At 50.3% G+C, this 44766-nt stretch carries 46 protein-coding genes and 1 tRNA gene; 31 read left to right on the top strand and 16 right to left on the bottom strand.

Going from position 1 to position 44766, the window contains the following annotated elements; translation table 11 throughout:
* The 7 genes from L3J94_08710 to L3J94_08680 all read right to left on the bottom strand — a co-directional run.
* Positions 1 to 366 (bottom strand): zinc-ribbon domain-containing protein (locus L3J94_08710; protein ID MCF6218820.1); only part of this gene is annotated, 366 nt, incomplete at its 3' end.
* A gap of 28 nt (positions 367 to 394) precedes the next feature.
* On the bottom strand, positions 395 to 1264 hold the full coding sequence (gene prmA / locus L3J94_08705) for a 50S ribosomal protein L11 methyltransferase (GenBank protein MCF6218819.1): 870 nt from the start codon (positions 1262 to 1264) through the stop codon (positions 395 to 397).
* A 45-nt stretch (positions 1265 to 1309) separates the two neighbouring features.
* Positions 1310 to 2662: an acetyl-CoA carboxylase biotin carboxylase subunit gene (gene accC, locus L3J94_08700; GenBank protein MCF6218818.1), complete on the bottom strand. Its 1353-nt coding sequence runs from the start codon at positions 2660 to 2662 to the stop codon at positions 1310 to 1312.
* A 51-nt stretch (positions 2663 to 2713) separates the two neighbouring features.
* A complete protein-coding gene (gene accB, locus L3J94_08695; protein ID MCF6218817.1) occupies positions 2714 to 3151 on the bottom strand; it encodes an acetyl-CoA carboxylase biotin carboxyl carrier protein in 438 nt (145 codons plus the stop codon).
* A 4-nt stretch (positions 3152 to 3155) separates the two neighbouring features.
* The gene (gene aroQ / locus L3J94_08690) at positions 3156 to 3605 is read right to left on the bottom strand and encodes a type II 3-dehydroquinate dehydratase (protein ID MCF6218816.1); all 450 of its coding nucleotides are present in this window, start codon (positions 3603 to 3605) and stop codon (positions 3156 to 3158) included.
* 165 nt (positions 3606 to 3770) lie between these two features.
* A complete protein-coding gene (locus L3J94_08685) occupies positions 3771 to 5624 on the bottom strand; it encodes a protein-disulfide reductase DsbD (protein MCF6218815.1) in 1854 nt (617 codons plus the stop codon).
* Between the two features lie 61 nt (positions 5625 to 5685).
* The gene (locus tag L3J94_08680) at positions 5686 to 6018 is read right to left on the bottom strand and encodes a divalent-cation tolerance protein CutA (GenBank protein MCF6218814.1); all 333 of its coding nucleotides are present in this window, start codon (positions 6016 to 6018) and stop codon (positions 5686 to 5688) included.
* 118 nt (positions 6019 to 6136) lie between these two features.
* Here L3J94_08680 and L3J94_08675 point away from each other — a divergent pair, with 118 nt between their 5' ends.
* The 5 genes from L3J94_08675 (at position 6137) to L3J94_08655 (ending at position 12535) form a co-directional block, all read left to right on the top strand.
* Positions 6137 to 6541 carry an FxsA family protein gene (locus L3J94_08675; protein MCF6218813.1) on the top strand — a complete coding sequence of 135 codons (405 nt, stop codon included), beginning with the start codon at positions 6137 to 6139 and terminating at the stop codon, positions 6539 to 6541.
* Positions 6542 to 6707: 166 nt separating this feature from the next.
* On the top strand, positions 6708 to 7001 hold the full coding sequence (locus L3J94_08670) for a co-chaperone GroES (GenBank protein MCF6218812.1): 294 nt from the start codon (positions 6708 to 6710) through the stop codon (positions 6999 to 7001).
* A gap of 55 nt (positions 7002 to 7056) precedes the next feature.
* The gene (groL, locus tag L3J94_08665; GenBank protein ID MCF6218811.1) at positions 7057 to 8709 is read left to right on the top strand and encodes a chaperonin GroEL; all 1653 of its coding nucleotides are present in this window, start codon (positions 7057 to 7059) and stop codon (positions 8707 to 8709) included.
* Between the two features lie 779 nt (positions 8710 to 9488).
* The gene (locus tag L3J94_08660) at positions 9489 to 12092 is read left to right on the top strand and encodes a S8 family serine peptidase (GenBank protein ID MCF6218810.1); all 2604 of its coding nucleotides are present in this window, start codon (positions 9489 to 9491) and stop codon (positions 12090 to 12092) included.
* The gene (locus tag L3J94_08655) at positions 12089 to 12535 is read left to right on the top strand and encodes a protease complex subunit PrcB family protein (protein MCF6218809.1); all 447 of its coding nucleotides are present in this window, start codon (positions 12089 to 12091) and stop codon (positions 12533 to 12535) included. Before L3J94_08660 ends, L3J94_08655 begins: the two co-directional genes overlap by 4 nt.
* A 289-nt stretch (positions 12536 to 12824) precedes the next feature.
* On the opposite strand, the gene L3J94_08650 is transcribed toward L3J94_08655, so the two are convergent.
* From L3J94_08650 to L3J94_08640, 3 genes are read right to left on the bottom strand one after another with little or no spacing between them, the layout of a single operon-like run.
* Entirely contained in the window at positions 12825 to 14726 is a 1902-nt protein-coding gene (locus L3J94_08650) for a diguanylate cyclase (protein ID MCF6218808.1), read from the bottom strand.
* 17 nt (positions 14727 to 14743) lie between these two features.
* Entirely contained in the window at positions 14744 to 16375 is a 1632-nt protein-coding gene (locus L3J94_08645) for an acetolactate synthase large subunit (protein MCF6218807.1), read from the bottom strand.
* Positions 16376 to 16392: 17 nt separating this feature from the next.
* Entirely contained in the window at positions 16393 to 17019 is a 627-nt protein-coding gene (locus L3J94_08640; GenBank protein ID MCF6218806.1) for a thiol:disulfide interchange protein DsbA/DsbL, read from the bottom strand.
* Between the two features lie 281 nt (positions 17020 to 17300).
* Here L3J94_08640 and L3J94_08635 point away from each other — a divergent pair, with 281 nt between their 5' ends.
* Entirely contained in the window at positions 17301 to 17786 is a 486-nt protein-coding gene (locus L3J94_08635) for a cyclic nucleotide-binding domain-containing protein (GenBank protein ID MCF6218805.1), read from the top strand.
* A 58-nt stretch (positions 17787 to 17844) separates the two neighbouring features.
* Here the strand turns inward: L3J94_08635 and L3J94_08630 are convergent, their stop codons facing one another.
* Both L3J94_08630 and L3J94_08625 read right to left on the bottom strand, forming a co-directional pair.
* A complete protein-coding gene (locus tag L3J94_08630; GenBank protein MCF6218804.1) occupies positions 17845 to 18459 on the bottom strand; it encodes a cytochrome c4 in 615 nt (204 codons plus the stop codon).
* Between the two features lie 60 nt (positions 18460 to 18519).
* Entirely contained in the window at positions 18520 to 18834 is a 315-nt protein-coding gene (locus tag L3J94_08625; protein MCF6218803.1) for a cytochrome c, read from the bottom strand.
* A 153-nt stretch (positions 18835 to 18987) separates the two neighbouring features.
* Here L3J94_08625 and yihA point away from each other — a divergent pair, with 153 nt between their 5' ends.
* The gene (gene yihA, locus L3J94_08620; GenBank protein MCF6218802.1) at positions 18988 to 19602 is read left to right on the top strand and encodes a ribosome biogenesis GTP-binding protein YihA/YsxC; all 615 of its coding nucleotides are present in this window, start codon (positions 18988 to 18990) and stop codon (positions 19600 to 19602) included.
* A gap of 200 nt (positions 19603 to 19802) precedes the next feature.
* On the opposite strand, the gene polA is transcribed toward yihA, so the two are convergent.
* Entirely contained in the window at positions 19803 to 22526 is a 2724-nt protein-coding gene (gene polA / locus L3J94_08615; GenBank protein MCF6218801.1) for a DNA polymerase I, read from the bottom strand.
* A gap of 155 nt (positions 22527 to 22681) precedes the next feature.
* Here polA and L3J94_08610 point away from each other — a divergent pair, with 155 nt between their 5' ends.
* A complete protein-coding gene (locus L3J94_08610; protein MCF6218800.1) occupies positions 22682 to 22999 on the top strand; it encodes a DUF2782 domain-containing protein in 318 nt (105 codons plus the stop codon).
* Between the two features lie 58 nt (positions 23000 to 23057).
* Here L3J94_08610 and L3J94_08605 read toward each other — a convergent pair whose 3' ends face one another.
* Positions 23058 to 23369 carry a c-type cytochrome gene (locus L3J94_08605; protein ID MCF6218799.1) on the bottom strand — a complete coding sequence of 104 codons (312 nt, stop codon included), beginning with the start codon at positions 23367 to 23369 and terminating at the stop codon, positions 23058 to 23060.
* A gap of 353 nt (positions 23370 to 23722) precedes the next feature.
* On the opposite strand from L3J94_08605, the gene L3J94_08600 reads away from it, so the two are divergent.
* From L3J94_08600 to L3J94_08515, 18 genes are all read left to right on the top strand, one after another.
* Positions 23723 to 24220, top strand: coding sequence for a chorismate lyase (locus tag L3J94_08600; protein ID MCF6218798.1), 498 nt, complete (start codon positions 23723 to 23725; stop codon positions 24218 to 24220).
* Entirely contained in the window at positions 24217 to 25086 is an 870-nt protein-coding gene (gene ubiA, locus L3J94_08595; protein ID MCF6218797.1) for a 4-hydroxybenzoate octaprenyltransferase, read from the top strand. The genes L3J94_08600 and ubiA overlap by 4 nt, the downstream gene beginning before the upstream one ends.
* A gap of 97 nt (positions 25087 to 25183) precedes the next feature.
* The gene (locus L3J94_08590; protein MCF6218796.1) at positions 25184 to 26161 is read left to right on the top strand and encodes a calcium/sodium antiporter; all 978 of its coding nucleotides are present in this window, start codon (positions 25184 to 25186) and stop codon (positions 26159 to 26161) included.
* A gap of 6 nt (positions 26162 to 26167) precedes the next feature.
* On the top strand, positions 26168 to 26371 hold the full coding sequence (locus L3J94_08585) for a heavy-metal-associated domain-containing protein (protein MCF6218795.1): 204 nt from the start codon (positions 26168 to 26170) through the stop codon (positions 26369 to 26371).
* 5 nt (positions 26372 to 26376) lie between these two features.
* On the top strand, positions 26377 to 27357 hold the full coding sequence (locus L3J94_08580) for a KpsF/GutQ family sugar-phosphate isomerase (GenBank protein MCF6218794.1): 981 nt from the start codon (positions 26377 to 26379) through the stop codon (positions 27355 to 27357).
* A gap of 26 nt (positions 27358 to 27383) precedes the next feature.
* Complete coding sequence (gene kdsC / locus L3J94_08575) at positions 27384 to 27905, top strand: 3-deoxy-manno-octulosonate-8-phosphatase KdsC (GenBank protein ID MCF6218793.1); 522 nt, start codon at positions 27384 to 27386, stop codon at positions 27903 to 27905.
* Between the two features lie 37 nt (positions 27906 to 27942).
* On the top strand, positions 27943 to 28509 hold the full coding sequence (gene lptC / locus L3J94_08570; GenBank protein MCF6218792.1) for an LPS export ABC transporter periplasmic protein LptC: 567 nt from the start codon (positions 27943 to 27945) through the stop codon (positions 28507 to 28509).
* Positions 28496 to 29023: a lipopolysaccharide transport periplasmic protein LptA gene (lptA, locus tag L3J94_08565; protein ID MCF6218791.1), complete on the top strand. Its 528-nt coding sequence runs from the start codon at positions 28496 to 28498 to the stop codon at positions 29021 to 29023. Before lptC ends, lptA begins: the two co-directional genes overlap by 14 nt.
* Complete coding sequence (lptB, locus tag L3J94_08560; GenBank protein ID MCF6218790.1) at positions 29016 to 29741, top strand: LPS export ABC transporter ATP-binding protein; 726 nt, start codon at positions 29016 to 29018, stop codon at positions 29739 to 29741. The genes lptA and lptB overlap by 8 nt, the downstream gene beginning before the upstream one ends.
* Positions 29742 to 29786: 45 nt before the next feature.
* Entirely contained in the window at positions 29787 to 31256 is a 1470-nt protein-coding gene (locus L3J94_08555) for an RNA polymerase factor sigma-54 (GenBank protein ID MCF6218789.1), read from the top strand.
* Between the two features lie 15 nt (positions 31257 to 31271).
* Positions 31272 to 31613, top strand: a complete 342-nt coding sequence (gene raiA / locus L3J94_08550) for a ribosome-associated translation inhibitor RaiA (GenBank protein ID MCF6218788.1) — start codon at positions 31272 to 31274, stop codon at positions 31611 to 31613.
* A 21-nt stretch (positions 31614 to 31634) separates the two neighbouring features.
* The gene (gene ptsN / locus L3J94_08545; protein MCF6218787.1) at positions 31635 to 32096 is read left to right on the top strand and encodes a PTS IIA-like nitrogen regulatory protein PtsN; all 462 of its coding nucleotides are present in this window, start codon (positions 31635 to 31637) and stop codon (positions 32094 to 32096) included.
* A 3-nt stretch (positions 32097 to 32099) separates the two neighbouring features.
* Positions 32100 to 33047, top strand: coding sequence for an HPr(Ser) kinase/phosphatase (hprK, locus tag L3J94_08540; protein ID MCF6218786.1), 948 nt, complete (start codon positions 32100 to 32102; stop codon positions 33045 to 33047).
* Positions 33044 to 33898, top strand: a complete 855-nt coding sequence (rapZ, locus tag L3J94_08535) for an RNase adapter RapZ (protein MCF6218785.1) — start codon at positions 33044 to 33046, stop codon at positions 33896 to 33898. The genes hprK and rapZ overlap by 4 nt, the downstream gene beginning before the upstream one ends.
* Complete coding sequence (locus L3J94_08530) at positions 33895 to 34293, top strand: PTS sugar transporter subunit IIA (GenBank protein ID MCF6218784.1); 399 nt, start codon at positions 33895 to 33897, stop codon at positions 34291 to 34293. The genes rapZ and L3J94_08530 overlap by 4 nt, the downstream gene beginning before the upstream one ends.
* Entirely contained in the window at positions 34290 to 34559 is a 270-nt protein-coding gene (locus L3J94_08525) for an HPr family phosphocarrier protein (GenBank protein MCF6218783.1), read from the top strand. Before L3J94_08530 ends, L3J94_08525 begins: the two co-directional genes overlap by 4 nt.
* 126 nt (positions 34560 to 34685) lie before the next feature.
* Complete coding sequence (gene mgtE / locus L3J94_08520; protein ID MCF6218782.1) at positions 34686 to 36044, top strand: magnesium transporter; 1359 nt, start codon at positions 34686 to 34688, stop codon at positions 36042 to 36044.
* Positions 36041 to 36481: an NUDIX hydrolase gene (locus L3J94_08515; protein MCF6218781.1), complete on the top strand. Its 441-nt coding sequence runs from the start codon at positions 36041 to 36043 to the stop codon at positions 36479 to 36481. The genes mgtE and L3J94_08515 overlap by 4 nt, the downstream gene beginning before the upstream one ends.
* A 23-nt stretch (positions 36482 to 36504) precedes the next feature.
* Here the strand turns inward: L3J94_08515 and tsaD are convergent, their stop codons facing one another.
* The gene (gene tsaD, locus L3J94_08510) at positions 36505 to 37518 is read right to left on the bottom strand and encodes a tRNA (adenosine(37)-N6)-threonylcarbamoyltransferase complex transferase subunit TsaD (GenBank protein MCF6218780.1); all 1014 of its coding nucleotides are present in this window, start codon (positions 37516 to 37518) and stop codon (positions 36505 to 36507) included.
* Between the two features lie 121 nt (positions 37519 to 37639).
* Between tsaD and rpsU the strand changes: the two genes are divergently transcribed.
* The 5 genes from rpsU to L3J94_08485 all read left to right on the top strand — a co-directional run bounded on the left by rpsU (position 37640) and on the right by L3J94_08485 (position 42280).
* On the top strand, positions 37640 to 37855 hold the full coding sequence (gene rpsU, locus L3J94_08505; GenBank protein MCF6218779.1) for a 30S ribosomal protein S21: 216 nt from the start codon (positions 37640 to 37642) through the stop codon (positions 37853 to 37855).
* A gap of 44 nt (positions 37856 to 37899) precedes the next feature.
* The gene (locus tag L3J94_08500; GenBank protein MCF6218778.1) at positions 37900 to 38346 is read left to right on the top strand and encodes a GatB/YqeY domain-containing protein; all 447 of its coding nucleotides are present in this window, start codon (positions 37900 to 37902) and stop codon (positions 38344 to 38346) included.
* Positions 38347 to 38394: 48 nt separating this feature from the next.
* The gene (dnaG, locus tag L3J94_08495) at positions 38395 to 40131 is read left to right on the top strand and encodes a DNA primase (protein ID MCF6218777.1); all 1737 of its coding nucleotides are present in this window, start codon (positions 38395 to 38397) and stop codon (positions 40129 to 40131) included.
* A 233-nt stretch (positions 40132 to 40364) separates the two neighbouring features.
* Positions 40365 to 42185: an RNA polymerase sigma factor RpoD gene (gene rpoD / locus L3J94_08490; GenBank protein MCF6218776.1), complete on the top strand. Its 1821-nt coding sequence runs from the start codon at positions 40365 to 40367 to the stop codon at positions 42183 to 42185.
* Positions 42186 to 42203: 18 nt separating this feature from the next.
* Positions 42204 to 42280, top strand: a tRNA-Ile gene (locus tag L3J94_08485).
* Between the two features lie 499 nt (positions 42281 to 42779).
* Here L3J94_08485 and L3J94_08480 read toward each other — a convergent pair.
* Positions 42780 to 43970: an IS110 family transposase gene (locus tag L3J94_08480; GenBank protein MCF6218775.1), complete on the bottom strand. Its 1191-nt coding sequence runs from the start codon at positions 43968 to 43970 to the stop codon at positions 42780 to 42782.
* Positions 43971 to 44766: the final 796 nt, after the last annotated feature.

Raw genomic sequence — 44766 nt, 5'->3', positions numbered from 1 at the left:
CTCCTGCGGCTCCTGCGGCTCCTGCGGCTCCTGCGGCTCCTGCGGCTCCTGCGGCTCCTGCGGCTCCTGCGGCTCCTGCGGCTCCTGCGGCTCCTGCGGCTCCTGCGGCTCCTGCGGCTCCTGCGGCGCTATGGGGTGTGTAGCTTGGCCGTCGGTTGTTGCTGTTTGTTGGATATCTTCGATCGTTGATGGGTCTACTTCATGCGTGGCGACTTCAGGGTGAGAAGGGGGTGTTGTTTCGAACAGGTGGTCGAGTGATTGGAAGACACCATCACACTTGCCGCAGCGCACAAAACCCTTGGCAGTACTGAGCTGCTCGGGGTGAACCCGATAGGTTGTTTTGCAGTGTGGGCAGCGGGTGAACATTAAGTACTCCGGTTTTTGGTTTTGCGGCCTACTTGCGTATACCTTCTAGGCGAATCCAATCTTCTTGTTGTACGGGTTTTGCCATTTCGAAATAGGGGGTGTAGGCATCGCTCACCCGTTGTGCCTGCTCCGCTAGAATGCCTGATAGTACAATGACTCCTCCCTGCTTTGTTAATCCAGCAAGCTTATGCGCTAGGTCGATGAGAGGGTTAGCGAGGATGTTGGCCAGGAGTAAGTCGGCTGCTTCAATCTCAACCTGATTAGGCAGGTTGAGTTTTAGTTGATTGGAAACACTGTTTTTTTCGGCATTACTTTGGCTTGCTTCGAGTGCTTGTGGGTCGGTGTCGATGCCGGTGCAGTGACGCCCTCCAAGTTTTAGGGCGGCGATGCCGAGTATGCCTGAGCCGCAGCCATAATCAATTATGCTGCTGTTTTTGGGTGGATTGGCATCCAGCCACTCCAGACAGAGTGCTGTTGTGGGGTGTGTGCCGGTGCCAAAAGCGAGGCCGGGGTCTAGGTGCAGGTTAATCCCTTTTTTGTCAGGTGCCGAGTGCCAGCTGGGCACGATCCAGAGGTGCTGGCCAAATTGAATAGGCTCGAAGCTCTCCATGCACTCTCGTACCCAGTCTCGATCTTCAAGTCGCTCGCTGTTCCAGCGTAGTGCTCCAAAGCGCTTTTCCAACTGGTTGATTAACGGGTCAACGGCGATGTCGATATCGAATAGCCCGACCACGCACACCTCTTTCCACAGTGGTGTGGTGCCAAGTTCAGGCTCGAATATGGGCTGGTCGGCTCGATCTTCGAGGGTGACTGCAAGGGCTTCCAGCTCTTCTAATGCTTCTGAAATGGGCTCGGCCAAGTTGTTGCTGGTGTCAATTTTTAGCTGCATCCAGGGCATTGGATAACCTTAATATAATGGCTTTTCGAGGCGGCATGGAGTGGCTTAGGCATGTGTTGACAGGCCAAGCATTTTTTCCAGGTAGTGGATATTGGTTCCACCGACCATGAAGCCGCTGTCACTGCATATTTTCTGTTGCAGCGGGATGTTGCACTTAATCCCTTCGATAACCATTTCACTGAGTGCGGTGCGCATCCGCGCAAGGGCCACTTCACGGTTTTCACCATGGGTGATCAGTTTGCCGATCATGGAGTCGTAGTGCGGTGGGACGGTGTAGCCCGCATAGATGTGGGAGTCTACTCGTACGCCTAAGCCACCGGGGGCGTGGTAAGCGGTGATTTTTCCCGGTGAGGGTATGAAGTTGTCGGGGTCTTCAGCATTAATGCGACACTCAATGGCATGGCCATTGATCTTAATGTCACTCTGCTGATAGGCGAGTGGTTCGCCTGCGGCAATGCGGATCTGCTCTTTTATAAGGTCGACACCGGTGATCATTTCACTGACGGGGTGCTCAACTTGAATGCGGGTGTTCATCTCAATGAAGTAGAACTCACCGTTTTCGTAAAGAAATTCAAAGGTGCCTGCGCCACGGTAGCCGATGTCGATACAGGCTTGGGCGCAACGTGCTCCGATGCGCTGACGCTGTTCGTCACTGATGCCGGGGGCGGGGGCTTCTTCGATCACTTTTTGGTGGCGGCGTTGGATGGAGCAGTCACGTTCGCAGAGGTGGATCGCATTGCTATGTGTATCAGCAAGCATCTGGAATTCGATGTGGCGCGGGTTCTCTAAAAACTTCTCCATGTAGACCATGTCATTGCCAAACACGGTGCCCGCTTCGGTTTTGGTCAGTGAGATAGCGTCAAGCAGGTTAGATTCGCTATGTACTACGCGCATACCACGCCCGCCGCCGCCACCGGCTGCTTTGATGATGACCGGATAGCCAATTTTTTTGGCGATGCGTAAGTTTTCATCCCCATTTTCGCCCAGTGGGCCGCCCGAGCCAGGCACGGTGGGAACACCGGCTTTAAGCATTGAGTTGATTGCGGCAACTTTGTCACCCATGATGCGGATTGTTTCAGCCTTTGGGCCGATGAAAACGAAGCCACTATCTTCAACGCGTTCAGCAAAGTCGGCATTTTCAGAGAGAAAGCCATAGCCGGGGTGAATGGCCTGGGCATCTGTAATTTCAGCCGCGCTGATCAGTGCGGGTACTTTGAGGTAGCTGTCGGTCGAGGAGGCCGGGCCTATGCAGATGGACTCATCTGCCATGCGAACATGTTTCAGGTCGCGATCAGCTTCAGAGTGAACGGCAACGGTCTGGATGCCCATTTCACGGCAGGCGCGAAGAATGCGAAGTGCAATTTCGCCACGGTTAGCAATTACTATTTTATCAAACATGGATAGACCCGGTTAGTTGGTGAGGTGCCGATTATTCAGGCTCCTTGATCTTTATTCGATAATGAAGATGGGCTGTCCATATTCGACAGGCTGTCCATTTTCAACAAGAATCGCTTTGATAATGCCGCCTTTGTCCGCTTCGATCTGGTTGAGCAGCTTCATCGCTTCAATGATGCAGATGGTATCACCGGCATTTACAGATTGACCTACCTCGGCGAACGGTTTCGCGCCGGGAGATGAGGAGCGATAGAAGGTGCCGACCATGGGTGATGTTACTTGATGGCCTGAAATTTCAGGCTCAGCCGGGGCTTCTACTACGGGTGCGGCCGTTGTGGCGGGCGGCAGGGCGGTAGCGGGCGCGGCTTGAACAATGGTCTGGGTGGTGCCACGGCTGATGCGAAGTGACTCTTCGCCCTCGATGATTTCGATTTCAGCAATGTCAGACTCTTCAAGCAGTTCAATGAGTTTTTTTATTTTGCGTATATCCATAATCTTATGAACCTGTGTTTGTGAGGTGTTGGTTGGCAGCCTGTAAGGCGTATTCGTAACCTTGGTCACCCAGGCCACAGATCACGCCTATGGCGAGATCAGAAAGGTATGAGTGGTGACGAAATGCTTCTCGCGCATGCACATTGGAGAGGTGAACCTCAATGAAGGATATGGCGGTTGCCGCGAGCGCATCACGGATGGCGATGCTGGTATGGGTAAAGGCTGCCGGGTTGATGATGATAAAGTCCACGCCGTCATGGAACGCCTGATGAATACGCTCTACCAGCGAGTGTTCAGCATTGCTTTGAAAAAAATCCAGTGAGAGATTGAGCTGTTTGGCTCGCTGCTCTAGCTGTTGCTGGATTTGGGCCAGCGTCACGCAACCGTAGTGCTTAGGTTCGCGAATACCCAGCATATTCAGGTTGGGACCATTAAGTACCAGGATTTTTGCCATAAATATTTTGAACTTCGCTTATGTCTGTTGAGTTTTGGCTCGCCATGTACGGCGTGGATCAGGTGGTTAATATTATCGATGATTCATGGCGGGATGTCTATGTGGAATATGCGAAACCTGGGAGATCGATGCAGATAGGGGATGTTCGTGCTTTATTTGCTTTATTTAGCGGATCCGCTCGGCATGTTGGCGAAATGAGCTGGCATCCATAAATCCTACCAGTCGCAGGTGGCGCAGCTCTTGGCCGCTCTGATCATAAAAAATAATCGAGGGAGGTCCGATGAGGTCAAACTGCTTCAGCAGCGCTTTGTCATTAGCGTTGTTGGCGGTGACATCGGCTTTTAACAGGCGAAAGCCGCTCAGTGCGGCGATGACCTGTGGATCACTAAAGGTATAGCGCTCCATCTCTTTGCAGGAGACACACCAGTCGGCATAAAAATCGAGCATAACGGGTTGGCCATTTTCCTTGGCCAAGGCGGTCTCTCGTTGCAGTTCATCTACGGATTTGATGATTTTAAATTCCAGTTTATTGGACTGTTGTGTGGATGAGGTGGCTGCAAAACTGATGCCCTGCAGCGGCTGTAACGGGTCTTTTGCGCCACTGGCAGCGCCGATCAAGAGTAGCGAGCCGTAGATCAGCAGGGTGAGTCCGACACCCTTCCAGAGTTTTTTCCAGCCGGTGCCATCAATGCCGACCGGTTCAAGCGCCCCCATATAGATGGAAGAGCCAATCAGTAGTACTGACCATAACGCCAGTGTAATGGAAGCAGGAATGATGCGCTCCAGCATCCAGATGGCGACCGCAAGCAGCATCACGCCAAACACCGCTTTAATGCTATTCATCCAGTTGCCCGCGTGAGGGAGTAACTTGCCTGCTGAGGCGCCGATGGCCAGCAGTGGCAAACCCATGCCCATGCTCAGAGCAAAGAGCGCCATGCCACCCAGTACGGCATCACCTGATTGGCCGATATAAATTAACGCGCCCGCCAAGGGGGGGGCGACACAGGGGCCAACAATCAGTGCCGAGAGAAAACCCATGATGGCAGTGCCTGCAAGGGTGCCACCTTGTTGGCTGTTGCTCATTTGGGAGAGTTTGCTTTGTACGGCACTGGGAAGTTGTAGTTCGTAGAAGCCAAACATCGACAGGGAGAGCAGCACAAAGACGATACTGAAGGTGCCGAGTACCCAGACATTTTGCAGCATTATTTGCAGGTTTTCACCAAACATTCCGGCGAAAACGCCGGCAATTGTGTAGGTTAACGCCATGGCCAGCACATAGACCAGTGACAGGGTAAAAGCGCGGCGCGTAGTGATCTGCTCCCCTTGCCCAACAATGATGCTGGAGAGGATGGGTATCATCGGGAAGACACAAGGCGTAAACGCCAATAACAGGCCAAGGCCGAAGAAGGTTGCGATGATGAGCCAGGCTGATTTATGGGTCAAGTCATCGGCAAGCTGATCCTGCTCTGAAAGCATGGGGGCGGCATCTGTTGGTGAGGCTGTTGTGTCGGCAGGGCTGCCGCTGCTGGCGGGTAGCCGTATGTCGATGTGGCTGGTGGTGGGTGGGTAGCAGAGCCCCGCATCCGCACACCCCTGATAGCGGGCTATCAGGGTAATAGGGGTCTCTTTTTCGAGTGTGTGCGCCAGCTTGATGGTAAAGCTCGCCTTACCGTAGTAGACCTCCATCAGGCCAAAAAACTCATCATCCTTCTCTTTGCCTTTACTGCCCACTGCGCTGGTAATGGTGATCTCTTCGTTGCTTTCAATGGTGAACTCAAACTTGTCTTTGTAGAGGTAGTACTCATCAACAATATCAAAGTTGGCACGGATGGTATGACTGTCGATTACCTCAGCGCTGTAGAAAAAAGCATCTTCCGGGTCGAGAAATTCGGGCTGACTGCTGTTGAGCCCCAGCGTGGTTCCCAGGTCGCGAAAGGTGTCACCCAGGCTTGCTTGTGCTGAGGGGGCGACACTGAGGAGTAAAAGTAAGGTGACGAAGAGTGATCTGATTAGGGTCATTGTCTCTGCTCGGGTTATATTTTCTACATCAGTCAGGCTGCTTTAACCTTGAGGGTCGTCGCTACGTATCATCTGAAGACCTGCTGCTATTGAGCCAGTCGAGGTAACCCTCAAGGCCTTGCGTGATTGGGACTGCGATGATCTCGGGAAGTTCATAGGGGTGTTGTTCAAGGATCAGCTTCTGAATTGATGGGTAGTCTGTTTTGTGGCTCTTTATTAATAGTAGAATCTCTTGGCTCGACTCAACTTGCCCCTGCCAACGGTAAAATGAGCGGACTTCTGGTACTATGTTAACACAGGCAGCAATGCCTTGGTCGATCAGTTCGCTGGCGAGCCGTTCTGCACTTGCATAGTCGGGGCAGGTGTTGAGCACAATTTGATATTCCGTGGACATGTTAACTCCTTGCCATGCATAGATTTAAAGATAACCTGTTGTCGGGGTGTTTGCCACCGGGTGAGGTATGATGACTCCTTTTAGAGCTCTTTTTTTGTTATTTTTGGTGGTGCCGATCGTGGAGATTTACCTGCTGATTACAGTGGGTGGCTTGATCGGTGTGATGCCGACAATATTGTTGGTGATTTTGACCGCCATATTAGGTGCTTTGCTATTGCGCTATCAAGGGTTTATGACCTTTCAGCGGGTGCAGAGTGAGTTGGCCCAGGGGCAGATACCGGCGATGGCGATGATGGAAGGGGTGTTACTACTTCTTGCGGGCGCACTGCTCTTGACCCCGGGGTTTTTTACCGATGCCATCGGTTTTTTCTGCCTGGTGCCACCACTGCGCCGTTGGCTGATTCGCCTGCTGATGCAGCGTGTTATTGTTCGGAGCTTTGGTGCGAGTAATGTTGACGATTCACCCCGCTCTGATGGGGGAAGAACCATTGAAGGGGACTTTCGTCGCCGCGACGACGATTGAAAAAATATTTTCTTTTGCCTTGAATTCCTTTTGAGTGCCCCTATTATTGCTCTCGCGAGAGTCGAGAGTCTCGATCAGTCTTATGGGCTTTGAGTCGATGCCAGCCTCTTGCTGATGTCGATAATTAATTGATTAACATTTAATTTTATTTTTGGAGAACTCAACAATGAGCAGCATTCGTCCATTGTATGACCGCGTTGTAATTCGTCGTGTAGAAGAAGAATTGACCTCGGCAGGCGGCATCGTCTTGCCAGGTAGTGCCACTGAAAAACCTTCTCAGGGCGAAATTGTAGCTGTCGGTCCTGGTAAAGCATTAGAAAACGGCGAAACTCGCGCAATGAGCGTTAAAGTTGGTGACTCTGTCTATTTCGGTAAGTTTTCAGGCTCCGAAGTTAAGGTTGATGATGAGACCCTGCTGGTAATGCGCGAAGACGATATTATCGCAGTAATCGAGGCTTAATGGCCGCTCTCCACTCACGTTTCAAATAGATCAAGCATTGAAGGAATAGAGAACAATGGCTAAAGACGTACGTTTTGGTTCTGATGCCCGCAGCCGCATGGTTGACGGTGTAAATATTTTAGCGGATGCCGTAAAGGTAACGCTGGGTCCTAAAGGTCGTAACGTAGTACTGGAGCGTGGCTTCGGTGCACCGACTATCACTAAGGATGGTGTTTCTGTTGCCAAAGAGATCGAGCTGGAAGATAAGTTCGAAAATATGGGCGCACAGATGGTAAAAGAGGTTGCATCACAAACAAATGATGTAGCCGGTGACGGTACCACTACTGCGACAGTTCTGGCGCAGAGCATTTTGGCCGAAGGGATGAAAGCGGTTGCAGCCGGTATGAATCCAATGGATCTTAAGCGCGGTGTCGATAAGGCGGTTATCGCAGCGGTTGCTGAGCTGAAGAGCATTTCCAAACCATGCGAAGATAGCAAGGCGATTGCCCAGGTAGGTACTATCTCTGCAAACTCTGATAGCTCAATCGGTGAGATCATTGCACAAGCGATGGATAAGGTCGGTAATGAAGGTGTTATCACCGTAGAAGAGGGCTCAGGTCTGGATAATGAGCTGGACGTTGTTGAAGGTATGCAGTTTGACCGTGGTTATCTGTCACCTTACTTCATCAATAACCAGGACAGCATGAGCGTTGAGATGGATAATCCATTGATCCTGATTCACGACAAGAAAGTCTCTAATATTCGTGACTTGTTGTCAGTGCTGGAAGGTGTTGCCAAAGCGGGTCGTCCACTGCTGATTATTGCCGAAGATGTTGAAGGCGAAGCACTGGCGACACTGGTGGTTAATAATATGCGCGGTATTGTTAAGGTTGCAGCCGTTAAGGCACCTGGTTTTGGTGATCGTCGTAAGGCGATGCTGGAAGATATCGCGACCCTGACAGGCGCTACTGTGATAGCAGAAGAGGTTGGCTTGACTCTGGAGAAAGCGACCATCGAAGATCTGGGTACCGCGAAAAAAGTACAAATCACCAAAGATGCCACGATTGTGATTGATGGTGCCGGTGAGACCGCAACCATTGAGGCGCGGGTTACCCAAATTCGTACTCAGCTGGCAGATACCACCTCTGACTACGATAAAGAGAAGCTACAAGAGCGTATTGCCAAGTTGGCAGGCGGTGTGGCTGTTATCAAAGTGGGTGCTACCACCGAGATGGAAATGAAAGAGAAGAAAGATCGTGTCGACGATGCACTACACGCCACACGTGCTGCGGTACAGGAAGGTGTTGTTGCCGGTGGTGGTGTTGCACTGGTTCGTGTTGTTGATGGGCTGAAAAAGCTGAAAGGTGATAACCACGATCAGGATGTTGGTATCGCTATCGTACGCCGTGCGTTGGAAGAGCCACTGCGTCAAATCGCCAGTAATGCAGGTGAAGAGTCCTCAGTTATTATTAACAAGGTAGCTGAAGGTGAAGGCAACTTTGGCTTCAATGCGGCGACTGGTGAATATGGTGACATGATCGAGATGGGTATTCTGGATCCAACCAAGGTAACGCGTACTGCATTGCAAAATGCGGCATCAGTTGCCGGTCTGATGATTACCACGGAGGCGATGATCGCTGACAAACCTGCTGAAGCGGGTGCCGGTGCTCCTGATATGGGTGGCATGGGTGGTATGGGCGGCATGGGTGGTATGGGCGGCATGATGTAACCCACCCCCCTTCGTCTAGATGTAAGAGAGGCTCTGCGGCTAACCGCAGGGCTTTTTTTTGAGTGGAGTGTGATTGTATGCGTTTGAAAAGAACGAAGAGTGGGGAGAGAGGTTGCTAATGCTTCATGAATTATGCGCAGCCTAGTACATCAACCCTTCGGGCGTTTCTGTGGCACTCCGCCTCGGCGTTATAGCGCTTATCAAGGGAATAATCATTACCTGCGAGCTATGCCTTGATGCGAAATGCCACAGAATCGCTGACTAGGCAATATAAGAGGGTTGATGTGGAGGCTGTCGGACTTAGGGTGAATCTACTGCGGAAAAGCCATTCAGGCCCATTTCTCCGATCATTTTCGTTGAATATGCTCAATATTCGCCTCAAACGATCAAAAAAATGGACTCAAAATGGCTTTCCCTCGCTACGATCACCTAAGTCCGACAGCCTCCTAACTTATTACTTGTTGATTTTACAGGAAGTATCTCCCCGATCACGCGACATTGTTGATAGGGCAGCCTTTCAGGAATTTAACTGTCAAATTAATCTCTTGCGAGATTTTTTGCAGACTTATGAAGTGCTCGGAGTACGGGACGAGGTGTTCAATCCAGTGCGGCAATTGGTCGCATCGATTGTAGCCACGCTATCGATTATGATGGTTGCAGTTGAAAGCCCGAATCCCTGGCTTTTTTCTATACTTTGTTTTGGCGGCCTAATGCGGGTCGCCTTTTTTTTGCCGAAAAAAATGATATGACTTATAGTTCGGGTAAACTTCAGGGTATTCATGTTGCTTTATAAAATAGTAGATTCTGGTTTGAAGGGCTGTCTGGTCATTGTTATGAGCAGCTTGCTGCTGAGTGCCTGTATGGATGAGGATGAAAGTGATGAACGCTATAGCATCAGTGGTGTGATTACCGCTGCAGATAGCTCCATGGTTGATAGCGATGTTAATAATCCACAGGCTTTTTATTTGGAAAATAATCATTTTTCAACTGCCCAGCGGGTGGGCAATCCACTGAATCTGGCGGGGTATGTGAATGTTCCGAATAGGGGTGTAGATGGCCGTTCATTTTTGAGTGGTGATCGGGATGATGTTTTTCGGGTCGATTTAATTGCGGGTCAGCGGGTCATGCTGACGACCTCTGATTGGTCTTCTGATAATGACTTGGATCTGATTGTCTACGACCTCCAAGGAGAGATGGTTGGAGAGTCACTAGGCGTTACGGCAACCGAGCAAGTGGTGGTTGCTGATACTGGTCATTACTACATTCATGTGTATGCATATGCCGGTGCTTCTAACTATACGTTGAATCTGGGTGTTAACGTGCCTGCCAGCACGAGCAGCTTCTCCACAAGCAGTGAATTTGTTGAGGGTGAGGCAGTTATTGTCTTGAAAGAGGCGAGTGTTGATGCTCGTAGGGTGATGAATAAATATGGTTTAGAGAAGCAACAAGCAGCTGGAAGTGGCATGCAGTTGTGGCGACTGCCCAAAGAGCCGGGTGCGCGGATCTCTTCGTTAAAGCGTTTAGGTGTCCAGTCAACCGGTATTGGGGCTCTGACGCCTGTGCAGCAGCGCAAGCGAGAGACACTCTACATGATTAAAGCGTTGGCCAAAGATCCCCAGCTGGCCTTTGTAGAGCCTAATTACATTTATCAGCCTACAGCGGCGGTGGATGATGAGTATTACAACCGGCAGTGGCACTACCCGTTAATTAGCCTTGATCGTGCTTGGGATTTGCTGCCGGGGGTCCACTCGGCGATTGTTGCGGTGATTGATAGCGGCACCTTGCCAGGCCACCCTGACCTGGTAGGGCAGCAGCTTGCCTCGGGTTATGATTTTGTGAGTGACGTACAAAACTCAGGTGATGGTGATGGCTTGGATTTGGATCCAACTGATGAGCATGGCGGTGATCCCTATTATGTTTTTCATGGCGCTCATGTTGCGGGTACGGTTGCAGCCAAAAGCAATAATGGACAAGGAGTGGCTGGTGTGGCGGGCACATGGCCAGTTAAGTTGATGGCGCTCAGAGTGCTCGGGTCACTGGGTGGTACATCATATGATATTAGCCAGGCAATCTACTATGCGGCGGGACTGCCTAATGATTCGGGTGTTCAGTTAACCGGCGGAGACGTGGCCAGTGTGATTAATATGAGCCTGGGTGGCCCGTCTCGAAGCGAAGCGGTGGCTACAGCCGTCGCGGCGGCAATTGATCAGGGGATTGTTGTTATAGCCGCCGCAGGTAATGACGGGAGTTCAATGCCGATGTATCCAGCGTCACTGGCGGGTGTCATCTCCGTGAGCGCGGTGGGCGCGGATAAGCAGTTAGCCTCCTATTCAAACTACGGCGCTTATATCGATATTGCGGCCCCAGGAGGCGATATCGATGCGGACTTCAACCGGGATGGCGTACCCGATGGCATTCTGAGTGTGGCGGGTGACGTGGTGGCGGGAAGTGTGGCTCATAATTACGCCTATCTGCAAGGCACATCAATGGCCTCTCCCCATGTGGCGGGTGTGGCGGCGTTGATGAAGACCCTTTACCCTGCCATGACGAGTAGTATTTTTGAAGCTTGGTTGCGAGCGGGGCGGCTGACCACTGACTTGGGTAGTGCAGGCCGCGATGATACTTTCGGCTACGGATTGGTTGATGCGTATAAGGCGGTGTTAGAAGCGAAAGAGGCGGTGGATGGTAGTCAACAGCCACTGCTCTACTCCAATCCGAGCAGTATTGATTTTGGCCTGGTTGATGGGTGGCGGCTATTTGATGTGAGCAACCTGGGTGGCGGCTCGCCAACCATCAGCTCGCCAGCCAGTAGTGAGCACTGGTTAACGGTTGATTGTGAGCGAGACTCGGCACAGCGATGTACCACTGACACACAAGGGTTGGGGCGCTATGTGGCGACTATCGACCGCTCGCTGCTGGCTGAGGATGCTAACTACAGTGCTACGATTACCTTTACCAGCAATATTGAGGGCGGCCTCTACACCCTCCCGGTCACTGTGCAGCGCTTAACATCGACAATGGTGGCGGATGCCGGTTACCTCTATGTGGCTCTATTTGAACAGGATAGTCGCTTAAGTCGTTACTCTGTCGCAGTGACGGCAGTTGATGGCCAGTACCACTATCAGTTTGAGGGTGTTAAACCGGGAAGCTATGAAATATTAGCGGGGAGTGATGCCGATAACGATGACTCTATTTGCGATCGAGGTGAAAGCTGTGGCGGGTACCCCTTTTATGGTGATATCGAGTTTGTGAAGGTTGACCGGTCAAGGGCGAATGTGAACTTCAGTGTGGGTATCGGGTTGCGCCTCTCTGCCACTAATAAAGGGTTGCTAGGTGAAAGTATGGAGCAAAGAGAAGTGTTAAAAAGGTGGCGGGTTGAGTGATTAAGTTGTTTGGTGTGGTGATCACTGTCATGATGGCTTTTACCGTGGTTGCCGGTGACCGGCTCCCACCGCAAGTTGAGGTAAAACCCCTGATGCAAGGAGCGCACTGCGGCAGCTCTGTGATGGGTGTTGAGTGGCTGCAGAGCGGCAAACTCTATCAGCAGTTTGCGGCAGATGGTTCACGGCTGTTATTGGTCAGTATGGGGCAACAGAGCAGTGCCGGTTATTCATTGGCGCTACTGACTGAAATCACCGCCTTAGTCGATGGCCAGCTATCGATTCAAGTGGCTTGGAATAGCCCGCTACAAGGGATGATGATGGCTCAAGTGGTTACACGGCCCTGCTTGTTGCTGGTACTGCCAGCGAAAGATTATAAAAGAGTTCAGATTATTGATCAGATGGGGAAACTTAAAATGAGCCTCTCTCGGCCGGGTTTAGAATAAGAGACCTTTGCATGAGAGGTGTGCGCACGAAAGAAGAGATAAAACCAGGTCTGTTTTAGCTTTTTTATCCGTGCATCCTCCCGTGTAAAAGCCTCAATAAAGTGCTTATTCTGCCTCTTGGCGAGGGCGATCGGTGTGTCCGCCTAGGAGGCTGTCGGGCTTAGGTGATCGTAGCGAGGGAAAGCCATTTTGAGTCCATTTTTTTGATCGTTTGAGGCGAATATTGAGCATATTCAACGAAAATGATCGGAGAAATGGGCCTGAATGGCTTTTCCGCAGTAGATTCACCCTAAGTCCGACAGCCTCCTAGTGCAGGTTTATCTGTTTCACCCTCTTTTTTACAGCAGTTACGCCCAGCTTCCTTGGCTTGGTAGAGTGCTGCATCCGCTCGCTGGAACACGGTGTCTGGGGTGTCTCCTTCACGGAATTGTGCCAGGCCGCAGGAGATGGTGAGCCGTACTCGCTTATCGTTAAAGTGAAACTCGGTTTTCTCAATGGCTTCGCGTAATTTATTGGCAACCATGAGCGCGGGCTCTATCTCAGTTTCGGGTAGTAGAGAGACAAACTCTTCACCACCAAAGCGAGCGAGGTGGTCGACTTTGCGGAGTCTATTTTTGAGTAGTTGGGCGACGATTGTCAGTGCTTTGTCCCCCGCTTGATGCCCAAAATCATCGTTGACACGCTTGAAGTGATCTATATCCCAAATAATCATGGTGAGGCTGTGCTGGAATCGCTGCCAACGACTATATTCAGTCTGAATAAATTCTTCATAAGCTAGGCGGTTATTGACACCTGTCAGCGGGTCTTTGGTCGCTCTGTTACGCTGCTCTTCGAGTGCTTTTTGTAGGCTATTTGATTCTGACTCAACCTTTATTACCTGGTTTACCATCGACTCCATGGCGTGTTCCATCTGCTCATAGCGTATTTTATTCTCTTTTTTGAAGCTGTCCAGATGCTGGTTGATGGTGCTAAGCCGCGATTGAATACACTGCTTAAGCTCTGCAAGATCATTCATTTCGAGCACGGATGTTTGCATATCACTTACTTGTGTTTTAACCGCGCTGTCCAGCTTCTCACTGCTCTGCCGGAGCTGATTTTGATGCCCCTGTGCCCCTCTGATATTGCTGTCGATCTGGTCGAGGGTGTTGGTGATGTTGAGCAAAAACCCCTCAAGTGCCTGTTTCTCGCTTTGGCTCAGTGATTGTGCATGGCTGATCAAACTGGCGAGCGACTCCAGAATTTGACTGAAGTCGAGTTGGCCCTTCTCTGTGGATAATATTGTTTCACGTAGCTTTTCAAGCTCCTGTGCGTAGGGGTCTACCAAGGTGATGCGATCCAGAAGCTGCAAAAGCACCCCTTCAGCGGTTTCGCCTGACAAATCTGCCCCTTTCACCTCGATAGCGTCAGGCTGATCGCGATTCTCGGGTAATTTGCTGAGCAAATCAGCCAGTTTACTTATCAAGTGGTTTAAATCTGCCTCATCAGTCGAGTTGTTAAATTTTGCGTTGATCTCATTCAGTTGCTCAGCATAGGGACTGGGTAGGGAGACTTCGCTAAGCAGTTGCTTGAATGGTTGGGTATTTGTTTGGGGCTTTACATCGCCCTTGCGCTGTTTTTCACTGCTAGTAAACAGGCGGGATAAAAAGCCACCCTCGGGTTCAGGCTCTTTCGGCGCAGAGGTGGTAGTGGTTTCTTGTGGCGGTGTTATTTTTTGAGTTTCGGTGCTGGTTTGCTCCGCATTTTGTGCGGCGCGTAGTAGCAGTGCCAACGCGTCGATGTGTGTCTCAATCTGTTGGCTGGCGTGCTTGTGGCTAAGCTCTTTGCGGAGTATTGTTTGCTGCTTATGGAGTGCGCTGGGGAGTGTCAGTTTCTCCAGTAATGAGAGCAGTAGTTGCGGGTTTTTGGGTTGTGATTGTTGCTGCTGACTGACTGTTTGGCCGCGTGTGCTGATCTCCTCACTGAGCTGGCCGATGTAGAGTGGCTTTCGGCCGCTGCGAATGCTACTGCGCAGGGAGTCAAGCTGCTTGTCTAGTTGGCTGTCGAATCCATCAAGAGCGAGGCTGATGCGCGATAAACTGCGGCGAAGCAGGGTCTCTGTGTCGGCCGATTGTTGCTCAGTCTGTTCCAGTTTTTCCAGGGCAGAAAAATATTTTTTCTTCCATTGAAGTGCTTGGTCTTCATTATTTGGCATGGTATCTGTTTCTCACGCTAGAAAGGACTCACCATCTCTCCCAACTGCTCAGTCAGTTTAATGTTTTCACTGTAATCGACCGGGCAATCGATAATGCTGACAGTGTTGTCGGCAAGTGCTCGTTTTAATGTAGGCACTAACTGTTTGGCTGATTCAATCCGGTACCCTTTGGCACCGAATGCTTCGGCATATTTAACAAAGTCCGGATTGCTAAAGTGGACATTGGAGGTGCGGCCAAACTGAGTCATTTGCTTCCACTCAATAAGCCCATAGGCGCCATCATTCCAGATTAGAATGACCATGGAGATGCTCAGGCGCATCGCTGTTTCGATCTCTTGAGAGTTCATGAGGAAGCCAGCATCGCCGGTGACAGCAACCACTTTTTTATCAGGATGGGCGAGCTTTGCTGCGATTGCTCCGGGTATCGCAATGCCCATGCTGGCGAAACCATTGGAGATAATGCAGGTGTTTGGGTTCTCGCAGCGGAACATGCGTGCCATCCACATCTTATGTGCGCCTACATCACAGATGACGGTGTCTTGAAGTGCCAGCGCGGTACGCAGATCCCAGATTATTTTTTGGGGTTTAAGCGGTATGCACTCATCCTTGGCATGTTGGTTCATTTCGTTGATAAGAGCCGTTCTTAGGGGGCGCAGTGGGTGCCCTTCGCGAGGGGTGAGTTGTTCTGCTATGCGCGCAAGGCTGAGCTTGATGTCACCGATGACACCCACTTCGATGGTGTAGTTGGCATCAACCTCAGCCGGGCTTGCGTCAATATGGATAATGATTCGGTCGTTGCTGGGGTGCCAAAGATGGGGGTGGTACTCCACCAGGTCATAACCGATGCAGATGATCAGGTCGGCCTGGGTAAAGCCAAACAGTACATGATCTTGCGCCTGAAGGCCTACGCTGCCCAACGCCATGGGGTGTTTGAACGGAATAACCCCTTTTGCCATAAAGGTGTTGGCCACGGGGATCTTGAGCTGCTCGGCAAATGCCGCGAGTTGTAGTGATGCATCGGCACGAATAACCCCATTTCCGGCCAGAATGATCGGATTTTTGGCATTGGAGATAATCTCTATCGCTCTATTTATTCGTTTCAGTGCCGGTTCGGGTGATGAGGGGGTTTTGAACTGAAGTGGTTGAGCATCGGTGTTCAGTTTGGCAATGTTTTCAGGGAACTCAATAAACGTTGCGCCACTTTTTTCAGCCTGTGAAAGCTTGAATGCCTTGCGTACAACCTCCGGGATGGTTTCCGCTTCCAGGATCTGGCTGGAGTATTTGGTGATCGGCTGAAATATTTTATTCAGGTCCAATACCTGATGGGACTCTTTGTGTAGCCGGTAGGTGGGGGCTTGGCCGGCGATGGCCACCACCGGTGCGTGATCCATATTGGCATCGGCAACGCCGGTAATCAGGTTGGTGGCCCCCGGCCCCAGTGTGGCCATGCAGACTCCGGCGCGACCGGTTAAGCGCCCATAGACATCTGCCATGAAGGCAGCCCCTTGCTCGTGTCGACAGGTGATGAACTGGATTTTCGAATTGAGAAGGGCATCCATGACATCCAGGTTTTCTTCTCCTGGGATGCCAAAGATATATTCAACACCTTCATTTTCGAGGCACTTAATGAATAGCTCAGCTGCTTTCATGGATTCCATTCGCCGAGCTATTTTTTGCGTTCTTGGTTAATCAAGTAGTCGGCCACTTTCAATACGTTGACATTATTTCCAGCGAGCCCGGCATTGGTGCGATATTGACCATTGATAACCATGTTGGGTACCGACCTTACACCGTAGTTAAGGTGCAGTGTTTTGGCTTTTCGTACCTTACTTTCGACGGCGAATGAATTAAAAATGCGTTTGAAGTCCCGCTCTTTAACACCATTGTCAAGAAAAAGTGCTTTGATCTGAGCTTCGTTGGAAAGGGAGATACCACGATTATGAATCGCATTAAACATAGCAGGATGCAGTTTATCTAATACTTTTAACATTTGAGCGGTGTAGAAGGCGCGTGCGTGAATTTCCCACTCAGGGCGAAAAATTGCAGGGACTAGAATCACCTCAACATCACTGGCTAACCCTTTTTTCCAGCGCTGAAGATAGGGGTCAAAGTTGTTGCAGTGAGGGCAGCCGTACCAAAAAAACTCGATCACCTCAATTTTGTTTTTGCTTTTTGTTGGCTGGGGTTGCTCCAGCTTCTCGTAGTCGACATCCTCTTCAAACGGAGCTGAAAGGGCGCTATTGCCAGAGAAGGCGAGTAATAGGCTAATGACGGTGATGCTGAGTAACCGCATGAAATTCTCCATATGTTATTTGTTTTTTGCAGAGTATCCAAATGGATGGCTAAAGGCAACAGAGAGCTGACCGAAAGAGCCATTGTCATGCTTTGATTAACAACGCGCCGACTAGTTCAGATCAATCTGAATGTTTTATGGGGGTATTCATCTCTATGTATCGAGGTTTTTTGTTGCCAGAGTAAAGTGTTCTACGTGAGCAGTATTCGAAAAAAGTTATCGAAGAAGTGGAGAAGAAGCGTTATAACTATTAATTGAATTAAATTAACGGGGGACTTAGTATGGATGAGAAAATTGATTTGGCACATTTTCTTAATCAACAGTATTTATGTGAGTCGTTAACCATCAAAGAGGTGCGTATTTTGCTCGATTATATGCAGCTGGTTGAGGTTAAGGGTGGGGAGATTATTGCGGATATTGGTGAGGTCAGCGAGGCGCTCTACTTTATGGTAAACGGAGAGGCTGCACTCTATTACGATAACAACGGTAAAGAGACGGAAGTGGGGCGGATACAGCTTGGGGAGTTGATGGGTGAGATGTCATTTTTTGACCGACAACCACGCTCGGTTCGCATGCGTGCGGTTTCTGCAGAGGCACAACTGCTGCGCTTGCCACGCCCGATGTACTTGCGGTTACGGGTTGAACACCCCTATATCGCGGTAAACCTACTGGAGCATGCTATTGTTAGCCTGGATCACTTGTTGAGGCGGGTCAGTAAGGATGTGGCAACCTTTTCTCACTATCTGTATGGGGCCGGAAAACGTTAATGTAAAACCAAAAAAGGGCGGATTAACCGCCCTTTTTTACAATTGATGGATTAGCTTATTATTGGCTGAGTGTCGCCAGATAGGCCGCAACGGCTTCCATCTCTTTTTGTGACATACGTGTGGCAATGTTTTTCATCATTCCATTCATATCATTGGTACGGGCACTGCTCGCGAAGGCTTCTAGCTGAATTAGCAGGTATTCAGCCTGTTGTCCGCCCAGTCTTGGGAAGTTTGCCGGGCCGTTACCTTCGGCGTCCGGGCCGTGGCAGCCTGCACAAGCCATCAGGCGGCTATCGTGATTACCACCTTTGTAGATCTTCTTGCCTAATGTAATCAGGCCTTCATCATCATTGATGCCACTGGCAGTGGCTTTTTGTGCGGCGAAGTATGCGCTGATATCGGCAATATCTTGATGGCTTAACTCAGCAACCATCGACTCCATGGTGTCATTTTTACGCACCCCTGATTTGAAATCTTCGATCTGTTTGACCAGGTATTTTTCTGCCTGGCCGGCAAGGGAGGGCCAAATGCCCGCAGGACTGTTTCCATCAGCGCCGTGGCAGCCTTGACAGGCCATTGATTTCTCTTCGCCTGCGCCGGCATCGCCAGCAGCTTGAGCCGTGGTGCAGGTGGCAAATATTAAAACGAGTGCGGCAAGTACGGTTTTTGTCATGGTGTGTGATCCTTCCTTACTTAAAGGTTATAAAGTTATATCATTATTATGGTGGTGGTGCTATTTAACGCTTTGAAAATAGGCGGCAATATCGGCAATGTCCTGGTCTGACATTGAGGGGGCCATCTCGTTCATGACCGGATCAATTCGTTTCTGGGTTTTGAAGTCATGCATCTGCTTTTCGATGTAGGCGGCATGTTGGCCTGCCAGCTTTGGATAGAGCGGATTGGTGCTATGCCCATCCTTGCCATGACAAATTTGGCATGAAATGGCTTTAAATTTGCCTGCTATCGGGTTGCCAGCGGCATGTATGACAGGGGCAAGGCTTATTAATATCAAGGTGATCAATAGCGCTTTTACTCGATGTCTAAGCAATGTTTTTTCCCTATTAGGTTAGATTCACGGAGGCCGGATCTGGTCATTCCGAGTCTTTATTGTGAAAATAGTTACAGGAAAGGTTATTGTAGTTAATTGTCCCGAGTCAACCGTTTTACAGAACTTACCTCTTTTTAACCAAGGAAATACACCATGAATCCGGCCTATAATCGAGCCCAATTTGTTATCAGTGTGGCTGCTCTTTCTCAGTTGCCGAGTGAAGATGGGCGCGAAGTGGCATTTGCCGGGCGCTCTAATGCAGGCAAATCAAGCGCTATTAACACGTTGACCAATATTCGCGGCTTGGCTCGCATCAGTAAAACACCTGGCCGCACTCAGCTGATTAATTTTTTTGAGATTGATGAGAAGCGCCGTTTGGTGGATCTTCCCGGTTATGGTTATGCCAAAGTGCCAGAAAAAATGAAGATCCAGTGGCAAAAATTGCTGGAACGCTATCTTCAAACCCGTGAATGCCTGGCCGGATTGGTGCTGGTGATGGATGTTCGCCATCCGATGACAACGTTTGACCAGCAGTTTTTGGACTGGGCTGCGGTGGTTGCGATGCCGGTCCATATTTTATTGACTAAGAGTGACAAGCTGAAGCGTGGGCCGGCAAGCAGTGCGCTGCTGGCAGTGCGTAAAGCGGTTGATCATTACGATAATGCGGTGAGTGTGCAGCTTTTTTCATCATTGAAACGTCAAGGGGTTGATGAGGTTCATCAATGTCTGGATGTTTGGTTGGGTTTTACGAGTGAAGCTTCAGAATAAGAAATTACCGACTGCGGCTGCAGCCGGTAAAGTTATTAAGCGCCGTAAGGGGGGCGACGCTTAATAGGGCCCTGCCGATGGAGGATTGCCAGGGCCCGGTGACTCGCCATACGGGTAGTACGACTGGGTGTTTTCTGTTTAGTTCACGGTTTTCTTAAAAAATGTGGTTTTACATTATAAATCCGACCATTCTGCTGTGATTAGTGAGCCTGTTCCCAATTATCACCCGCTTCGGCCTCAATCTTGAGGGGTACTTTCAGTTTTACAACTGAACTCATCAATTCAATGATTTTTGTTTTCGCTTCAGTCAGGTGTTGATTCCTGACCTCAAAGACCAGCTCGTCGTGTACCTGCATCGTCATTCGCCCTAGATGGGGGTTCTGTTGTAACCACTGGTCACATTGGATCATTGCCAGTTTGATGATGTCTGCTGCGGTACCTTGCATGGGGGCGTTAATGGCGGTGCGCTCGGCATATTGGCGACGCTGCCCATTGCGGGCATTGATTTCGGGAAGATAGAGGCGACGGCCAAGGACGGTCTCCACATAGCCCTGCTGTCGGGCGTGCTCTTTAATTTCATCCATATAGCGTTTCACGCCGGGGTAGCGTTCAAAGTAGAGTTCGACATATTGCTGGGCTTGTGTGCGGCTGATATCGAGTTGTTTGGCGAGGCCAAACGCTGACATGCCATAAATCAGGCCAAAGTTAATCGCTTTTGCGCGACGGCGCTGCTCTTTGCTGACATCGTTGAGCTCGATACCGAAAACCTCAGCGGCGGTTGCTGAGTGCACATCCATATCATGGGTAAAGGCATCGAGTAGCCCTTGGTCATTGGAGAGGTGGGCCATAATGCGCAGTTCAATTTGTGAGTAATCGGCGGCCAGTAGCTTAAAGCCAGCGGGTGCAATAAAGGCTTGTCGTATGTGCCGCCCCTGTTCACTGCGTACTGGAATATTCTGTAGATTGGGGCTGGATGAAGAGAGTCGACCGGTGCTGGTAACGGCTTGGTGGTACGAGGTATGTACGCGGCCACTCCGTTGATTAATCTGTTGTGGTAGTTTGTCGGTATAGGTGGACTTCAGTTTACTGAGGCTGCGGTGCTCTGTGATCAGCTGTGGTAGCTGATGCCCTTGTTCCGCCAGCTCCACAAGGACGGACTCTGCGGTGGATGGCTGCCCCTTCGGGGTTTTGCTGATGACCGGTAGCCCCAGCTTTTCAAACAGGATAGTTTGCAGTTGTTTGGGGGAGTTCATGTTGAAGGCTTCCCCTGCCACTTGGAAGCTCTCCTTTTCAAGGGTCAAAATACGCTCTGCCAGTGCCAGGCTCTGTTTGTGTAACATTTTGGCATCGATTAATACGCCATTACGCTCGATGCGTGAGAGTACGCTCACCAGCGGTATTTCGATGGTTTCAAATATTTTCTTTGGGCCTTCAAGTTGGCGGAGCTGTGGCCAGAGTGCTTGATGCAGGCGTAGCGTAATATCGGCATCCTCTGCGGCATAGGGGCCGGCAGTGTCGATGTCGATTTGATCGAAAGTGAGTTGGTTTTTACCTTTGCCAGCAATCTCCTCAAAATGAAGGGTGTTGTGGCTAAGGTGCTTGAGTGCCAGTGTATCCATATCATGACGGCTGGCGATGCTATTAAGCGTGTAAGACTCCAGCATGGTATCAAAGCGAATGCCGCGCAGGGTGATCCCCTCGTTAGCCAATACGCTCATGTCGTATTTGAGGTTTTGTCCAACCTTGGCATGGTTGTTGTCTTCCAAAAGCGGTTTAAGTTGGGCCAGTACATTCGCTTTATCAAGCTGTGGCGGTGCATCTAGATAGCGATGTGCCAGTGGAAGGTAGGCGGCATGATTGGCTTCAACAGCAAAGGAGACGCCGACCACGGTGGCCTCCATGTAATCGAGGCTAGTGGTTTCACAATCAAAGGCGAACAGTTCAGCCTGATTTAATTTTTTCAGCCAGCTATCGAGCTGCGGCTGCTCAAGTATGATTTCATAGTGGCTCTCATTAGGTGCATTATCCGTGGCTTCATTTTTCGGAGTCAAGTGGTTGTCGTTTTTCGAGTGGTTGATCGCTTCACCCAGCCAGTTTTTGAACTCCAACTCATTGAAGAGCGCGATTAACGTCTCATAATCGGGGGGCTGCAACGTGAGCTGTTCGGGTGATGAGGTGAGCGCAACATCTAGTTTGATGGTGGCGAGTTCGTAAGAGAGCGGGAGAAACTTCAGGCTGGCGCGCAGGTTTTCGCCCACCTTGCCTTTCACTTTATCCGCTTGTGCCAGCACTTCGTCAAAAGAGCCGAACTGATTAAGCCACTTAACGGCTGTCTTTGGCCCACACTTGGGGACACCGGGGATGTTATCAGCGCTGTCACCCATTAGTGCCAGGTAGTCGATGATTTTTTCGGGTGGAATGCCAAACTTTTCAACCACACCTTCCGGTGTCATCAGGGTGTCGGTCATGGTGTTGATCAATGTGACATGTTCATTGATCAGTTGTGCCATATCCTTGTCTCCGGTGGAGACCAGGGTCTCTTGCTGCTGTTCACTGGCCTGCTGGCAGAGTGTGCCGATGACATCATCTGCTTCAACGCCATCGACGACAATGAGTGGGATGCCCATGGCGCGAATGATATTGTGAATGGGTTCAATCTGAACGCGCAGATCTTCTGGCATCGGTGGGCGATTGGCTTTGTAATCCGGGTAGAGGTCGTTGCGGAAGGTTTTTCCTTTGGCATCAAAGACCACTGCCATCAGCTCTGGCTGATACTCCCTGATCAGTTTGCGAATCATGTTGATGACACCATAAACGGCATTGGTTGGTTCTCCCCGGCTATTGCTGAGGTCTCTTATGGCGTGAAAGGCGCGAAACAGGTAAGAGGAGCCGTCGACCAGAATAAACGGGTTGTTTTTTTTCATGGGTTGGTTGTCACTGTAGTTGTGGGTTGCCGTGGCGGCATCAATTCAAGCTATAATGCCTGAATTAATAACTATTTTCCGCTTGGAGGCTATCTTTTGTTCGCCCTTCTCGGTGGAGTGCTTATAATCATGGGGAATTGGAGAGGGGGAGAGCGATGAAGAGGCTGTGCTACGGGGTTGTGTTTTTTCTGTTTTGTATGCCGCCATTGTGGGCGCAGGATGTGACTGCTCAGCAGCAGGCCATTGACAGTGCAGAGCAGGCGTTGGAGCCTAAAGTGACGATTCACGAAGATGGTCGGGGGCTGGTTGAAGAGTACCGCCTGAATGGCTCACTCTACATGATTAAGATCACCCCTAAAGTGGGTCACCCCTATTACTTGATAGATGCAGATGGGGACGGGGAGCTGGAGAGTCGTCGTAATGAGCTGGACCCTGATGTGATGATTCCGGCGTGGATGATTTTTCGCTGGTAGAGGTGGGCCAACAAAAAAGGCCGACGTTGTCGGCCTTTTTCGATAGCCGCTGAGCGGTTTATTTCAGTGTAAGAATAAAGTCAGTCAGCTTCTCTGCATTCTCTGCAGAAACGCGTTTTTGTGGTGGCATAGGTACTTTGCCCCATTTGCCACGGCTGCCATCGACGATGCTTGCCAGTACGACTGCTCTGCCGTCTGCTTCAGCGCTGTATTTGGCACCAATATCATTCCAGGCTGGACCTACTACTTTTTTATCGATGGCGTGACAAGCCATGCAGCCGTTCTTTTTGGCCAGGGCCAGATCGGCGCTGGCAGTGCCCGCAACAAGTAGGGCAGCAACAGCAGGAATGGTTAACCAGATAGCTTTCATTATAATTCTCCTCCAACGGAAATTTAATCCCCTTATTACAGGGTATGGTTTGTGGGCTTTATGTTCAAAATAAATGGCAAGTTGCCACTTGAGAGCCCTCCCCCGAAAGGGTTGTTTAACAGGTTCGCCTTTATAATTATTGTTACGAACAACTAGCTTTATGCCATAGGGGTTTTCTTGTGTCAAGATGTAAGTTTTTATGGGGTTAGGCTTCAATGTGATGGTTGGGTTGATGGGGTTTTGACGTGTATGATGGTTTTTTCTCTAGTTGAGTGTGTTGAGATGTGTCAGTGGTGGGGGTGAATAGCGGCGTCTCTTGGCGGGATGGGAGGACCTGTTTTTTGAGGCAGGCGATGCCACAGCAGCGATCGTGGTTGCTTGATGGTGGCTCGCTGACCCGTCGCTTGATTCGCTTATGTGGTGACGAGTTCAATGTGCAGCTGCTGCAAGAGCAGCGCAACCGGCCACACCTTGATGAGGCGAAATCACTGTCGATTCGCTGGGGTGAGCAGGCACGGGTGCGCGAGGTTTATCTCTGTGCTGGGTCGAGACCGCTGGTTTACGCGCGTACCGTTATCCCCTTTTCGACTCTGCAGGGGCCCGCACGCCGTCTGGCCCATCTGGGCGGCCGTCCTCTGGGGGCGTTGCTCTTTTCCAGTAAGGGGATGAGGCGTGCTGGGATTCAGGTCTCCAGGCTGCCGGGAAGTTTGTTGCAAGATGGTTTGAGTGATGAACCTGTTTGGGGGAGGCGTTCGGTTTTCTATCTGGCTGATAAGCCTTTAATAGTGAGTGAATATTTTCTACCGTCACTGTTTGAGTTGCTGGGCGGTGTAAGTGGAGGCGGGAGATGAACCTGGTATTGCAAGGGCGTTGGCGGCACTACTTTTTATTGATGCGGCTGGATCGTCCTGTGGGTATATATCTGCTGCTTTGGCCCTGCATGTGGGCACTGTGGGTGGCGGCAGAGGGTGTTCCTAGTGGGCTGAATCTGGCTGTTTTCATTGTGGGCGTGGTTCTGATGCGTTCGGCAGGCTGTGTCATTAATGATTATGCGGATCGTAAGATTGATCCACATGTTGAGCGCACTAAAAATCGCCCGCTTGCCAGCGGCGCGGTCTCAAAGAAAGAGGCGCTCCTGCTGGCTGCCGGATTGGCATTTATGGCATTTCTCGGTGTATTGCTGCTTAATGCATTAACCCTCTGGTTATCACTGGTTGCCGTTGTCTTGGCCGCTATTTACCCTTTCATGAAGCGTTATACCCATATGCCGCAGATTTTTCTTGGCCTGGCTTTTGGTTGGGGCGTGCCGATGGCTTTTGCTGCAGAAATCAATACGGTTCCACCTGAGGCGTGGCTGTTATTGGCTGCAACGGTAGTTTGGGCGACCGCTTACGACACCATGTATGCAATGATGGATCGCAAAGAGGATCTAAAAATAGGGGTGCGCTCCACGGCGATTCTTTTCGGAACGGCAGATAAAGTCATTATTGGTGTACTGCAGGCATTGGTAATATTGATTCTGTTTCTTGTGGGGCAGCGGCTGTCGCTGGGAGGCTATTATCAACTGGCTTTAGGTGTAGGCGCTCTATTAATGGTTTATCAGCAATATTTGATTCGTTATCGTGATGCGGCGGGCTGTATGAAAGCATTTAAAAATAACCATTGGTTTGGCTTGGTGATATTTTTGGGTGTGGCGCTTCATTACGCACTGGCTTAGTTCAGCTTGTGGTATGATTCGCGGCTCGGGCTGTTTGGGTATATATCCACTTAAACAAAGGCCTCATTAAATTATTTGGAGTGAGTTTTTCTCGGTTATGTTGTTATTTTCTGCTGCAATTTTATTGGGTTTGGTGGTGCTCGTCTGGAGCGCAGATCGTTTTGTTCTGGGTGCCTCAGCGGTGGCGCGTAACTATGGTGTTTCACCACTGATTATCGGTATGACCATTCTGGGGTTTGGAACTTCTGCACCCGAAATGTTGGTATCTGGTATGGCGGCCTGGGGTGGTAACCCTGAGTTGGGGGTGGGCAATGCGCTGGGATCCAATATTGCCAATATCGCGTTAGTCTTGGGCATTACCGCTATTGTTGCGCCGATGGTTGTTCACTCTAAAGTCTTAAAACGTGAGTTTCCGCTGCTTTTTTTGGTGATTGCGCTGGCAGCCGTGTTGATGATCGACAATCAGCTGAGCCGAGTTGATGGCTTTATTTTGCTCTCCGGTGTGGTTGTGATGTTGTGGTGGATGGTTCGTCTTGCTCGACAAGAGCAGCAGGCAGGGAAGGAGCCTCTAGAGGCGGAGTTTGAGGGCGAAATTCCGACCGATATGTCGACAAAAAAAGCATTTTTCTGGCTGCTGTTAGGCCTTGCTTTGTTGATGGCAAGCTCACAGCTGCTGGTGTGGGGGGCGGTTAATGTCGCTAGCTATTTTGGGGTGAGTGATTTGATCATTGGCCTGACAATTATTGCTATCGGTACCAGCTTGCCAGAGTTGGCAGCCACAGTGTCTGCTGCACTGAAAAAAGAGCATGAGATGGCGATTGGGAATATTATTGGCTCTAATTTGTTCAATATTTTAGCTGTTTTGGCGCTGCCGGGAATCATTATGCCGACGGCGTTGGCGCCGGAGGTGATGAATCGTGATTTTATTATCATGACGATATTAACCGTGGCTCTGTTCTTGATGGCGTATGGATTTAAAGGCAAGGATGGTCAGATTAATCGTATTGAAGGCGCTGTTTTATTGGCCTCCTTTGTCGCTTATATGGTCATGCTCTATTTTGCAGTGGTGGGGTAACAGATTATGGCAGAACTATTAACAGTCGCAAATGTGAAGTGTCAGAGCTGTGTCAACAACATCATCGCGGGGCTGCTGGCACGAGATGAAGTGATGGAGGTTGAGGTTGAGCCAACCACCGGTACGGTTATTATTAGTGGTGATAACCTCGATCGTGCTGATTTGGCACGTTGCCTAGATGCGCTAGGTTATCCTGAGAAGGTGGAGTAACCCCCATGGATAAGCAAAAAGTAACCGCATTGGCGACGGCGGTGCTAAAAACCGAGGCCGACTCAATTACCGCGTTGATTGCGCGAATTGATGAGGGCTTTGTGCGTGCCTGTGAATTTATGCTGGCCTGTGAAGGGCGGGTGGTGGTGACGGGCATGGGCAAGTCGGGCCACATAAGCAATAAGGTGGCGGCGACACTGGCCAGTACCGGAACCCCCGCTTTTTTTATGCACCCCGGTGAGGCGAGTCATGGTGACCTCGGGATGATTACATCAAAAGATGTGGTGCTGGCTTACTCCAACTCGGGCGAGACAGATGAGCTGAGAACCATTCTGCCGCTGATTCGCCGTGCGGGCGTGCCGATGATTGCGCTAACCGGTAATCCAGATTCCACTCTGGCGCGTGAAGCAGATGTTCATATCGATGTCAGTGTAAGCAAGGAGGCTTGTCCGCTTGGGCTGGCGCCCACTGCGAGCACCACCGCAGCACTGGCAATGGGAGATGCTCTGGCGGTTTCACTGCTGGAAGCGCGGGGCTTTACAGCGGAAGATTTTGCACTCTCCCATCCTGGCGGTAGCCTGGGTCGGCGGCTGCTGTTGCATGTGAGTGATATTATGCACGGTGATTCGGCAATCCCGCTGGTTACCGGTGAACAGCCGATGAGTGATGCCTTGGTAGAGATGACGCGCAAAGGGTTAGGCATGGTGGTGGTGGTTGATTCATATGATAAATTGCAGTTACAGGGTGTTTTTACGGACGGTGATCTTCGGCGTATGCTCGATCATGGTGAGATCAACCTGCACCAGATGCAAGTGAAGGAGCACATGACGACACCTTGTCAAACGGTACAATGTAATATGCTGGCGGCTGAGGCGTTGCAGATACTCGATGAGTACAAAATTAATGCATTACCCGTTGTTGATGGTGCAGGGTGTGTGGTGGGTGCGTTCAATATGCACGACTTGCTACGTGCGGGCGTGGTCTGAAAGTCGACAAAAATGCAGGTGGAAATATGCAGGATATTCTGGAACGGGCTGAGCAGATTAAGCTGATTATCTTTGATGTGGACGGTGTCTTGACCGATGGCTCCCTCTTCTTTAGCGACAGTGGAGAGGAGATGAAGGCCTTTAACTCCCGCGATGGCCACGGTATGAAAATGCTGCGTGAAAGCGGTGTCGAGGTGGCTATCATCACCGGACGCACCTCTAATGTGGTGACGCACCGCATGGCAAATCTTGGTATTAAATATGTGTATCAAGGGCAGCACGAAAAGCTGCCTGCTTTTTTGGAGCTGATTGATAGGTTGGGTGTGACGGCCAAGCAAGTGGCTTACGTGGGTGATGATGTGGTTGATCTGCCCATCATGCGGCGTGTTGGCTTGGCAGTTGCGGTACAGGATGCGCATAGCTGGGTTAAAAAGCATGCCCATTGGCAGACACCAAGTTGTGGTGGTCGTGGTGCTGCTCGCGATATTTGTGAGTTGATTATGGAGGCACAAGGCAGCCTAGAGTCGACATTGAATCAATACCTGTGACCTTTTCATGGTTGATAAGCCACGCGGTAGGTTTTCTTTGTTAGTTTATCGCCACTACCTAGTGATTGGTTTTGCTTTGGCGGCTGTAATTGCCATCGCGTGGTTCTCTCAAGAGGTCATGGAGTCGCCGGGTGAGAGCGAGTTGGTAATGGAGAGTCAATCCGACTTCCATATGCGGGGCTTAAACCTTCACGTCTCCAGTGAAGGTGGCGATGCGAAATATCATGTCTTTGCTTCATCACTGACGCATTTTCCGCACAATGATACGATGAGCCTACAAGAACCTAAAATGGTCATTTATCACCAAGGTCAACCTAGTTGGGTCGTCGCGGCCAAAGAGGGTCTGCTAAAGAAAAAAGAGCAGCAGTTAGAGCTACGACATCATGTTTCACTTTATGAAGGCGGGGCTGACGCGGCTCCACTCCGGTTGGAATTGGAGCATATTATCGTCGACCTAGTGAAAAAACAGGCGAGCAGTGAGGCGGATATCGCCCTTAAACAGCATGATGTGGGAGAGCTGTCGGGGCGAGGTTTACTGCTTGATCTGCAAAATAATCGTTTACAGTTGCAATCTAAAGTTCGGGTAAGGTATGAGAATTTTTAATCAATGGGCTGCACTGTTCGCTGTTTTGCTCTCTATGCCGTTGATGGCCGCAGAGGCCGATCGTAATGCCCCGGTATTGATAGAGGCATCCGAAGTGCTGATCGACGAGCCGAAGGGAGTGAGTGTTTATCGCGGTGAGGTGCTTTTTCAGCAAGGCGGTATGAGCTTGCGTGCGGATCAGGTGTCGGTTTTTAGTGATAAGCGCACTCTGCACCGCATTGAATCAGAAGGTACGCCGGTTCGTTTCGAAATAGTGGGCGAGGCGGGTGAGCCCATTCGTGCGCAAGCCAATAAAATGAGCTACCAAATGAGTGACGGGCGCTTGCTCATGGAGGGTGAGGCTCAGCTGTGGCAGGGTGGGAATCACTTTAGTGGTGGTCGGATCGAGTTTGATATTTATAACGATAGAATTTTAGCAAGCCACCAAGGTAGTGAAAAGCAACGGGTGCGGGTTGTTATACAGCCTGAGGCGCTTCGCGAGCGTCCTTCGCCGCAAGGGGGTGTCAGTGAGTGACTTGGTTGTGGATGGAGTGGCGAAACAGTATGGCAGCCGTCAAGTTGTCAAAGATGTCTCCCTCTGTGTCAACCGAGGAGAGGTGGTTGGCCTGCTTGGTCCCAATGGCGCTGGAAAAACAACCTGTTTTTATATGGTTGCGGGGTTGGTTCCGAGTGACAAGGGGAAAATCACCCTGTACGGAAAAGATCTGACCACGCTGCCGCTACATGCCCGTGCAAAACTCGGCATTGGTTACTTGCCGCAAGAGGCATCTGTATTTCGTAAGCTCTCAGTGAGCGATAATATCATGGCGGTATTAGAGCTGAACAGTGAGCTCTCTCCAGATCAGCGGCAGCGCAAACTTGAGGGGTTGTTACAGGAGTTTCACCTGACTCAGATCCAGGATAGTCTGGGGATGAGCTTGTCGGGTGGAGAGCGCCGCCGGGTTGAAATAGCTCGTGCGCTGGCGGCTGACCCAACCTTCATTTTGCTCGATGAGCCTTTTGCGGGTGTCGACCCGATCTCAGTGCTTGATATTCAGCAGATCATTAAACACCTCTGCCAGCGCGGAATTGGTGTCCTGATTACAGATCACAATGTGCGAGAAACATTAGGCATCTGCCAGCGGGCATACATCATGAGTGCCGGTGAAGTGCTGGCGACAGGTACACCACAAGAAGTATTGGAAAACCAGCAAGTAAAAGATGTTTATTTGGGACATGGTTTTAAGATGTAAGTATCAATGCCGCTAAGGGTGCTGAGAGAGAAGATAAAGAGCAGCATGAAACAATCGCTTCAAATAAAACTGGGTCATAGCCTGACAATGACACCGCAGCTGCAGCAGGCAATACGCTTGCTGCAACTCTCCAGCATGGAGTTGGAGGCGGAGATACAAGAGGCGTTAGACTCCAACCCGCTGCTTGAGGTGGATGAGGATTCTGGCCGTGAGAGTGACACCCAGCCAGCAGAAGAGCGGGCAACGGTTGAGGCCGAGGGTGGCGCTGAGGCGCCGGTACAAGAAGAGCGTGAACTGCAAACTAACGACAACATCCCTGATGATCTGCCAGTAGATAGTGGTTGGGATGATGTGTTTGAAGCGCCGGCAGGCCCAATGCTGGGTGGGGCTGATGAGGATCAGCGCGAATTTGAACATGGCAGTGGCAGCCAATCTCTACAAGAGCACCTTGCCTGGCAGATTGAAATGAGTAACCTGTCACCACGCGATCGTGATATTGCCAGCGCCATTATCGACTCTATCGATGATGAAGGCTACCTTACGGTTACACTTGATGAGCTCCTTGAGGGCTTTGATGGTGATGAGGGCGTTGAGCTCGATGAAATAGAAGCCGTGCTGTGTGTGGTGCAGCACTGTGACCCCGCAGGCGTTGCAGCGCGAGACCTGCGTGAATCTATACTGTTACAGCTGGCGCAATATGACGCGGACACCCCGAGACTTCAGGAGGGAAAGCGGCTGATTGGTGACTTTATGTCGCTGTTGGCCGCACGTGATTTTAAACAGATCATGCGTCGAATGCAGTTGAGTGAAGAGGTGTTGATGGAAGTCATCTCACTTGTGCAGTCGGTTAACCCCCGCCCGGGCAACGCCATTGCTGAATCACCATCAGAGTATATCGTCCCTGAGGTATTGGTGACAAAAGTAAAAGGCAAGTGGAAGGTGGAGCTGAATCCTGAGTGCGCGCCAAAAATAAGGGTAAACCCCTATTATTCTGGTATGATTAAACGTGCAGATAACAGCGCAGATAACACCTATTTAAAGAGCAATCTTCAAGAGGCTCGCTGGTTTATTAAGAGCCTGAAAAGTCGCAGTGAGACGTTGCTAAAAGTCTCTAAATGTATCGTAGAGTACCAGCGTGCTTTTTTCGAATATGGCGAAGAGGCGATGAAGGCGCTAGTATTGGCAGATGTGGCTGAAGAAGTTGGCATGCACGAGTCAACAATCTCTCGTGTGACCACAAAAAAATATATGCACACCCCGCGTGGAATTTTTGAATTGAAGTATTTCTTTTCCAGTCACGTGGGGACGGTGGGCGGCGGAGAGTGTTCCTCTACCGCCATTCGCGCCCTGCTCAAGAAACTTATCATTGCGGAAGAGCCTAAAAAGCCCTTAAGTGATAACAAGCTGGCAAATTTATTAGGAGAGCAGGGCATTAATGTCGCTCGCCGAACAGTTGCCAAATACCGTGAGGCGATGTCTATTCCTCCTTCAAATGAACGTAAGCGACTCGGTTAAGACTAGGAGTTAATAATGCAATTAAATATTACTGGCCAGAAAATCGATCTAACAGAAGCAATGCAAGAGTACGTTAAGAACAAGATTGCGCGCCTAGAGCGCTATTTTGACAATGTAACTAATGTTCACGTCATTCTTTCGGTTGAAAAGAAAAACCAGAAAGCGGAGGCAACAGTGCATGTGGCGGGTGGTGATCTGTTCGCTGAGTCGACCAATGAAAATATGTACGCCGCAATCGACTCCCTAGTCGACAAGCTTGATCGCCAGATCAAAAAGCATAAAGAAAAACTGACCGACCACCACCGCAGTGAGGCGATCGCAGTGAAGAGTCAAGCGGTTGAAATAGATAACGCGTGAGGGGCTGAAGATAATAACAGTATGAAACTTTCAGATATTCTTGCCCCGGAAAATGTACTCTGTGGGGTGAGTGTTGCCAGCAAAAAACGCGTGTTGGAGCTTGCTAGCGAAATGCTTTCAGCAGGTGGCGCGACAGTTTCTCAGGGTGTTATTCAGGATAGCCTGATTGCCCGGGAGCGACTGGGTAGTACCGGTTTTGGCAATGGTGTTGCGATACCCCATGGTCGTGTGAAAAATTTAACTAAAGCCATGGCGCTTTTTGTTCAGTTGTCGGAACCGGTCGATTATGATGCGATTGATGGCAAGCCTGTTGATCTGCTGTTTGTCTTGGTAGTGCCCGAAGAGTCGACTGATGAGCATTTGCAGATGCTGGCTCAATTGGCTGAAATGTTTAGTGATCATGCGCTTTGCCGAGTCCTTCGTGAGTGCCAAGATAATGAGCGGCTTCACGCGCTGATCACTGGCTGGTCAAAAGACCACTGACGGGTGGCCTCGTTCTTAACCATCAAGGCTCTGTTTGAAGCGCATCAAGAGACGCTGAACCTTGAGTGGGTGGCGGGTTATTCTGGTGTCAGTCGGTCGATTGATCTTGAAAAATGCCAAGAGAACAACGATGTTCTGTTTGGTTACATGAATGTTATTCAACCCAGTCATATTCAGGTTCTTGGTGATCACGAGCTGAGCTACTTGGATCGATTGAAAAAAAGTGCGCGTGCTGGCCAAATAAAAGCACTTTTTGCATTGTCACCGATGTGTATTGTCATCGCTGACCAGGCAAAAGTACCGGTTGATTTTCAACAGGCAGCCGATGATAACGACCTTCCTCTCTTAACCAGCTCAGCCTCTTGCCGAAAACTGATAAATTACCTGCAAGAATATTATGCGATTGCGGTTGCTGACAAGCAAGTGTTACACGGTGTTTTTATGGAGGTTAAAGGTGTTGGTGTTTTGCTGACCGGCAAAAGCAGTGTCGGCAAGAGTGAGCTGGCGCTGGAGCTGCTTAGTCGTGGGCATCGCATTATCGCGGATGATGCGCCGGAGTTTTTTCGCATCTCAGCCGATACCATTCGCGGGCGCTGTCCGTCACTTTTACAGGATTTTCTTGAGGTGCGGGGGTTGGGTATTCTGAATGTGCGCGCACTTTTTGGTGATAGCGCGATCAAGCAGGATAAAAACCTTCGCCTGATTATTCAGCTGAAACAGATGAGTGATACCGAGATGCAGAAAATTGACCGCCTGGCAGGTGACCGCACCAGTTGTGTTGTGCTGGAAGTCGAAATTTCCAAAATTACAATTCCTGTGGCATCGGGTCGCAACCTTGCGGTTTTGGTTGAGAGTGCGGCAAGCCAGCATATCCTGCGTAGCAAGGGTTATTATGCGGATCAGGAGTTTATACGGCGACACTCCGAACAGCTTGCCAGAGGTGGTCTATGAAACTTATTGTGGTCAGTGGCTATTCAGGTTCGGGTAAAAGTACCGCGCTGCATGTACTTGAAGATGCGGGCTACTACTGTATTGATAATCTGCCCTTAATGTTGCTGAAAGACTTTGTCTCACAAAGCCTGGGTCGCAGCCACCCCGTTGAGAACCTGGCTGTGGGGATCGATGTGCGAAACCTGAGTAGTGATCTTCAGCATTTCCCCGAGGTAGTGAGTGATGTGCGCAAACTGGGTGCCGAGTGTGAAGTGCTTTTTCTTGATGCTACCGAGCCCGTGCTACAGAAACGCTTTAGTGAAACACGCCGCAAACACCCCTTGAGTAAAGATAATGTTTCACTGGCTGAAGCGGTGAAGCAAGAGCGGCTCATGCTGGGTGCGGTGCGTGAATGTGCGGATATTTGCATTGAAACCAGCAACATCAATGTTCGCGAATTGCGTGCAATGATCGCCGGTCGAGTGGTTCAACGTGCAAAGGGAACGCTCTCACTGCTGCTAATGTCCTTTGGCTTTAAACACGGAGCCCCAGCCGATGTTGATTTTATATTTGATGTGCGCTGTCTGCCCAACCCCCATTGGGAGTCGCACTTGCGGCATGCGACAGGTCTGGAAAAACCAGTAATGGATTACCTGGAAGCGCAGCCCGAAGTGGCACAAATGGAGGCGGATATTGCTGATTTCCTACTGCGTTGGCTACCTCGTTTTGAGGCGGAAAATCGTAGCTATGTGACGGTTGCTATCGGCTGCACCGGGGGGCAGCACCGCTCTGTTTACTGTGTTGAGAGGCTACAGCAGCAGCTCAAGCAGCGTTACCCGCAAATGATCTCTCGGCATCGGGAGCTGGCATGAGCATTGGTTTGTTGATTATTACCCATGATGCGGTGGGTCGCGTGATTTTAGAGACGGCGACCAAAATTGTCGGTATCTGTCCGCTTGCAACCGAGCTGCTCCCAGTGCCGATGGATTGTGATTGCGAGCAGCGCTACGGGCGCGCATGCGATTTAATTCGCAAGCTGGATAGCGGGTCGGGTGTGGTTGTTTTGACCGATATGTACGGCGGAACTCCCTCCAATATTGCCAACCGCCTAGCGAAAGTAGCCAATGTGCGGGTTGTTTCAGGGGTCAACCTGCCGATGGTGGTGCGGGTTCTCAATTATGCTAGCCTGGAGATCGATGCCGTCGCACAGAAGGCACAAGAGGGTGGCCGTGAAGGCATCTTTATCTGTGGTGATGAGTGTCAATGAAAAGCCAGCGAGTGACGATAGTAAACAAGCTGGGCTTGCATGCGCGGGCAGCCGCTAAATTAGTCTCGCTCGCCTCTGGATTCTCGAGCGAAATTGAAGTGGAGCATGGCGAACGTCGTGTTAACGGCAAAAGTATCATGGGCGTTATGATGCTTGCGGCGAGTAGAGGAAAAGAGATTATTATCCATGCCGAGGGTGATGATGAAAATAAGGCGCTGCAACAACTCTGCTCACTCGTTGCCAATCGCTTTGGTGAGGCAGAGTAGTGGGCTGCCTCACCTGAACTTACACCGAGTAAGTTTTTCATTTAGCCCGAATATTTCATAAGTTTGCGCAAAGATTACACATAATCTATGAAATATCCGGGTTAGCGACTGTTTTATGAGCCTGCCATGCCTGAAGTTAAAGAACATGAACAGAACATTGAGCGCGTAGAGGCGCTGATAGAGCTGCTGCATGCGGGATCTGTCAGTGACATTCGCCTGATGCTGAGTCAGTTGCACCCCTCAGAAAATGCACTGCTACTGGAGTCACTGCCTGCATCAGAGCGTGAATCAGTCTGGCAGTTGATGCCTCTTGAGCGCAAGGGTGAAGTGCTGGTTTACCTCAACTCCGAAGTGCGCTCTCCGCTGATTAAACCCATGGCGCCGCAGGAGCTGGCTGAAGCCACAAAAGGGCTGGATCTGGATGATCTGGTGGATTTCCTACAAGAGCTTCCTGACGCCGTTATTCGTCAGGTACTGTATAGTTTTGACGCTCACCGCCGTGAACAAATTAAAACGGTACTCGCCTATCCCGAGGATAGTGCGGGTGGCTTGATGAACATTGATACGGTCTCGGTGCGTGCCGATATAACGCTGGGTGTGGTGGTGCGCTATTTGCGTTGGCAGAAGCGAATTCCTGATAATACCGATAGTCTGATGGTGATTGACCGGACAGGACGCTATCTTGGGGTGCTGCCGCTGATCGAGCTGTTGGTGAAAAACCCCGAGCTGCATGTACTCGATGTCTATAACTCCAAAATTGAAGGCATCCCTGCGAGTATGCCTGCCAATGAGGTGGCCAAACTATTCGAACACCGTGACTTTGTCTCAGCGCCCGTTATTGATGAGTATGGCCGGCTGCTGGGACGTATTACAGTTGATGACGTGGTTGATGTTATCCGTGAAGGAGTGGATCACTCCTTCATGAGTATGGCGGGTTTAAGTGAGACAAGTGATGTTTTTGCACCCGCACTCACCAGCTCGCGCCGTCGGGCTATCTGGCTGGGTGTTAACCTGCTCACTGCTTTTCTCGCGGCTTGGGTGATTGGCCTATTTGATGCCACCATCGAAAAACTGGTGGTGCTGGCGGTTTTGATGCCGGTGGTAGCATCGATGGGGGGGATTGCCGGTAGTCAGACGCTCACACTGGTGATTCGCGGCATGGCGCTCGGGCAGGTGGGCGATAGTAATGCGCGTCGACTGCTCGCTAAGGAGCTGGCGGTTGGTGCGGTCAACGGCATTGTCTGGTCGCTGGTGGTAGCCGTTATCGTAATCGCCTGGTTTGATGATGTGATGTTGGGTGGCGTGATTGGCACGGCAATTCTCGTTAACCTGATGTGTGCCGCCTTTGCTGGGGTTGTTATTCCACTGGTTCTGCGGCGCATGGATATCGACCCCGCCTTGGCGGGTGGTGTGATTTTAACCACGGTGACCGATGTCATTGGTTTCCTGACTTTTCTTGGCCTAGCGGCCCTGCTATTGGTATGAATATGCGCCCGACTACCCCACTTATTACCGTCGATCTGGTGATTGAGCTGACAGATCGAGCCGACTCTCCCATTGTGCTGATAGAGAGAAAATACCCACCTTATGGCTGGGCCTTGCCCGGTGGTTTTGTGGATGTTGGAGAGGCACTGGAGCAGGCGGCTATTCGTGAGGCAAAGGAGGAGACTTCGCTGGATGTGACGCTTAAAAGACTACTCGGTTGCTACTCCCACCCCAGCCGTGATGAGCGGGGTCATACCGTTAGTGCTGTCTACATTGCAACCGCAGTAGGTGAGCCGTGTGCCGAAGATGACGCGGCCGGGGTTGAGATTTTTTCTGTGGATGCACTGCCCAAGCGGATGGCGTTCGACCATGCCTTGATTATGGCGGACTATAAAAAGTGCCGGCTGAGTGAGTGTGTGACTCCATTGCGGGTTTAGCCAGTTAAAATATTCATGACTTTTTAAAGGTGGCTCAGCTCATCCAGTGGCCAGCGTGGTCGGGCGCCAAATGCAGTCCCCTGCTGCTCGCCTGCTTGCAGGCGTAGCAGGCCAGCATAGGCGATCATGGCGCCATTGTCAGTGCAAAACTCTTGGCGTGGATAGAAGACCTCAACACCCAGTTTTGCGCCCATATCTTCAAGCCGTTGTCGCAAGCGCAGGTTGGCGCTAACACCCCCGGCGATCACCAGCCGCTTGAGTTGGGTCAGCTCGATGGCGCGACGACATTTAATCACCATTGTTTCTGCAACCGCAACTTCAAAAGCGAGTGCGATATCTGCTTTTGTCTGTGCATCATCGCCATCCTTATGCAGTGTGTTTAACGCAAAGGTTTTTAGCCCGCTGAAACTGAAGTCGATTCCTGGCCGATTGGTCATTGGGCGAGGAAACTTATAGCGATCAGGGTTTCCTTGCATGGCCAGCTCCGCAATCTTTGGGCCGCCTGGGTATCCCAGCTTCAGTAGTTTTGCTGTTTTATCAAAGGCCTCACCGGCTGCATCATCCAGTGTGCAACCAAGCATTCGGTAGTCACCGACACCTTGCACCTCCATGAGCTGCGTATGCCCACCCGACACCAGCAATGCGATAAAGGGGAATGCAGGCTTTGGTTCATCCAGCATGGGGGCCAATAAATGTCCCTCAAGATGATGAATGGCAACTGCCGGAATGTTCCAGGCGTAAGCGAGGCTGCGCCCAATGGATGCGCCCACCAGCAGTGCGCCCATCAACCCTGGGCCTGCGGTATACGCAATACCGTCCAGCTGTTCCGCCATGGTATCCGCTTCAGCCATCACTTGGCGTATCAGCGGGATTGTTTTGCGGATGTGGTCGCGGGACGCAAGCTCAGGTACCACGCCGCCATAGACAGCGTGTAGCTCAATCTGGCTGTGTATTTTATGGGCGATCAGCCCCTTGTCAGCATCGTAAATTGCAATGCCGGTTTCGTCGCAGGATGATTCTATGCCAAGTATTCTCATGGGGGGTATTGTCCCGTTGAAAACAAATATGCGCAAGAACTTTGATTTTTTGTTGATAACTGTCTAGAATCGCGCCTCTGAATGAAATGATGACTACTTATATAAAGAGGGTTGAGTCCACATGCCAGTTGTTCGCGTAAAAGAGAACGAACCATTTGACGTTGCATTGCGTCGTTTCAAGCGTACCTGTGAGAAAGCGGGAGTCCTTGGTGAGTTGCGTAGCCGCGAGTTCTACGAAAAACCAACCGCAGTCCGCAAGCGCAAAGCAGCGGCCGCTGTTAAGCGTCATATGAAAAAAATGTCAAAAGAGCAGTCACGTCGCGTACGTCTGTACTAGGCTAAATCTCAATTTGCCAACTGCGGAGTCGCTCGATGGTTGATATTACCTTAAAACAGCAGCTGATAGCCTCTATGAAGGATGCTATGCGAGCGAGGCAAACCGTTCGCTTGGGTGTGATACGGCTTGTTAATGCTGCGATTAAGCAAAAAGAGGTTGATGAGCGTATTGAGCTGAATGATGAGCAGGTTCTTGAGGTGCTAACCAAAATGGTTAAGCAGCGCAAAGAGTCCATCAGCCAGTTTGAGAGCGCTAATCGCCAAGATCTTGCAGATATTGAGCATGCTGAAGTGGCGGTTATTAAGGAGTTCCTTCCTGAGGCCATGAGTGAGGCGCAAGTGAGTGCTGAGATTGATGAGGTGATGGCTGAAACAGGTGCATCGAGCTTAAAGGATATGGGCAAAGTGATGGCGGCCTTAAAGCCGAAACTTCAGGGTCGCGCAGATATGGGGCAGGTAAGTGCCCATGTTAAAAAACGCCTGCTCGCCTGATATCAGGGTTAATATTCTGTTGTACTTTGAAAAAACCTAGCGGATACCATGGCAGGGAAAATTCCTCAGCCGTTTATTGATGAGCTACTGTCACGGATTGATATCGTTGATATTATCAATCCACGGGTCTCTTTGCGTAAGGCGGGCAAAGAGTTTACCGCTTGCTGCCCATTCCATGATGAAAAAACCCCTTCGTTTACGGTAAGCCAGCAAAAGCAGTTTTATCACTGTTTTGGATGTGGCGTACACGGCAATGCATTGAGCTTTTTGATGGAGTTTGAGCACGCGGGCTTTGTTGATGCGGTAGAAGATCTTGCGGGGCTAGCGGGTTTAGAGGTTCCCCGAGAGCAGCCAACCCCAGGTGAAGAGAGTCGCTTGGCATCGAATAAAGGGCTTTACGCGTTGCTGGAGCGAGCGGTTAAATTCTATCGCAGTCAGCTTGTACAGCACCCGCAGTCACACTCAGCGGTGGATTACCTCAAACAGCGTGGTTTGAGCGGCGAGATCGCCCGCGAATATGAGCTGGGTTACGCGCCCCCCGGTTGGGATAACCTGCTCTCGGCACTCAACATGCCGTCAAGTGAGCTGATTGACAGCGGCCTATTAATCGAAAAAGAGCACGGTGGCAGTTACGATCGCTTTCGTGATCGAGTGATGTTTCCTATTCGAGATGCGCGGGGTCGCGTGGTTGGTTTTGGTGGGCGAGTGCTGGGTGATGAGACACCTAAATATTTGAACTCACCCGAAACCTCGGTGTTCCATAAGGGCCACGAGCTGTATGGGCTTTTTCAGGCGCGAAAGAGTGTTCGTAAGCTCGAGCGCCTGATTGTCGTTGAGGGCTACATGGACGTGGTCGCGCTGGCACAGTTTGGTATTCGAAATTGCGTGGCTACCTTGGGTACCTCAACCACTCAGGAGCACCTGGAACGAATGTTCCGTATCGTCGATGAAGTTGTTTTTTGCTTCGACGGTGACCGTGCAGGTAGAGAGGCGGCTGAGCGCGCACTCAATAATGCACTTGGGGTGATGCGTGAAGGGTGGCAACTGCGCTTCATGTTTGTACCCGATGGTGATGACCCTGACTCTCTGGTGCGCCGTGAAGGGTCGACTGCATTTGAGCAGCGAGTTGAGAAGGCCCAGGAGTTTTCCGGGTTTTTCTATGAAGTCCTCTCCAGGCAGGTCGATATAAGCAGCGTGAGTGGCCGGGCACGATTGGTAGATCTTGCCCGGCCGCTGCTTGAGCAGTTACGCTCTGGCGTGTTGCGGCAGATGATGCAAGACGAATTGGCCAGAGTGGCGCAAATAGACTCCATTCGCCTTGATTCACTACTGGGCAAGATGAAAAAGCCACCCCCGGTAGCTGAGAGCACGGTAAAAGGTTGGCAGAGCTTGTCACTGGTACGGCGGGCGCTGCTGTTGTTGCTTAATGTCCCTTCATTGGCCAAAAAAGCGGGTGATAGTGAGCGATTCCGATCATTGCCGTTGCCAGGCATGCCGCTTTTATGTGAAGTGTTGCTGGTTTTGAGTAAAAATCCGCGGATGTCACCCGGCGCGTTGGTGGAGCACTGGCGTGATCACGACAACTGGCGGCACTTGGTTCGTTTGATGAATACGCCGGTGGTGATTCCTCAGGAAGGTATTGAAGAGGAGTTTGACGGCGTGTTAATGCGCCTCGATGCCATGCTGAGTGAGCAGCGTGTGGATGAACTCCGCAATAAACAGCAGATGAGTGACCAGGAGAAAAAAGAGTTTCTTGGTTTGCTCGCAGGATTACAAAACAGATAAATTTGAGTGCCACTTGTGAGTGAACCAAGTGATGTGTCTGGCGACTAAAAGCAGATAGCCTGGGTATTTTATACGTTATCCACGATCGATCACAGGGAGTGATCGGGCGGTAATGTTGTTTATTACACGTTTTATCCTAGGGATTAAGGGGCATTAAGATTCATGTGGCTTGCATTCTGTGTTAGAATCGCGGGCTAATTTTTTACAGTTTTGAGGCTCGGGAAATCGTCAATATGAACGAAGCGGACCAGCAATCACAGATTCGATTGCTCATTGCCAAAGGCAAAGAGCAGGGTTACCTCACCTATCGTGAAGTAAATGATCACCTGCCTGATGATATTGACCCTGAACAGGTCGAAGACATTATCAATATGATTAATGATATGGGTATCGAGGTGCATGAAGTTGCCCCCGATGCCGATTCAATCATTATTACCGGTGACAACCCGGACGACGAAGATGCTACCGAAGAGGCAGCGGCCGCACTCGCGGCCACGGTTGACCCAGAGCTGGGTCGCACCACCGATCCGGTGCGCATGTATATGCGCGAAATGGGTGCCGTCGAGCTGTTGACCCGTGAAGGTGAAATTGTCATCGCCAAGCGTATCGAAGAGGGTGTTGCTCAAGTTACCCGAGCACTGGCCACTTTCCCCGGTGCGGTTGCACTACTGATGGCTGCGTATCAGCGGGTTGAAAATGAAGAAATTCGTCTGACTGACCTCATCAATGCCATCATTGACCCCAATGCTATTGAAGAGGATGTTATTGCTTCGCCAGTGCCTGCCGCTTCTTCAGACGATGATGATGATGAAGAGGAGATCGATACCGGACCTGATCCTGAAGAGGTTGCCGCGCACATGGCCTCCATTCGTGTGCTGTATGAGCGCTTTATGGTGCTCTCGATCGATCAAGGTAAGAGCCGCGGCCATGCAGAGTACGAGTCGGTCCGCAAGGAGATGGGCGAGCGTTTTTGTGAGTTGAAAATTGTTGTAAAAGTGCTCGATGTCATCATTAAAAACATGCGTGATGTGGTCGAGGTCATTCGAGGCCACGAACGCTTGATTATGAAAATCTGTGTCAATCAAGCACATATGCCACGCAAAGAGTTCATTACATCATTTCCTGAAAATGAGACCAGTGCCGAGTGGCTAGAAGCGCAGCTAAGTGGTTATGCTTACTCCGATGTTTTGATTGAACATAAGAGTGACATCATCCGCGCACAGAAAAAGCTGCAAGCGATTGAGTTGGCCAGTGGCTTGAGCATTGCTGAAATTAAAGAGATCAACCGTAAAATGTCGATTGGCGAGGCGAAGGCACGTCGCGCCAAGAAAGAGATGGTCGAGGCCAACTTGCGATTGGTTATCTCGATTGCTAAAAAATACACTAACCGCGGTTTGCAGTTTCTTGACCTTATTCAGGAGGGCAACATTGGCCTGATGAAGGCGGTTGATAAGTTTGAGTACCGTCGTGGTTATAAGTTCTCAACCTATGCAACCTGGTGGATTCGTCAGGCAATCACCCGCTCAATTGCTGACCAGGCGCGCACGATTCGTATTCCTGTGCATATGATTGAGACGATCAATAAGCTCAACCGTGTGATGCGTCAAATGTTGCAAGAGATGGGTCGTGAAGCAACGCCAGAAGAGCTGTCAGAACGCATGGAGATGCCGGAAGACAAGGTTCGCAAGGTGTTGAAAATTGCCAAAGAGCCGATCTCCATGGAGACACCGATTGGTGATGATGAAGATTCGCGCTTAGGCGACTTTATCGAAGACCAGAACATGGTATCGCCCTCGCACTCCGCTACTTTTGAAGGCTTGCGCGAAACTACTCAATCGGTACTGGAGAGCCTGACCGCCCGTGAAGCGAAAGTGCTACGGATGCGTTTTGGTATCGACATGAATACAGACCACACACTTGAAGAGGTGGGTAAACAGTTTGATGTTACCCGAGAGCGTATCCGTCAAATTGAGGCAAAGGCGCTGCGTAAACTGCGCCACCCCAGCCGCTCAGAAACACTGCGTAGCTTTATGGAAGGTGAGAAACAGCCTTAGAGTGCTCTTATAAAATTTGCCCCTGTAGCTCAGTTGGTTAGAGCAGCGGACTCATAATCCGTTGGTCGAAAGTTCGAGTCTTTCCGGGGGCACCATACATAGAAGAGGTTTTCTCTTCACTCATCAGGCACGTACCAGAAATGGACGTGCCTTTTTTATGTGGCGAACTAACCCAGATGATCACTACTCCCTAATCCCCCGATAGCAACGCGAGATGATGTGTAAGCGTTTGGTTTTACAGTGAAACTAAAAATATTAGTCGCACCCGCAGGGTCGGCGGCTATTTCTTTGCTGTGGAATCAAGTGCTTGTGCAGCATACGTGTTTCTACCGGGGGATTAGGGCCATACACTGTTTTTTTAATTCGCAGCATCGACAGTCGCTGATGCGGCCCTTAAAGAAGATTTTGTCGTTACCCTGTTGGTTCTTTCTTTTCATTTTTTAACCACATGACTTTGCCAGAGGGGCATTCACAGCGCTTCTCTTCGCTGTTAAAGAAGCAGAAGGGGTCTAAACAATAAACTATTAATACATTATATACAGACTTGAACATCCCGCTCTAAATTTCCAGCAAACTCACCCGTTTTTTTAAACCTCAAAGATAATAATCTCTATTTTCTTTGAGCATTTTAAAAATAACGCGTACCAGATGCCGTCCCAATGAGCGAAGTGCCTGATTGTGTTTCTTGCCTTCATCCCGTTTCTTTTGGTAGTAATCGCCGGATTGCTCCACCCACTTACGATGTTTGTCTACAGCATTCATCATCGCTCTCTTTGCACGTTGATTTACTTGCTTGGAACGCTTACTACCCTGATAGGTGCCCGATGAATTATCCAATACGGCCATCCCTAAATATAAGGCTAAACTGGTTTCTTTCTCAAAGCGTTCAACACACCCAATTTCTCCGGCAAGTTCCGCACAAGAAGTATCACCAAAGCCTTTGATGGACAGTAAATGTTGGGCAATAGCTGATTGTTCCATTAGCACGACCAGCTGTTTATCGATCGTCTTGATCATGGTGCGTAGTTCGATGATGCGTAACACATCTTGACGAACCAGGGGCCAAACAAATGCGATGTCATTACTGAAAAGGGCTGTCTCCTGCCAGGCCAAAATAACATTGGCATAGCGTTTCCCGACCTGTTTGACCTTGAGTAAACTCGCTTTCTTTCGCCGCGCCAACTGACGTAAATCCGTCGCTGAGGCCAGGAAATTCAAAAACCAGACATTACCAACATCTTTTGCGATATCAATTAAACCTGGACTCAGTGAGCGTAAATCGGCCTGTAATGCATTGATATAGCGCGTTCGCTCGTCAACCAGACGACGGCGTCTTCGGCTCAAACGCTTCAGCTGTTGTTCGACTTCGGCGACAGGGGTGACTTCCTGAAGCACGTTCCGGGCTAGCGGTAAGCTCTGTTGTAGTTGAAACAGTTCAAGGCCTTTGCGGGCATCTATCCGATCGGTTTTCGCTGCTCCGGGAAAGATCTCTTTGAATCGGGACAACTTGACATTGTTAATGTTAAACAGACGATAGTCGTGTGATTGGACCATCTGGTCCAGGGGGCGGGCATGACCATTATAACCTTCCATGGCCACGCAAACGTGGTTGTCGCTGTACTTCTTGTACCGTTCTATCTCTGTAAAGAAATCCAGAAAGCCTGCTTTGTTATGCGGAAACTCAAACGAACCCAGGTATTCTCCATTTGATAGGCCCACCGCAGCGTGGTGGTGGTAACAACCCGTATCGACACTGACCTGCAATGTATGTGTGCGCCGTGACATGGCGGTCTCCTCTTAATAGATTAAAAGGACATCTATCTTGTCACGTCTACGTACAGAGTCACGGTCTTACGACTGACATCATCCCGGTAGAGCCCAGATAGATGATGTAGAATGACAAGGGCGGCATTTCAAAGTCGAGTTAATCTTGCGATGACCGATCCCTTGAGCCACACCCTTGCCAAGGTTTAAGTCTAGCTCTTGTTATGCCTGCTTACCATCTACTAATTTCAATGGTAGACCCCTCTACCAAGCTGTAGAAAAACCCCCAAACCATCCCAAGTAGCGTAAAATGGCATCAAAGCATAAGGATTGCGCCAATGCCAAATTTCATCCCCAATAACTACCGGCAAGAGATCATGATCGCCCTCAATTTTGAAGACCAGTTACAGCCCGACACCTTCGAAAAGGCCAGATAAAGCCCTTAACCGCCTAAAATGCCGCTATTTGCAGGTAAATATCGGGCTGGAAGATGATTATCATTGAAAGTGATGTGGAATTGAATGATGGTTGGGGTAATCAAAAAAAGAGACTAAGTAGGTAGGGACTCTGAATGGGGCTTTCTACGGTTATGCGCTCAATGATACGAATTCAGGAGCCAACATTGTATTTGCCCCCTACTCTTAAAACAATAAACCACTAAATACATTATGTACAGACTTGACCCCTTTATTGGTCGAGTAGATGGGTTCCTCTAGCTTTATCAGGATCATGATGGCCATCACACGGCCGATTTCCTGCTTCTACCATTGTTACCACACCCCTCTCAGAACCGTGCTTGCGCTATTTACGCACACGG

The organism is Gammaproteobacteria bacterium, from assembly GCA_021647245.1.
In the GTDB taxonomy this organism is placed as follows: domain Bacteria; phylum Pseudomonadota; class Gammaproteobacteria; order RBG-16-57-12; family RBG-16-57-12; genus JAFLJP01.
Note: the sequence above shows the minus strand (reverse complement) of the source record. Positions and strands in the feature narration are given on the sequence as shown.

What these genes read in the sequence shown, in the direction of transcription:
- ptsN (MCF6218787.1), top strand. Translation starts at nt 31,635, where the DNA reads ATGAAACTTTCAGATATTCTTGCCCCGGAAAATGTACTCTGTGGGGTG.
- rpsU (MCF6218779.1), top strand. Translation starts at nt 37,640, where the DNA reads ATGCCAGTTGTTCGCGTAAAAGAGAACGAACCATTTGACGTTGCATTG.
- L3J94_08635 (MCF6218805.1), top strand. Translation starts at nt 17,301, where the DNA reads ATGGATGAGAAAATTGATTTGGCACATTTTCTTAATCAACAGTATTTA.
- L3J94_08585 (MCF6218795.1), top strand. Translation starts at nt 26,168, where the DNA reads ATGGCAGAACTATTAACAGTCGCAAATGTGAAGTGTCAGAGCTGTGTC.
- mgtE (MCF6218782.1), top strand. Translation starts at nt 34,686, where the DNA reads ATGCCTGAAGTTAAAGAACATGAACAGAACATTGAGCGCGTAGAGGCG.
- rpoD (MCF6218776.1), top strand. Translation starts at nt 40,365, where the DNA reads ATGAACGAAGCGGACCAGCAATCACAGATTCGATTGCTCATTGCCAAA.
- L3J94_08640 (MCF6218806.1), bottom strand. Translation starts at nt 17,019, where the DNA reads ATGCGGTTACTCAGCATCACCGTCATTAGCCTATTACTCGCCTTCTCT.
- polA (MCF6218801.1), bottom strand. Translation starts at nt 22,526, where the DNA reads ATGAAAAAAAACAACCCGTTTATTCTGGTCGACGGCTCCTCTTACCTG.
- prmA (MCF6218819.1), bottom strand. Translation starts at nt 1,264, where the DNA reads ATGCCCTGGATGCAGCTAAAAATTGACACCAGCAACAACTTGGCCGAG.
- L3J94_08605 (MCF6218799.1), bottom strand. Translation starts at nt 23,369, where the DNA reads ATGAAAGCTATCTGGTTAACCATTCCTGCTGTTGCTGCCCTACTTGTT.
- L3J94_08680 (MCF6218814.1), bottom strand. Translation starts at nt 6,018, where the DNA reads ATGTCCACGGAATATCAAATTGTGCTCAACACCTGCCCCGACTATGCA.
- yihA (MCF6218802.1), top strand. Translation starts at nt 18,988, where the DNA reads ATGAATCCGGCCTATAATCGAGCCCAATTTGTTATCAGTGTGGCTGCT.
- accB (MCF6218817.1), bottom strand. Translation starts at nt 3,151, where the DNA reads ATGGATATACGCAAAATAAAAAAACTCATTGAACTGCTTGAAGAGTCT.
- L3J94_08530 (MCF6218784.1), top strand. Translation starts at nt 33,895, where the DNA reads ATGAGCATTGGTTTGTTGATTATTACCCATGATGCGGTGGGTCGCGTG.
- accC (MCF6218818.1), bottom strand. Translation starts at nt 2,662, where the DNA reads ATGTTTGATAAAATAGTAATTGCTAACCGTGGCGAAATTGCACTTCGC.
- rapZ (MCF6218785.1), top strand. Translation starts at nt 33,044, where the DNA reads ATGAAACTTATTGTGGTCAGTGGCTATTCAGGTTCGGGTAAAAGTACC.
- L3J94_08600 (MCF6218798.1), top strand. Translation starts at nt 23,723, where the DNA reads ATGCCACAGCAGCGATCGTGGTTGCTTGATGGTGGCTCGCTGACCCGT.
- L3J94_08685 (MCF6218815.1), bottom strand. Translation starts at nt 5,624, where the DNA reads ATGACCCTAATCAGATCACTCTTCGTCACCTTACTTTTACTCCTCAGT.
- L3J94_08645 (MCF6218807.1), bottom strand. Translation starts at nt 16,375, where the DNA reads ATGAAAGCAGCTGAGCTATTCATTAAGTGCCTCGAAAATGAAGGTGTT.
- L3J94_08515 (MCF6218781.1), top strand. Translation starts at nt 36,041, where the DNA reads ATGAATATGCGCCCGACTACCCCACTTATTACCGTCGATCTGGTGATT.
- L3J94_08650 (MCF6218808.1), bottom strand. Translation starts at nt 14,726, where the DNA reads ATGCCAAATAATGAAGACCAAGCACTTCAATGGAAGAAAAAATATTTT.
- lptA (MCF6218791.1), top strand. Translation starts at nt 28,496, where the DNA reads ATGAGAATTTTTAATCAATGGGCTGCACTGTTCGCTGTTTTGCTCTCT.
- L3J94_08660 (MCF6218810.1), top strand. Translation starts at nt 9,489, where the DNA reads ATGTTGCTTTATAAAATAGTAGATTCTGGTTTGAAGGGCTGTCTGGTC.
- L3J94_08590 (MCF6218796.1), top strand. Translation starts at nt 25,184, where the DNA reads ATGTTGTTATTTTCTGCTGCAATTTTATTGGGTTTGGTGGTGCTCGTC.
- L3J94_08670 (MCF6218812.1), top strand. Translation starts at nt 6,708, where the DNA reads ATGAGCAGCATTCGTCCATTGTATGACCGCGTTGTAATTCGTCGTGTA.
- dnaG (MCF6218777.1), top strand. Translation starts at nt 38,395, where the DNA reads ATGGCAGGGAAAATTCCTCAGCCGTTTATTGATGAGCTACTGTCACGG.
- L3J94_08580 (MCF6218794.1), top strand. Translation starts at nt 26,377, where the DNA reads ATGGATAAGCAAAAAGTAACCGCATTGGCGACGGCGGTGCTAAAAACC.
- kdsC (MCF6218793.1), top strand. Translation starts at nt 27,384, where the DNA reads ATGCAGGATATTCTGGAACGGGCTGAGCAGATTAAGCTGATTATCTTT.
- L3J94_08630 (MCF6218804.1), bottom strand. Translation starts at nt 18,459, where the DNA reads ATGACAAAAACCGTACTTGCCGCACTCGTTTTAATATTTGCCACCTGC.
- L3J94_08480 (MCF6218775.1), bottom strand. Translation starts at nt 43,970, where the DNA reads ATGTCACGGCGCACACATACATTGCAGGTCAGTGTCGATACGGGTTGT.
- aroQ (MCF6218816.1), bottom strand. Translation starts at nt 3,605, where the DNA reads ATGGCAAAAATCCTGGTACTTAATGGTCCCAACCTGAATATGCTGGGT.
- L3J94_08555 (MCF6218789.1), top strand. Translation starts at nt 29,787, where the DNA reads ATGAAACAATCGCTTCAAATAAAACTGGGTCATAGCCTGACAATGACA.
- groL (MCF6218811.1), top strand. Translation starts at nt 7,057, where the DNA reads ATGGCTAAAGACGTACGTTTTGGTTCTGATGCCCGCAGCCGCATGGTT.
- L3J94_08525 (MCF6218783.1), top strand. Translation starts at nt 34,290, where the DNA reads ATGAAAAGCCAGCGAGTGACGATAGTAAACAAGCTGGGCTTGCATGCG.
- raiA (MCF6218788.1), top strand. Translation starts at nt 31,272, where the DNA reads ATGCAATTAAATATTACTGGCCAGAAAATCGATCTAACAGAAGCAATG.
- ubiA (MCF6218797.1), top strand. Translation starts at nt 24,217, where the DNA reads ATGAACCTGGTATTGCAAGGGCGTTGGCGGCACTACTTTTTATTGATG.
- L3J94_08610 (MCF6218800.1), top strand. Translation starts at nt 22,682, where the DNA reads ATGAAGAGGCTGTGCTACGGGGTTGTGTTTTTTCTGTTTTGTATGCCG.
- tsaD (MCF6218780.1), bottom strand. Translation starts at nt 37,518, where the DNA reads ATGAGAATACTTGGCATAGAATCATCCTGCGACGAAACCGGCATTGCA.